Source organism: Nocardia albiluteola (genome assembly GCF_018860155.1).
Lineage (GTDB): Bacteria > Actinomycetota > Actinomycetes > Mycobacteriales > Mycobacteriaceae > Nocardia > Nocardia albiluteola.
In genome coordinates, this window is the sequence record NZ_JAHKNI010000021.1 from 57,672 (window position 1) to 115,342 (window position 57,671).

The window sequence follows — 57,671 nt, forward strand, 5'->3', positions numbered from 1 at the left end:
AGCGTTTTCCATCACCGTGGTGGTGTTCGCCGTCATCGGCGTGCTGGTGCGACTGCTGACCGCCTGGGGGCGTCAGTTCTGGCGCCTGAACCGGGACTACTTCGCCGGACCCGGAGCCTGGCGGTCGCTGGCATACGTCGCGGTGCTGCTGTTCCTCACCATCTGGGGGGTGCGGATGACGGTGCTGTTCACCTATCAATCCAACGACATGTACACCGCGCTGCAGTACGCGGCGGAGGGGCTGAGCTCCGGGAAGTCCGCGGTACTGCGCGGCGCGGAACACATCTTCTGGTATTCGGTCGTCGTCTTCGCGGTCCTGGCCACGATCCACGTCATCCGCACGATGATCGAGTATTACCTGGGCCAGGCATTCGAGATCCAATGGCGAGTGTGGCTGACCCAGCGGGTGACCTCCGACTGGCTCGAGGGCCGATCGCACTACCGCAGCCGGTTCATCGACGACACGATCGACAACCCGGATCAGCGTGTGGAGGAGGACATCACGACCGTCGTCCAGCAGGCCCACTCGCTGATCATCGGCGCGGTCAACGCGGTCGTGTCGGTGGTCGTCTTCACCGGAATCCTGTGGGACCTCTCGGGGCCGATGGCGATCCTGGGCACCAACATTCCGCGCGCGATGGTCTTCATCGTGATCGTCTTCGTGCTGCTGGCCTCGATCGTGTCGTTCCGGATCGGCCGCCCGCTGATCCGCTCCTACTTCCGCTATCAGGCCGCGACGGCGACCTTCCGTTACGCGCTGGTGCGCGTGCGCGACAGCGCCGAGAGCATCGCCTTCTATCGCGGCGAGAACGTCGAACACCGCGGACTGGTGAAGCGCTTCGCCGACGTGATCGCCTCGTTCTGGCCGGTTGTTTACCGGGAGACCGGATTTCAGGGCTGGAACCTGGTGATCTCGCAGATCTCGGTGGTCTTCCCGCTGCTGCTGCAGGCGCCGCGATTCTTCGTCGGCACCATCACCCTCGGCGGAATTCAGCAGTCCGCCGCGGCCTTCGGGAACGTGCACGATTCGCTGTCGTTCTTCCGCAACAACTACGACACGTTCACCCAGTATCGCGCGGCCCTCATCCGTCTGGACGGCATGCAGCAGGCCGACATTCAGTCCCGCGAGCTGCCCAAGGTGCAGGAGGCCGACCTCGAGGGCGCGCTCGAACTGGAGGGGATCGTGGTGCGCCGGCCCGACGGCGAATCGCTGATCGACGGGCTGAACCTGCGCCTGGTTCCCGGTGACGCGCTGGTGGTCAAGGGCGCCTCCGGCAGCGGCAAGACCACGCTGCTGCGCACGCTCGCCGAGATGTGGCCGTACGGTTCCGGGACGATTCGACGCCCGGGCGACAACAAAACCCTGTTCCTGTCGCAGATTCCGTATCTGCCGCTCGGCGACCTGCGAGCGGCGGTCAGCTATCCCGCTGCGCCGGGAGAGATTCCGGACGACACCCTGCGCACCGTGCTGGAGCAGGTCCACCTGGGCCACCTGACCGGTCGCCTGGACGAGGAGGCCGACTGGGCCAAGATCCTGTCCCCGGGCGAGCAGCAGCGGCTGGCGTTCGCGCGCATCCTGCTGGTCCGCCCGGAGCTGGTGTTCCTGGACGAGGCGACCTCGGCGGTGGACGAGGGGCTGGAGCATTCCCTGTACACGCTGATCCGCCGCGAGGTGCCCGAGACCATGCTGGTCAGCGTCGCCCACCGCAGCACGGTCGACCAATTCCACACGCAGCGACTGGAACTCGGCGGCGAGAACGGTGCGTGGAATCTGGAGGCGATGCCCGTGCGGGCGTGAGGGTCCCTCAGAGGGCGACGCGCTGATCCGGTGCCAGGAACAGCTTGTCGCCCTCCTTCACCCCGAATGTCGCGTAGAACTCCGGCAGGTTCCGCACCACCTGATTGCAGCGGAACTCGGCGGGGGAGTGCACATCCGTGGCGATCTGCTGCTCGGTGGCCTGAATGGTCTGCTTCTCGCGCCAGTTGCGGGCCCAGGCCCAGAACATGTCGGTGTACGCGGGAGTGTCGGACTTCTGCTGAATCCGGAAGGCGGACAGGGAGATCATCAGCCCGCGCAGGTCGGCGAGGTTCTCACCGACCGTGAGATCACCGTTGACGTGGTCGGTTGGCGGCAGGCCGGTGGGCACGAGCGCGTTGTACTGCGCGATGAGCTGCTCGGTCTTGGCATCGAAGGCCGCGCGGTCCCGCGGGGTCCACCAGTCGCGGCGATCGCCGTCGCCGTCGTATTTCGACCCCTGATCGTCGAAGCCGTGCCCGATCTCGTGGCCGATGATGGCGCCGATCGCGCCGTAGTTGACCGCGGCCGCGGCGTCCTTGTCGAAGAACGGCGGCTGCAGGATCGCGGCCGGGAAGTTGATCGAGTTGTCGGTCACCTCGTAGTAGGCGTTCACGGTCTGCGGGCTCATGTCCCATTCGGTCTTGTCGACCGGGGTGCCGAGCTTGTTCATCGAGCGCCGGGATTCGAAAGCCGCGATGGCGAGCAAGGATTCGACGAGCTTGCCGCGGGTGATCTTCAGGGTCGAATAATCGATCCACTTGTCCGGGTAGCCGATCTTGACCGTGATCTTGCCCAGCTTGACGATCGCGGCATCCCGCGTGGGCGGCGACATCCAGCTGGAGTTCTGGAAGTTCTGCCTGTAGGCCGCGAGCAGGTTGTCCACCAGCTGCTTCGCCAGGTCCTTGGCCGCGGGCGGAAAGTGCTTGGCCACGTAGAGCTTTCCGAGCTGCATGCCGAGATGGAGGTTGACCACCCCGACCGCGGACTTCCACAGCTCCGGCCGCTGCTGCACGCCGGTGGTCGCCTTCTGATAGTCGAAGTTCGCGTCGGACAGTGCGTCGGTCATGTACTTGGCGTATTCGCGCAGCAGCGCCAGCTTCAAATAGTCACGCCACGTGGCGATGTCGGTGTCCGCCCAGATCTGCCCGGCCGCGGTGAGGTACGACGGCTCGGCGACGACGACGGTGTCGAACAGGCTCCTCGGGCGGTCCGTGTTGCCCGCGAGCCAAGGGTCCCAATCGAATCCGGGTGCCAGCGCCTTCACCTCGTCCCAGGACTTCAGGTTGTAGGTGGCGTCGGAGTCGCGGGTCTTCACGTTGTCCCAGAAGGCCGCGGCGATCCGGGTCTCGAGGGCCAGCACCCGCTGGGCCGAGCCGTTCGGGTCGGGGAATCCGGCGCCGGCGGCCAGCTTCTGCAGCAGCGTGGCGTATGCCGAAAGGTATTGCGCGAACTCGGGTTTGCTGTAGTACTTCTCGTTCATGCCCAGGCCGGACTGGCTGACCGAGGGCAGGTGGGCGTCGGACTTCTCGCGGTCGATCGTGACGCCGAGGCCGATCAGCCCGCGCACCGGCAGCCCGCCCATCACCTTGGCGATATCGGGTTTGGCTGCCGCGCCATCGATCTCGCCGAACAGCCCGGACAGCGGGGTCGTGCCCAGCCTGTTCAGGGTCGCGACATCCATGCGCGCGTCGTACAGATCGCGGATCTGCTGGGCCTCGGTGCCGTCCTGCGGCGCCTTGATTTGGTCGATGGCGTCCTTCAGCTGCCCCTGGATCCGGTCCGACACCTCGGCGAAGGTGCCGTAGCTGTTCTTGTCCGGCGGCAGCTGAAACTCCCGCAGCCATGTCCCGTTGACGTGCCGGAACAGATCGTCCTGCGGCCGGACCCCCGGATCGACCCCGGACAGGTCGGGCCCGGTGGGCGGCGTGGGCTCGCTGCCGTTGCAGGCCGACAGGGTGGCGGCGACCGGCGCGGCGGCCAGGGCGAACAGGAACGAGCGGCGGTCCAGGCGGACCGGACGGATCGAGCGGCGCGGCGAACTCACGAAATTCCTCTCCCCGAATGCAGTGCATGAGTCTGGCGAACATGATCGGCGCTGTGCTCGAATGAACGCTACTGGATTTGGGCCCCGCGAAGCCGCGGCCAAGCTGCGCGCCGGTACCCCGATTTGGGTGCGACCTGGGCCTTGGCTACACTTGACCGGTTGCTTGCGGGACACCTGTGCCCGCACCTCGGCCGCGAACCCACAGTGGTTGATCCTCACCGATCGGCATTTCCGCTGGCAGGCGCGCGTTTGAAGGGCAACTGACCATGCCCGTCGGGTCGGCAATCCGGCGTGCATTTCGTCCAGGTCTAGGAGGAGCTGAAGTGATTCAGCAGGAGTCGCGACTGCGCGTCGCCGACAACACGGGTGCGAAGGAAATCCTTTGCATCCGCGTGCTCGGTGGCTCGTCGCGTCGCTATGCCGGTATCGGCGACATCATCGTCGCCACCGTGAAGGACGCCATCCCCGGCGGCAACGTCAAAAAGGGTGAGGTCGTCAAGGCTGTCATCGTGCGCACCGTCAAGGAGCGCCGTCGTCCGGATGGTTCGTACATCCGCTTCGACGAGAACGCCGCGGTGCTGATCAAGGCGGACAACGATCCGCGTGGCACCCGCATCTTCGGCCCCGTCGGCCGTGAGCTGCGTGAGAAGAAGTTCATGAAGATCGTCTCGCTGGCCCCGGAGGTGCTCTGACATGAAGGTGCACAAGGGCGATACCGTGATCGTCGTCTCGGGTAAGGACAAGGGCGCCAAGGGCAAGGTCATCCAGGCCTACCCGGCGACCGAGAAGGTCCTGGTCGAGGGCGTGAACCGGATCAAGAAGCACGTCGCGAACTCCGCGAACCAGCGTGGCGCCAGCTCCGGCGGCATCGTTACCCAGGAAGCGCCCATCCACGTGTCGAACGTGATGGTTGTCGACTCCGACGGCAAGCCGACCCGCGTGGGCTACCGCACCGACGAGAGCGGCAAGCGGGTGCGCATCTCCCGTCGCAACGGGAAGGACATCTGAGATGACTTCGACCGATAACAAGGTGCAGCCGCGCCTCAAGCAGCGCTACCGCGAGGAAATCAAGCCGGCGCTGAACAACGAGTTCGACTACGCCAACGTGATGCAGATCCCGGGCGTGGTGAAGGTCGTGGTGAACATGGGTGTCGGTGACGCCGCCCGTGATGCCAAGCTGATCAACGGCGCGGTCGCCGACCTGACCCTGATCACCGGCCAGAAGCCGGAGATCCGCAAGGCCACCAAGTCGATCGCGCAGTTCAAGCTGCGTGAGGGCATGCCGATCGGTGCGAAGGTCACCCTGCGTGGCGATCGCATGTGGGAGTTCCTGGACCGGCTGGTGTCCATCGCGTTGCCGCGTATCCGGGACTTCCGGGGTCTGTCGCCCAAGCAGTTCGACGGCCATGGCAACTACACGTTCGGCCTGAGCGAGCAGTCGATGTTCCACGAGATCGATGTGGACAAGATCGACCGCCCGCGCGGTATGGACATCACCGTGGTGACCACCGCGACCAACAACGAAGAGGGTCGCGCACTGCTCAAGCACCTCGGCTTCCCGTTCAAGGAGAACTGAGCATATGGCTAAGAAAGCTCTGAAGATCAAGGCCGCCGCCAAGCCGAAGTTCGCGGTGCGCGGCTACACCCGCTGCCAGCGGTGCGGTCGCCCGCACGCGGTGTACCGCAAGTTCGGCCTGTGCCGCGTGTGCCTGCGTGAGATGGCGCACCGCGGCGAGCTGCCGGGCGTGCACAAGTCCAGCTGGTAAGCAGCATCCGATCGGCGTAGCCCGGCACGGTGAAAAGTACCGTGCCGGGCTTTGCTGTACCCGCAACTGGATTCGCTGTGCCTTCGGCGTGCAAACCTGGCTACAGGTGGCAGGGACATGTAGCGAATTCTGTACGGACGGGCACAGTGACGATCGTGATGGATGCTGCCGCTTCTACGTGGTGCGCGGCGAATACGCGGCGGACGTGACTTATGGACCGAGCAGTGCCGCTGGGACGACCGCTATGCCGTCGGGCCGGCGGTAGGCGTAGCGGCCGGTGGTGACGACGAGGGCATCGGCAAGCAGGTCGCCCACCTTGGACTTCAACCATCGCAGGTGAGTGAGGTCTTGTTCGTCGACAGTGGCGGAGAGCTTCGTCTCGATCGCGATAATTCGACCGCCCGGTCCGCTGATGATGAAGTCGACCTCGTGATCGCCGTTTCGAGTGCGAAGGTGGTGCACTCTGGCCTCGTTGTCCTGCGCGTAGACCTGCAGATCGAGTGCGACCAGGGCCTCGAAGAGCTGTCCGAGCAGGTTTGTGCTGTAGGAGGCGCGAACGCCGGAACCGCTTCCGGACAGCAGTGCATCGGAGGTCAGGTCCAGCAGTCGCGCCGATAGCGCCGGATCGACGAGGTAGTGCTTGGGAACCTGTGCCAATCGGGCGAAGGCGTTGTCCACCGGTAGCCAGCTGGGGATGGGCTCGAGAAGCCATAGCTGCGTGAGGGCATCTCGATATGTGATCGTCGTCGATTTCGCGGGCCTGTCGGACTCCCCCGATGTCGCAGCGTCCAGAATTGCGTTGTAGGACGCTGTGGTCGCGGTCGCCGCCGCATAGGCGGTCAGCCAGGCGCGTAAAGTTGCGGGTCGTCGCACCTGATGGCCCTGTTCGGGAAAATCTCTTTCGACGATGCGGGCGATATAGCCGTCGAGTTGGGCACGACGGGCACGGCCGGTCAATGGGCGAATACCCGGGAATCCCGATCCGACGATCTCTTCGACATACTGCGGAAGGTCGACCGGGGATTCTCCCTCCAAGGGATGCCTGCGACCGGAGAACAGGGTGCGCAGACTGACTGTCGGCTCAGAGATGCCTCGCTCGGCCAGACTCATCGGGCGCATGCGCACCTGCACGATTCGTCCGGCGCCGGAGTGCATCGGGGCCTCAGTGGGAACCGCGCTTCCAGTGAGGAGGAATCGTCCGGCGCGCGGATCGCGGTCCACGCTGCGGCGCACCTCATCCCACACTGCCGGATGTCGTTGCCATTCGTCGATGAGCACTGTGCCGTGCTCGCGATCGAGTCGGCCGGGATCTGCGGCGAGCAGACTGCGCTGCTGCTCGTCGTCGAGAGCGAACACAGCGTGTGCCCGGCGCTGCGCTGTCGCCGTTTTCCCCACACCTTTGGCGCCTTCGATCGCTATCGCGGCAAGGCCGGGAAGCAGCTCGTCGAGCTCGGTGTCGACTATCCGTCTCCGGTAGGCATCCATGCGCATGTACGCTACCATTAGCCGACCTTTTACCAGACTATCAGCAGGCTATCTACGCTACTGTTAGCAGAATCGGGCTTGTTGACACTGCCGTCGTGGTTCCCTGCGTGCCCGCTGGGCAGTGCAGCTGGTCTCACATGGTCACCGACGGCGAAGACATGGAATGCGGCCGGGAGTGGGACAGGGCCCGTCCTCGATGAATGAGACCATTTGATCTGTACCTGGAGTGAGCCGACCTCATGAGAGTTCCTACGCCTTCTGGGTGCTCTAGGCGCGCTCCCAGTGCAATTCGATCCGGCGGTGCCTCTCGCGGTCGGTGGCGAGTGTGAGGTTGTCGCCGTCGAGGCGTGCCCAGCGCACCTGGTCCTCGGTGAAGGGTGGGAGCCCGACGTGGACGATGTGCCGCACCAGGCCGTCCCGGCCGGCGTCGAAATCGCCGATGTACGCCACGGCGGGCGCCTCCGCGTGGCCGGGGATCACCACGGCCATATCGCCTCCGGGTCCGTAGCGCAGCCGCCCGGTAGGCCGCGGCCCGTAAGGTTCGCCCAGCAGGACCCCGTCCGCGTCCAGTTCGCGGACGCTGTGCAGGGACCAAGCCCCGACCAGGCCCGCGGGCCATGCTTCCGGGGATGTCGACGGTTTCTGCTGGGTGGTCATCTCGTTCCTTCGCATCTGAATGCGGACTCGCCTGGTCATCGGCGGCCTGCGCGGATCTCGCTGCGTTAGCAGTATTGCTTCAGGACGTGCAGCAGGCTGAGGGGGCTCTCGAGTTGGTGTCACACTTCCGGTTCGGTGTTCGTCTTAAGGGTGTAGCCGTTGGCATCAAGACGGGAGGAGCCGGACATGTCCGATGCTCAGGAACAGCAGGCACTCAACACGGCGGTATTCGAGCGCCTGCACGACGCGGTCAATTCCGGTGAGCTGGAGTTGATTTCGAAGACGATCGCCGAGATCGTGCGGCCGGACGCGATACTGCACACCTCGCTGCCGCTGGATGTGTCGGGACCGGCGGCATTCCTGCGGGTGTGGGAGATTCTGCTGCGCGCCTATCCGGACATTCACGTGGCACCCGAGGACGTGATCCATGCGGGCGACAAGCTCGTCGCCCGGCAGGTGGTCACCGGGACGAACCTGGGTGAGTACATGGGGCACGCGCCGACCGGCCGCACCGTCACCTACAATGAGATCTTCATCTTCCGCTTCGTCGACGGGCGGATCGCCGAGGTATGGGGCGTTGCGGACGTCTTCGCCCAGGTGCGGCAGCTGGGGCTTGTCACGTTGTAGCCGAGTGTCGGTAACGCCGGTGGCCGGACTCCGAACCCAGCAGCCCTACCGGTCCGGCACCGGCCAGAACGCCACCGCCACCTGGACTCCGACCACCTCCGGCACCCACGATCTCTGGATGCGCGGCACCCAGCCCGGCGGCGGAATCATCATCGGCCCGGTCCCCGTCACGGTCCAGGCCGCCGGCAGCGCCGGATGCACCACCGGCACCGGAAGCGCGGACTCCCTGCCGGTGATCGGCGGCCTCCTGAGCGCCCTGGGCCTGTAGCCACCGGACTCCTCCGGTAGTGCGATGCCTCGATAGGGCTGCGCCTGAGTCGATTACGTGATCCGGAAGCGGTTGCGGTACTCCGCCGGGGTGGTGTCCAGCTGCCGGCGGAAGGCGCGGGTCAGGGTGTCGGTGGTGTTGAAGCCGCAGGCGGTCGCGATGCGCTCCAGGGTGTCGTCGGTGGTCTCCAGGCGGTTCCGGGCCACCTCGACGCGGGCCGATTCAAGATAGGCCGCGGGGGTTGTGCCCAGTTCCTGCTTGAAGATTCGGGTCAGCTGGCGTTCGCTGACGCAGGTGTGTGCGGCCAGGTCGGCGACGGTGAGGGGGCCGGCGAGGTTGCGGGTGACGTGGTGGCGGATCTCCTCGACTCGGCGGGTGTGCGAGACGGTGTCGAGGCGGACGCTGAATTGGCTTTGCCCGCTGGGTCTTTTGAGATACACCACCAGTTGGCGGGCCACGCGCAGGGCGACCGCCTCACCGAGATCGTCCGCGAGCAGGGCCAGGGACAGGTCGATGCACGCGCTCAAACCGGCTCCGGTCCAGACATTTTCGTCGCGGATGAAGATCGGGTCGGCATCCACGGTGACCGCCGGATACTCGGCGGCGAGCTGGCGGGCGGTGGACCAGTGGGTCGTGGCGCGCTTGCCATCCAAAAGTCCTGCGGCGGCGAGAATATGAGCGCCCACGCAGACCGACGTCACTCGCCGGGTGCGCGCTGCCAGAATCCGGACCCATTGCACCACAGCCGGATCCGCGACGGCGCGTACCCCGGCCCGCTCATCCGGTTCGACCGCGCCGGGCACGATGAGGGTGTCTATCCGCCGGGTGGACAGTTCCTCGAAGGTGATATCCGGCAGCACCCGCACGCCCGCGGAGGTGGTCACCGGATCCATGGACTGCGCGGCCAGCACGACCCGATAGCCCGTCGGCCCGTCGGTCTCGCGCCGAGCCAGGGAGAACACCTCCGGTGGGCCGGTCACGTCCAGCAGATCGACGCGATCGAAAAGGACGACGGCGATGAGCCGGTGGATCGGGGCCATGGAACTCCGCTCGGGGGGTGTCTGAATCTGCAGGTTACATGACATTGCCGACATGATTCGGCGCTAATACCGTCGGAATCGGCCACCAAGGGGTGGCGCCGATTCACCGGAAGGCATCTCGATGACAACCACCCTGCGCGAGCTCAACGGCCTCGATCGCACTCCGGCGTCGCTGGCCGAGGCGACGCTGATCCTGATCGACTACCAGAACACCTACACCCGCGGCGTCATGGAACTGACCGGCTGGGAGCCGGCCCTCGAGGCCGCCGCGGACCTGCTGGGCCGGGCGCGCGAGGCGGGCGCCGCGGTCATCCACGTCATGCACGACGGCGGCCCGGGCTCGGCCTACGACATCACCTCCGACATCGGGCAGATCCATCCGAAGGTCGCGCCGATCGAGGGCGAGCCCATCGTCGTCAAGCAGGCCCCCGGCTCGTTCATCGGCACCGATCTCGGCGAAAAGGTAGACGCCGCAGGCAATTCCAACGTCATCCTCGCCGGTTTCATGACGCACATGTGCGTCACCTTCACCGCTGAGGGCGCCTTCCTGCGCGGCAATACTCCCACCGTCGTCGCGGACGCGTGCGCGACCAGGCCGCTGGGCTCGCCGGTCGCGGAGGTCACCGCCGAGCAGCTCCACCATGCGGCCCTCGCGCAGATCGGGGATATCTACGGTGTGGTTGTTCCGTCGGCGGCGGATCTGAAGTGAGCCGTCGGCGCCGAATCGTAGGCCGCGTAGGCGATTTCGGACTGCCCGCGGACTCGGCGGATCGAATTCGGGAGCGCCGGAGTCCGTCGCGGGATCGGGACGATGGGCAAGTAGTGGGCCGAACCCGCTAGGAGAGCGGACGGAGTCGGCCTCTGGTCCGCAGGATGGGCAGGTCGTGTTCCAGTTGCCAACTCTCCATGAGCAGGGTGTAGTGGCAGCCGCGTACTCGAAGATGTGCCTGCAGATCGAGCGGGACGGAGTATGCGACGTCTCCGGTCTCCCACATGCGCCGGAATTCCGGGAATTGCCATAGGCGGCGATGCGCCTGCTGGGCCCACTCCGATCTGCCGTAGCGGCCCATGATTCCGCGATGCCGGGCGACGCCGACCTCGACCTGCTCTTTCCAGTTGATCAAAACCTCGTGTGCGTCGGGGGTAAACGACCATTCGAGCATGTACATGCCTGGCTGGTGGTTCGGATAAGTTTCGTAGTAGGCGCGATTCGCCGCGATCAACCGCCGCTGCGGAGCAAAGAACGACACGAGATCCGTATCGGACTCTTCCATCTCGGTGCGCATCATCGGTGTCAACGCGTTCTGAAAGACCTTGAGGGGCGGAATCCCCTGCGAGAGATCCAAACCGGCCAGTGTGGGGTACGGCGAGGCGTAGCCGCCCAGGTCGCAGACGTAGCACCACTCGGCGTCGCTGGCGTGATATGTGTTCGTCAACAGCCGCAGGATCCCGATATCGACCTGTCCGACCTCGTCCCGCTCGACCTTGGTCAGGTAGCTGGCGGTGATATGGGATTCCCGAGCCGCCCGCTCCCGGCTCAACTTCCTGGACGAGGGAAGAACCCCAGCCCTGTGCCGTTGCTGGCTTTCACGCTCTCGTAGGAAGGTCAGATATTGCCCAAGGGTCGGATTGTCAGGTTCGTCCAGCACAATCATCGACGCTAGTCAATAGGCTGGTTGTACTTCAACATTGCATACATCGGGGCGGATGGCTTCTGCTCAGCAGAACCGGTGGCTACCTTGATAGTTTCTTCAGCATGGTTCGTGAGAATGCCTCGAGGGCAGGTGAATTGGTGGCCGAACCGGTCGACCTGACCGAGGAATTCTTCCGGAATCCACATGCCGTGTACGGCCGACTGCGCGGCCGGGGGGCGGTGCATTTCGTGCGCTTTCCCGACGCCAGTACGGGCTGGTTGATCACTGGCTATGAGGCAGCGAAACAGGTGTTCGCCGATCCGTCGATCAGCAAGGACCTCGGGTCGGCCGGGGCGCGCGAAGCGGTGGCGAACGGTAGTAGCCGATATGTGGACAACAGCGTGTTCGTGGACATGATGGTCTTTCACGACCCGCCCGAGCACACTCGGCTACGGGCGCTGGTCAATCGGGCCTTCGGCAGTCGCGCCGTGCGGGATATGGAGGTGCGGGTTACCGAGGTTGCCGATACCTTATTGGCCAACCTGGCCGGTCGTGCCGGTGAGGTTCAGGATCTGCTGGAGGGCTACGCGTTTCCGCTCGGAATGCTGCTGATCTGTGAGCTGCTCGGCGTGCCGCACGAGGACCGTGACAGATTCTGGGACTGGTCGAGGATCCTCATGTCCGGCAATGAGACCAGGGATACCAGATCGGCCTCCGTGCAGGAGTTCGCCGACTATATCGACAAGTTGGTTCGCACCAAGAGCGCAGCGCCTGGGCAGGACGTGCTGTCCGAACTCATCGCGGCCCGAGAGGGCGGCGATCGGCTCACGCACCAGGAGCTAATCAGCATGGTGTTCGTGCTGCTGGTCGCCGGGTTCGAGACGACGGTCAACCTCATAGGCAATGCGGTGGCAAAGCTGTTGACCGACAAGGATTCTCGTCAGCTGCTGTGCGATGACCCCGACCGGATGGCGGCCTTCGTCGAGGAGGTACTGCGCTACCGGTCGCCGACGCGAGAAACTACCTTCCGCTACACTACGACGCCAGTCACCGTGGCCGGTACGGACATTCCGGCTGGACAGATCATCGTGGTGTCGGTGGCCGCCGCCAACCGGGACCCACACCGATTCACCGATGCCGACCATTTCGACCTCACCCGTCCCGACAACCAGCACATCGCCTTCGGTCACGGCATCCATCACTGCGTCGGTGCCCCCTTGGCTCGCATGGAGGGCGCGGTCGCTTTAGCTCGTCTCCTGGCTGAATATCCCGACCTCGAGCTGGATGAGAGCGTTCGACTCGAATGGCGCAAGAGCCTGGTCATCCGTGGTTTCACGACCGTCCCAGTACGCCTGCGCCCTTGACCGCGAGCTCGCGGGACTGTCGCGGCCGAGTCGTCTGGAGGGGAGGACTCGGCCGCGGTAGTCGAATCCGGGTCACCATAGCCACTCGTCGGATGACCGGCCGCACGCCGATCGCTCGCCCCACGGTATGCCGGTTCAGTCGTCGAGAGGGTCCTCGGCGAGGATTGCGTCGACCCGCTCGGCGAACGCGGGGTCGCCGCTATCGAAACGCCTCAGGTGCAACGGTGCCGACCTGCGTTGTACTCGCATGGCGGCTAAATGTATTGCGTTGCGGATGATTTCGATCTCGCTCACATCGCCGTGTGCCGCAGCATCCTTGATCAAGGCTAGGTCGTCGGCGTCGGCATAGACCGTCGTGCGCTCGAGGGGCATGTGGGTACTGTGGCATATGTGAGGCTCCAGTAGCCGGGTGCAACCTGAGAGTGGCCTGTAGCGGGTCATGATCCGGGGCTGTGGCGGCTATGCTGACCTCGGGCATTCCACACACATGACCGGCCGCAACCCAAGAAGGTGAGGAGGGACTGTGAGCGTCGCGATCGATTTCAGTTCGTCCTTCGGTGCGGGGCCCTATGTGGCACGCGATCTGCACAACAGTCCCGAGGAGGGGAAGGGCTTCGAGCTGTGGAACGGATGGCTGATCGAGAAGATGTCGCCTTCGCTGCGTCATAACCGGATGGGGCGGGGCCTGCGCAGCGTGCTCATCGACGCGGCCCGGCGGGCCGGTGCCGATGTGCTGATCGACGGCGGCGAATACGAGTTCACCTTCCCCAGCGGTGTTCGTAAGCCGGATGTTTTCGTCCTCGACGCCAAGGCCGAGGAGGCCGGTTTCGCCGAGGGGGATACGTACCTCGACCCCGCCGACCTCTTACTTGTCGTCGAGGTCGTCTCGCCGCGCAGCGGAAGCGAGGCCCACGATCGCAGGATCAAGCGCGACGAGTATGCCCGCGCGGGCATACCCCATTACTGGATCGTCGACTTTGCGCCCGTTGCACGCATCGAGGCGCTCGACCTGGACCGGGGCCGGTATGTCCCCAACGCCCTGGTCACCGGAGACGAGGTCCTCGTGGTCGAGCGGCCCTTCGAGATCACCGTGACGCCGAATGCCCTTTACGACCTCGGTCGCCGCGACTTTGCCTGAGCGTCGGTCACCAATCGCCCTTTTCGGACTCCAGTAACTCCTCGATCATTGCAGCGGACCGAAGCTCGTGCTGGGCGATGTCCCGGGTACGCGCTCCACTGGTGGCTATCAGTGGAGCGATGATGTGGGCGGCTGACGTAGCTGGGCGACGAAGCCATCTCGCTGGTCGTGTGGCTGGTCCACGCGGCTCCGGGGTTAAACGGAGATCATCGTCAGCAGGTTCTGGGTGCCTTTGAAGTCGTCCGGGTTTCGGGTGTATAGCGGGAGGTCGTTCACCGATGCGATCGCGGCGATCATCAGATCGGCCTTGCGCGGCTTGGGATTTCGTCCTGCGGCCGCGACTAGTTTCGCCAGGGTGGTGAATCGCCGAGCGGAGGCGGCGCAGAACGGGAGCGGCTCGAAACTGTGCTCCACCTCCAGCATTTGTTCGGTGCGCAGGGCCAGTATCTCCGGGGTTTTTGCGGTGGCGATGCCCATGCCCATCTCGGCTAGGGTGACGGTGCAGATCCGGGACTCGATCGGCAGGTTGACGTCGTCGATGATCGCGAGATCGATCAGGACGCAGGTATCGAGCAGCCCGACCGGAAAACGACCTTTTGATACCGGCTCAGTCATCGAGACGGTCTTCGCCGAACATTTCGTCGATCTCCGCTCGGTGTTGCGCGCCACTGGGTAGACCGGCGAAACGGGCCATCCGGGCTTTGAGTTCGGTCGTCGTGATGCTGCGTCGTGGAGTAATGGGGCGCAGCTCGCCGACTGGTCGGCCGTTGCGGGTGATGATGAAGTCGTCGCCCGCCTCCAGGGCATCCATGATGCCCGCGCTGCCGTTGCGCAACTCGGCTTGGGTGATTGTCTTCGTCACGAGAGTCATGATAGCAACCGATGCTATGTCTTGCTATATCGTTTGACATCGATCGCCGACCGACTCTGCCGGTCGGCGGTGTGACCTGCGATACCCCGATTTTGTGCAGCTGAGGGGCTTGTCTACACTGGACCAGTTGCCGGGGCACCCCTGTGTCCGCTATGCGGGCCGCGCATCCCGGTGATACGCACTCATCCGGGTGGCAGAAAGCCGCTCGGACCAGCCGAATTGCTATAGGCCCACTACTCGCGTGTGCGGGTGCTGTATGGGAACCGTAGCGAGAAAGGTTAGCGGTCAACTTATGACCATGACAGATCCGATCGCAGACTTCCTGACCCGTCTGCGCAACGCCAACTCGGCGTACCACGACCAGGTGAAGGCGCCGCACTCGAAGCTCAAGGCGAACATCGCCGAGATCCTCAAGCGCGAGGGCTACATCGCCGACTACCGGACCGAGGAAGCGCCGGTGGGTCAGACCCTCGTCGTCGACCTCAAGTACGGCCCCAGCCGTGAGCGCAGCCTGCAGGGCGTGCGCCGCGTGTCCAAGCCGGGCCTGCGTGTGTACGCGAAGTCCACCAACCTGCCCAAGGTCCTGGGCGGCCTCGGCGTGGCGATCATCTCCACGTCGACCGGCCTGCTCACCGATCGTCAGGCCAAGCAGCAAGGCGTGGGCGGAGAAGTCCTCGCCTACGTCTGGTAAGGGAGGTCAGGACTAATGTCGCGTATTGGTAAGAAGCCCATCGCCATTCCGTCCGGCGTCGAGGTCACCATCGACGGCCAGGCCGTCGCGGTCAAGGGCCCCAAGGGCACGCTGAGCCACGTCGTCGCGGAGCCGATCACCATCAACAAGGGTGAGACCGGCGAGCTCGAGGTCGTTCGCCCGAACGACGACCGCCAGAATCGCTCGCTGCACGGCCTGACCCGCACCCTGGTCGCCAACATGATCGAGGGCGTCACCAAGGGCTACGAGAAGAAGATGGAAATCTTCGGCGTCGGTTACCGCGTGCAGGCCAAGGGCTCGAACCTGGAGTTCGCCCTGGGCTACAGCCACCCGGTGCCGATCGAGGCGCCCGAGGGCATCACCTTCGCGGTGGAATCGCCCACCAAGTTCTCGGTCTCGGGTATCGACAAGCAGAAGGTCGGCCAGATCGCCGCGGTGATCCACGGCCTGCGCAAGCCCGATCCCTACAAGGGCAAGGGCATCCGCTATGCCGGCGAGGTCGTTCGCCGCAAGGTCGGAAAGACGGGTAAGTAAGCCATGGCCAACACAACACAAACCGAGGCTCAGAAGGCCGTACGTAAGCCGCTGGGCAAGGACGCGTCGACTCGTCGCCGCGCCGCCAAGACCCGTCGGCACTTCCGTCTGCGCAAGAAGGTCGTCGGCACCACCGAGCGTCCGCGCCTGGTCGTGAACCGCTCCTCGCGGCACCTGCACGCCCAGCTGATCGACGATTCGCTCGGCAAGACCATCGCCGCCGCGTCCTCCATCGAGGCCGATGTGCGCGCGGTCGAGGGTGACAAGACCGCCAAGGGCAAGAAGGTCGGCGAGCTGCTCGCCGCCCGCGCCAAGGCCGCCGGCGGGGGGGGCGCCCGGGCGGGGTGCCCGGGGGGCCCCCACACCACGCACCCGAGCTGCGCCCCGCCCGCGCCACGGCCGCGGGCGTGCCCCCGGCGGTGTTCCCCGGGGGGGCCCACGACTACCACGGCCGCATCGCCGCCCTGGCCGATGCCGCTCGCGAAGGTGGGTTGAAGTTCTGATGACGAACCAGACCCAGGACCGAATGACCATGAACGGAAGGAACGTCTGATGCCGGGACGTCAACGGCGTGACGGCGGCAACGGACCCGCCGGACAGAACACCGGCCCCGATGGCGGCCGTCAGGAACGTGGCGGCGGTCGCGACCGCCGCGGCGATCGCGGTGGCCGCGACAATGCCGCCGAGAAGAACCAGCTCGAGCGGGTCGTCGCGATCAACCGCGTCTCCAAGGTCGTGAAGGGTGGTCGTCGCTTCAGCTTCACCGCCCTGGTGATCGTGGGCGACGGCAACGGACTGGTCGGCGTCGGCTACGGCAAGGCCAAGGAAGTTCCCGCGGCCATCCAGAAGGGTGTCGAGGAGGCTCGCAAGAACTTCTTCCGCGTCCCGATGATCGGCTCCACCGTCACCCACCCGGTGCAGGGTGAGGCGGCGGCCGGTGTGGTCATGCTGCGTCCGGCCTCGCCCGGTACCGGTGTGATCGCCGGTGGCGCCTGCCGCGCCGTGCTGGAGTGCGCCGGCATCCATGATGTTCTGGCCAAGTCGCTGGGTAGCGACAACGCCATCAACGTTGTGCACGCCACCGTGGCGGCCCTGAAGATGTTGCAGCGTCCCGAAGAGGTTGCCGCGCGCCGCGGTCTGCCGATCGAGGATGTGGCTCCGGCGGGCATGCTGCGTGCGCGTGCGGGACAGGGAGCCTGACATGGCACAGCTGAAAATTACCCAGATCAAGAGCACAATCGGCGCGAAGGCGAACCAGCGTGATTCGCTGCGCACCCTCGGCCTGCGCAAGATCCGGCAGAGCGTCGTCCGCGAGGACACCGCGCAGAACCGTGGTCTGGTCAACGTCGTGCGCCACCTCGTTACCGTTGAGGAGGTAAACGCATGACCCCGATCAAGCTTCACCACCTGCGCCCCGCCGCGGGTTCGAAGAAGGACAAGATCCGCGTCGGTCGCGGTGAGGGTTCCAAGGGCAAGACCGCGGGCCGCGGTACCAAGGGTACGAAGGCTCGCAAGAATGTCCCCGCCCGCTTCGAGGGTGGCCAGATGCCGCTGCACATGCGGCTGCCGAAGCTCAAGGGCTTCACCAACCCGTTCCGCACCGAGTACCAGGTCGTGAATGTCGGCGATATCGCCCGGCTGTTCCCGCAGGGTGGCGAGATCGGCAAGGCCGAGCTCGTCGCCGCCGGTGCGGTGCGCAAGAACGAGCTGGTGAAGGTGCTCGGCGAGGGCGAGATCGGCGTGGCCGTGCAGGTCAGCGCCGACAAGTTCTCGGGCTCCGCCAAGGAGAAGATCGCCGCTGCCGGTGGCACCGCCACCGAGCTGGGCTGACAGTAACTGTCTATACAGTGATCGCCGGACGGGTCGTTCGCCCGTCCGGCGTCGCTGTTAGAGTTCAAGTGTTGCCTGCCAAGACTTGTCGAAACCCGGGCATGACCCAAACATGTCGTTAGCCAGGAGGATCTGTGCTTTCCGCCTTCGTGTCGGCTTTCCGGACCCCGGACTTACGGCGGAAGATTCTCTTCACGCTGGGCCTGATCGCGCTGTACCGCATCGGCGCGTCCCTGCCGTCGCCGGGTGTCAACTACAAGGTCGTCAAGAAGTGTGTCGACATCGTTTCCGGTGGTGATTCGGCCGGTATCTACCAGCTGATCAACATGTTCTCCGGCGGTGCGCTGCTGCAGCTCTCGGTGTTCGCGATCGGGATCATGCCGTACATCACCGCGAGCATCATCATTCAGCTGCTCACGGTCGTCATTCCGCGCTTCGAGGAACTGCGCAAGGAAGGACAAGCCGGCCAGAACAAGATGACGCAGTACACCCGTTACCTCGCGGTGGCGCTGGCGGTGCTGCAGGCGACGGGCCTGGTGGCCCTGTCCGCGCGCGGGCAGCTGCTGCGCGGGTGCCCCGAGGGCGACCAGATCCTTTCCGACAAGGGCATTTTCGGCATGATCATCATCGTGCTGGTGATGACCGCCGGTGCGGCGTTGGTGATGTGGTTCGGTGAGCAGATCACCGAGCGCGGCGTCGGAAACGGTATGTCGCTGTTGATCTTCGCCGGTATTGCCGCGCGCCTGCCCAGTCAGGGCAAGTCGATTCTCGACAGCCGCGGCGGGCTGATCTTCGGGCTGGTCATCGCCGCGGCGCTGGTCGTGATCGTCGGCGTGATCTTCGTCGAGCAGGGGCAGCGCCGGATTCCGGTGCAATATGCCAAGCGCGTCGTCGGGCGCAAGATGTACGGCGGTTCCTCGACTTATCTGCCGTTGAAGGTGAATCAGGCGGGCGTCATCCCCGTTATCTTCGCCTCCTCGCTGCTGTATCTTCCGAACCTGATCGCCCAGCTGACCCAGAACACCTCGGGCGGCAAGGGCAGCTGGTGGCAGAAGATCATTCAGGAATACCTGGTGAACCCGGGTAATCCGGTGTATGTCGCGATCTACTTCGCGTTGATCGTGTTCTTCACATACTTCTACGTCGCGATCACCTTCAACCCGGAGGAACGCGCGGACGAGATGAAGAAGTTCGGCGGCTTCATTCCCGGTTACCGTCCGGGCAAGCCGACCGCGGACTATCTGAATCGTGTATTGGGCCGAATCACCCTCCCTGGGTCCATCTACCTCGGTGCTGTGGCTGTCTTGCCGAATCTGTTCCTGCATATCGGCGGTAACGGTGGTGCGGCGAGTCAGCTGCCGTTCGGCGGCACTTCGATATTGATCGTCGTGAGTGTCGGCCTCGACACGGTCAAACAGATCGAGAGCCAACTGATGAACAGAAATTACGAAGGGTTCCTCAAGTGAGACTCGTACTGCTCGGTCCGCCCGGTGCCGGTAAGGGCACGCAAGCCGAACTGCTGTCGGACAAGCTGGGTGTACCCCACATCTCCACGGGGAATCTGTTCCGCGCGAACATCTCGCAGCAGACCCCCCTGGGCCGCGAGGCGCAGAAGTATCTCGACGCCGGCAACCTGGTGCCCAGCGACGTAACCAATCGCATGGTGGAGTCGCGCATCGCCGAGCCGGACGCGGTGAACGGTTTCGTGCTGGACGGCTACCCCCGCACGGTCGATCAGGCCGAGGCCCTGGAGCGGATGCTCAAGGAGTCCGATCACGCGCTGGACGCGGTGATCAGCATCGAGGTCGCCGAGGACGTCGTGGTGGAGCGCATGCTCGGCCGCGGCCGTGCCGACGACACCGAGGAAGTCATCCGCAATCGCATGCACGTGTACCAGTCCGAGACCGCGCCGCTGCTCGAGCACTACGACGGCCTGGTCGTCTCGGTCGATGGCGTCGGCACGGTGGACGAGGTCAACGGCCGCATGCTGCAGGCGCTGGGTCGCTGACGCGAATGGTCTTCGGCCGCAAGAACAAGAAGGTGGTGCCCTTCCGGACCTCCGGTGAGCTCGACGCGATGGCGGCGGCCGGGGCGATCGTGGGCCGCGCGCTGGTCGCCGTGCGCGCGGCCGCCAAGCCGGGAGTCTCCACCCTGGAGCTGGACGAGGTCGCCGAGCAGGTGATCCGGGAGGCCGGGGCGGTGCCCTCCTTCAAGGGCTACCACGGTTTCCCGGGCTCGATCTGCTCCTCGGTGAACGACCGTGTGGTGCACGGGATTCCGGCGGCCGACGAGGTTCTTGCCCAGGGCGATCTGGTGTCGATCGACTGCGGCGCCATCCTGGACGGCTGGCACGGCGATTCGGCGTGGACGTTCGGCGTCGGAGAGCTGATCGTGGCCGACCAGCTGCTGAGCGAGGCAACCCGGGTGTCCATGGATGCCGGTATCGAGGCCATGGTGCCCGGTAACCGGCTCACCGACGTCTCGCACGCCATCGAGCTCGGCACCCGCGCGATCGAGCGCGAGCACGGCCGCGCCTACGGCATCGTCGACGGCTACGGCGGGCACGCCATCGGCCGCGAGATGCACATGGATCCGTTCCTGGCCAACGAGGGCGAGCCCGGCCGTGGGCCGAGGCTCGTCGTCGGATCGGTGCTGGCGATCGAGCCGATGCTGACGCTGGGCACCACGCAGACGAAGGTGCTCGGCGACGATTGGACCGTCGTCACGGCGGACGGCAGCCGGGCGGCTCACTGGGAGCACACCGTGGCGGTGACCGAGGACGGTCCGCGGATTCTGACTGTTCGTCCGGAGTAGCGCGCAGTTCTTATACGCACCCGTTCCAGCACGCTGGGGCGGGTGCGTTTGCGTGTGGGGGCATGCGAGCGATCGTGGCGCGTCCCCTCGGGTTGTTGGGCCGCCCGGGTGGAGTTCCGCGGTTGGTTCTGGCGCTGGGGTGGGTGCGTTTTGGGTGTGGTGGGTGCGTGCGAGCGATCGTGGTGCGTCCCGCGGGAGCTTCGCGGTCGTGCTAATGCTGAGGTGGGTTCGGCTGTGTATGGGGTGCATGGATGCTGGGTGGCGTTGTGCAGCGGAGTTGTCCGCGGACGAGGTCGCGTGGGTGGGTGCCCGGTGTGTGGTTTGCGTAAACAGGGGGGTTCGGAGGGGGCGCGGGTGGGCATGATTCGGGTATGAGTTCCGCCGGACAGGACGATCAGGGGGCGCTGGAGGCTGCGGGGGCGGCGGCCGAGCGGGAGGGGTTGGGGCGGTACCGCGGCACCTATCGGGCGGCGGGCGTCGATGCGCGGCGGCCGATTGTTGAGGGTGCGGTTACGGGGGTGGGGGTGGTGGCCGCGGTGCCGGGGTTCGTATTCGGCGCGGCGGAGGTGGGGATCATCGGAACAACGGTGGCCGTCGTGTGCGGGGCGCGCTGCCTGGCGGATCTGGGGTGGCTGGGGTTCGCGGGGGCGCGGAATCGGGGCACCCGGCTCGATCTGTACGAGCGGGGCTGCGTCGCCGGCTACCGGGGGCAGCTCCGGGCGGTGCGGTACGACTCGACCACACTCCGACGCAAGGTCGTGCACGCGGTGAAGAACCCCGCGGCACACCAGATTTCGTATCAATACACGATCTCGGACATCGACGATGTCCCGATTGTGCTGCGACAGGGGATCGAACGTCCGGAGGAATGGACGCTGGCGATCGAGCAGGGCATCCTCGACGCCCAGCTGCCCCGGGCGGAGGCCGCGCTGGCGGCGGGAGAGCGGGTGGAGTTCGACTCGCTCTGGTTGTCCGCCACCGAAATCGGCAGCGGCTCGGAATCGGTGCCGTGGGCCCGGGTGAGTGAGCTGTCGGTGGTCGGCGGGTGGTTGAGCGTGAAGGTGCGGGATTGTTCGCAGCCGCTGGAATCGCTGCCCATCAGCCTCGTGCCGAACTATGTCGTGTTCCGGACGCTCGCCGAACGGCTGCAGGCTACGGCGGCGCGCTGAGCGGGGAGATTGCCTCGGCACATGGTGGCCGTGGGGCGCGGGCCAGAATCCGTCGGTGCAGCGCTTGATCTCGCTCGCAGGCTGCTGCGGCGCGAAAAGTCGCGTCAGCTGGAGTGGCCCGCGCCGCCGCGGGGCCCCTCGCGCCGCATCCGGGCGATGGGCCTGAGCGCGATCGATGCGGCATGCCTGTAGCGGGTTCGGGGTGGGCGTCAGCAAGTCGTCAATGATCCTGGCGCGCTGGCGATCCCGCCCTGTGCCCGGGCGGGCCCCGGACCGGCTCGGATGCACTCGAACAGTGAGATCCGGTGCGGCCCAGTCGATATCAGGGCGGCGTTAATTCGGGGTCGGGGGTCTTCTGCGGGCAGTCCGCGCGTGTGATCGTCGGATGTATTCAGGTGGAAGGGGTGTGCCATGGTCCAGGTCGGTGTGACACCGAATCAGTTGCGTCGGGCGGCGGCCGATATGGGGGATCTGTCGACGCAGGTGAGTGGCATCCTGCGGCGGCTCGAGTCCGGGCTGTCCGGATACGGCGCGGCATGGGGAAATGACAGCTACGGCAACAGCTTCGCCGCCGGAGCGCGGGGGTACAACTCGGCGAATTCGAATCTTCAGGACGGCCTCGGCAAGCTGTCGCAGACACTGGAGTCGTATTCCAGCGGGCAGTACCGGGCCGCCGACGAGTTGCAGCAACAGGACCACTTCTGACGGCCGCGGCGCCGGGGTAGCGGGGCTCGATCGTGTCGCTGGAACTCCCGTCGTATCTGCAGTGGCTCGGGTGGGTTGCCGGCTCGGCCTGGCCCGAGGGCGACGAGGACCGCATGTGGGGAATCGCCGATACCTGGAATGCGGCGGCCAAAGAACTGCGGGACATGCTGCCCGACGTGGCCCATGCCAAGGCCGAGACGATCGCCGCCTATCCGTGGGGCCACGGTTCCGAGGCGATGACGGCCGCGCTGAACAAGCTCGACGACGGTAACGACGAGTCGATTCAACACTTGGCCGATATCTTTGGCGAGGTCGGCGAATCGGCTTTCGATCTGGGCACGGAGATCCAATACACCAAGATCATGATCATCAGCTCCCTAGGGCTGCTTGCGGTCGAGATCGCGGCGGCCTGGGGGTTCCCGCCGACCGCCGCCATCACCGAGGCGATCGAGACGGCCGTCACCAGGACCGCGATCCGGATCCTGGGCAAGGAGGCGGTGGAGCGGATCGGGGAGTTCGTCGAGAAGCGGCTGCTGGGCGCGATGATGAAGTTCCTCGCCGAACACGTGCTTTTCAGCACGGTGATCGGCACCGCGCAGGATTTCGGCGTTCAGTGGGGGCAGGACATCGCCGGGACCCGGCACGGCATCGACTGGAAGCAGGTTGGCGTCACCGCGTTGGAGTCCGCGGTGGCCGGTGCGGTCGGTGGGCCGGCCGGCGAGGTCTTCGACAAGGGCCTGAGCAAGATCGCGCTGCCGGAGGGAGTGATCGCCAATGCCCTCGGGCGAACCGTGAAGGGCGCCGTGGTCGGCACCGGGGCGGGGATCGCCGGCGGGCTCGCCGCCTGGGGGACCGGCGGATTCTTCTACGGATGGCAGTGGGACAACCACTTGCTCACCAGCACAGCGTCATTCGGCACCCTGGTCGGCGGCAGCAAGGGATTTCGCGGGCAGGACGCCGGGACCTCGCCGTTCGGCAAAGCCGAGGTGCCGGATGCCGCGGGCATCGGCGGCGACGGCAGTGTGCCCGGCGCTGTCTTGGAAAATGGTGGACCGCACGGGAATTTACGGTCTCCGGATACCGGCGCGGGGCTGGCGTCCGGTTCGGATCCCAATGGTTCGTCGCACGGGGCGGTATCGGCTGGGCTGAAGACCGAGGCGGCTCCGCAGACCCATCCGGCGGAAGAGGGCGGTCAGGCGCGGTCGTCCGGTGGTGACAGCCAGGGGCATTCGACCGCCGGTGGGGCGCAAGCGCATTCGAGCGCCGGACCGGAACACGGGATGCGGCCGGCGATCGGTCCTTCCGAACCGGTGACGTTGCCGAAAGCTGGGGCGCAGGTCGCGGACCTGGCCCAGCAGCGCGCGGCGCTGACCGAGAAGCTGCCCGAAATGCGTGCCGCGATCAAGGCATCGGCGATTCGCGAGGGTCTGCCCGCGGACGCGGAGCGCCTGACGAATGGGAGTCGTGCGGAGCAGCGGGAGCACATGGACTGGTTGCGCGGCCGGACGATGCAGGTCAATCGGACGCCGGAGGAAATCGAGGCGGGGAGGCCCTCGGAGATGACGCGCAAGCAGGGTGCGATCGACGATCTGGAGAAGGCCGTCGGTGACTACAACGCCCAGCGGGACAGGATCTTCGGCCTCACCGACCGGATCACCCAGGTGTCCGGGGAGGATTATCTCGGCGCTCGTGGTGCGCGGATTGCCGGCGACCGGGTTGGTGTAGTCGACGGCGAGCACCCGACAGTAATCGTGATGGGCCTGCGCGGAGGATCTTCCGGGATGCCCTCGCACGATGAGTTGCTCGCCGGTGCGGCCGCCCACGATCCGGCGCTGGCCGACGCGCTGGGGCAGCCGGGCACCCGCGTCGAGTACACCCGGATCACGACCGACTCCGAGGGCAATACCCATGTGCAGCCGTTGAAGTCGCCGACTCCCGAGCAGATTGCGGCCGCCCGCGCGAGGGCACCGGAACAGGAGGAAGGCGGCGGGCAGCAGCGCGGCGCGGCGTCCGGTGGGAATGGTGTGCCGGTCGGTCCGGACGGACGCGGCGGCGAAACATCGGGCGATCCGGGCAAACCCAGCGGGGCGCTCCGCGAAGAGGAGGTGAGCCACCAACCGAACGACCCGGCCACCGCCGATACCCCCTACACCACAAGGGGTAACTCCGAAACCGTCATCCCGCCATACACTGCCCCCAGCCCACCGCCGAACACCGTGTGGGACAACCCGAACCCGCCACACCCACGCCCACACCCCGAACCCCACCCGAAGCCGGAACCGCGGCCCGAGCCGCCCGAACACCACCCGCAGCCGCGGCCGCATCCAGAACCGGAGCCGCCCGAGCATCACAGGCACCGGCCCGAGCCGCCCGGGCATCAGAAGCATCGGCCTGTGCCGCCGGAGCATCACAAGCACCGACCTGAACCGCCGGAGCGCCATGGGCACAACCCTGAGCACCGCGGGCACCACCACGGCCGAGAGCCCGAGCCGCCGAGACATCATGATCGTGAGCTCGAGCCGCGGAGGCGCGTCGGTGAGCCAGAGCCGCCCGGGCATCGACGCCGTGAGCCTGACTCGTCTGCGCGCCACGCGAGCGGGCCCGAGCCTGGTTGGCATCATGCGAACGAGTCTGAGCCGCGTGGGCATGGCGGGTACGAGCGTGAGCCTCGTACCCGCCATTGGCGTGATCCCGAGCCACCGAGGCATCACGGACGCGGGGCTGAGTTGCGTATGCCTCGTGTGGGTGGGTCTGAGCCGCGTGGGCATCAGGGGCTCGAGTCTCTGGTGCCTGGCCGCCACGGGGATGAGCCCGAGTCATCTGCGCACCATCGGCGGTCGAACCTCAGTGTGGGGCAGGACGGTTCGTTGCCGCTCGGTGCCGAGGATCGGGCGTCACGGACGTGGCGTGGTGAGGATGGACTTTTCGGCCGCTGAGCGCGGGCAGCTCGTTACTCGGGATCGGTGTCGTCGACCGGCAGTTCTCGTGGCGAGCGGATCTATGTGCACCGCCGTACCGACACGAAGATGGTGTTCGCCGGAATGCACGACTGCCGGGCCGGCGGTGTGCTGGATCCCGGAGAGGATCCGGCGGAGGCGGCCGTCCGCGGCGCCGGGGCGGAGGCTGAGGCGGGGCGGTTGATCCCAAAAGCGGTACAGCGGCCACTGGACGGTGTGGCCCGCCCGGGCGCCGGCGGTAACTCATCCCTCGAGCAGCAGCGTCACCGGTCCGTCGTTCACCAGCGCGATATGCATGTGGGCGCCGAAACGGCCCGTCGCCACGGTGGCGCCGAGGTTCCGCAAGGTGGCCGCGAACAGGTCGACCAGTGGTTCGGCGACGGAGCCGGGTGCGGCGGCCGACCAGGAGGGGCGGCGTCCCTTGGCTGTGTCGGCGTAGAGGGTGAACTGGCTGACCACCAGAATCGGGGCCCCGAGGTCGGCGGCCGAGCGCTCGCCGTCCAGGATCCGCAGCCGGAACAGCTTGTCTGCCAGCGCCTTCGCGGTCGCCTCGGTGTCGGAATGGGTGACGCCGACCAGGGCGGCCAGGCCGTGCGGGACGCCCGCCGCGCCGGGGTCGATGCGTCCGACCACTTCGTCGCCGACGGTGACCTGGGCGGAGCTCACTCGTTGCACCAGTACTCGCACGGTGGACCATCCTCGCAGGCAGGAGGTTTCGCGCTGGATGCGGCTGGGCTTTCGCATCCCGGCCACTGATCGTTAACGCGAGCGCTACGGCGGATTTCCTGGGAGCTGTCATGGTCGAAACGCGTCACCATGGCAAGGGTCACCAGAAGGGGCAGCGATGACAACTGTGCAGGTCAGTCCGGAAAAATTGCGTAGCGCGTCGATCAAGACCGCGGACGTGGCAGACCGGCTCAACGAGGTTATCAACACCCTGAGCGCGGCGCTCGACTCTCGTGGCAACTGCTGGGGAAACGATTCGATCGGTAACCAATTCGCCAACGGCAAGAACGGCTACCTCGAGACGAAGAACAACATGATCACCGGCACCGGGCAGTTCAAGGACACCTTCAACAGTTATGCCAGGGGGCAATCGGACAGCGCCAACACCCTCGAGGGCAACGATCACTTCAACGCCGACGTGTACATCGCCTGCACCGGATAGCGCGGGGCACCAATAGCGATGGAGTATGAATTCGACAAGGCTGAATTGGAGGGCATGCTCGCCGATGCCCAGCAGCAGCTGCGCGACATCGCCTCGATTCAGCAGCGGCGCGCCCAATTAGTAGGCACCGCAACGGCTTCCAATCGGCGCGTGACGGTCAGCGTGAACGCCAACGGAGTAGTGATCGAGACCAAATTCGGTCCAGGGATCGAGAATCTCGGCTTCTCCGCGATCGCCAGGGCGGTCACCGAGGCGGCGCAGCGCGCGTCAGAGGATCTGGCCGCGAAGAATCGCGAGCTGGTCGCTCCCCTCGAGGGCCGGCGCGCGCGAATGCCCAGGATCAACGATCTGGTCGCGGGCATGCCCGATCTGCTCGGCCAGATGCCCAAGCCTCCGGAACCCTCACTGGCGCCGCCGAATTCGGATGACCGTGAGCCCACGCCCGGCGAGAACACTCTGCATTTCACCAATGTGGAGTCCTACGACCACGACCGCGGCCCGCAGCGCCGGACCACCGAGGCCGGCTGGTGATCGCGGGGTAGTACCGCATGATTGAATTCCCGTCCTGGCTCGACTGGCTCGGCGCCGCCGTCGGCATGGAGTGGCCCGAGGGCAACGAGGACGAAATGTGGGGGATGGCGGGCGATTGGCGCACCGCCGCCTCGAGTTTGCGCGATATCGTCAGCGATGTCGAGGCCGCCAAGTCGGCCACCGTCGATGCCTACCAGGACGGCAAGGGCAGCGAGTCGATGTCCGACGCCTTCAACGCGATCATCAACAAGAACGCGCAGAAGAATTCGCTGCCCGACCTGGCGGACTTCTTCGACTCGGTGGGCGATTCGGTCGACGGCACCGGAACTCAGATTCAGTACACGAAGCTGATGTTCTACACCACGCTGACGATGACCGCGGCGGAGATCGCGTCGGTGTGGATCTTCCCGCCGACCGCGCCCGCGGAGGAGGCGGGGATCATCGTCCCGACCCGCGTCGGCGTCCGCATGATGATGCGGCGGGTCATGACAGCGATCGAGGAGCGCCTGGCCAAACTCGTCGGCGCGCGCCTGGCGAAATTCCTGCTGCGCCACGTGATTATCGGCGGCCTGATGGGCCTGCTGCCGGACCTCGGGATTCAGGCCTTCCAGAATTTCGAGGGGCATCGCCACGGCATCAACTGGGGCGAGGCCATTGTCGCGGGCGTCGGGGGGATGGTCGGCAGCACGGCGGGCGGTCCCGCGACCGAGGCGCTCGAGAAGCGTCTGGAGGGCGCGTTCGGCGCGAAGGTCGCGAAGGTCCTGGCGGGCATGGGTGGCGGCCTGGTGAACTCGGGGGCGGCATTCGCCGCCTCGGTGCCCACGCAGTTTCTCGTCGACGGGTTCAGCAAGGGCTGGGGCACGGCGGTCACCGATCTCGAGAACACTCAGGTCGACTGGCGCATGTTCACCGCGGGTGCCGCGGGCGGGTTCGTGTCCGGGGTCAATCATTCCTTCGCGGACAGGTACTACAGCGGGCCAAAGTGGGACAGCGGGGCCGCGAAGTTGCAGATCGGCGGGATGCCGACCGAGCCCGTGCGTGACGGTAGTTCGCTTGTGCCGCTACATGATCCGACTACAGCGGGCGACCCGGTACTGTCGGTGAGCAGCACGTCGCCCGAGGGTGAGGGCTCGAACGGGAACTTCGCCGGCGCTGCACCGTCGAACGACCATGCCTTGCTGACTGATTCGCCGGGCGGCAGCGATCAGGTGCAGGCCGGGCCCACCACGACGGCGTCGCCGAGTTCGGATGCCGGGAATGGTGCTCTCGCTCAGGATCATCCGACTTCAGCTGACTCGTCCGGGGTAGGTGGGTCGAACTCCGCGAACGGCGCCGGCTCGGTATCTGCCGGTGGAGGTGAGCATTCCGGGCTTACCGGCGGAGATCACTCGAATACTGTGGACAGCAGCGGTATTCGCTCGAGCGAGGGTGCGGGAACGCAGCCCGCGGGCGCGGGTGGGGACACTGCGGCGCACGGAAGTCGGTCCGAGGTAGGCTCCCAGCCAGGTGGAGAGACGAATTCACCTGCTGCACAGAATGGTTCGCATGGACCGGCGACCGAGCAGGATTCGACGAGTGGCACCGAAACCGTGCAGCCGACGACGAGCGGCTCCGGCAACGGAACGACCTCCGCTGTAACGCCTTCCGCTCGCACCGATGCAACCGCGCCCCCGGAGGGAGCGCAGGCTTCCTCGGCGCCCATCGGGGACGCTCGCACCGGCGGATCTGCTCCGGCGCAATCCTCCCCTGTGGGAGAGGCCAGGTGGGAGGCGGTATCGCCAGCCCGATCCGGATCCTCACCCGAGGGCACCGAATCCCGGACCAGCGCAACGGGAGACCGCAGCGCACCGGGTACTCGATCCTCGAGCAGAACCGACGCTACGGCTGCCCGAACTCAGTCCAGTGCGGCCCCGCGCGCAGGGGCGGATGCGAGCCGCGCGACGCCCGATTCGCAGGTGCGGGGAGCCAAGGCGGCCGAGGCCGCCCCCACGGCCCGGACGGCGGAAGCGCGAGCCGGGCAACCGGTGCGGGCCGCCCAGGCCCGTGACGTCGGCGAGACTCGGGCCGCCGGGACGACTGACGGCACCGAACGGCGCGAGGGTATCGGGGGGCTGGGCGTCGAAGGACGCGACGGGAAAGCCGGTGCGGAGCAGGGGAACCCGGGCGGCGATGATTCGGCCACAGGTCGTGACGGAGCGGCCGAGCGGGACTCGAATCGGACGACAGGTTCCGGTGCTGAGCAGGAGTCCGGGCGGCCGGAAGGGGAACAACGACAGTCCGAGTCGGATGAGGCGGAGGACGGTGGTCGGCGCGCGGACGAGCAGGAATCGCCCGAGGCTCAGCGCAGGCAGCGGGCCGATGGGGAGTCCGATCCCGAGAATCGCTTGGGGGACGAGGCGGATCGGCCCGGGCAGAAGCAGGATCGCCCGGAGCAGGGGCGACGTCGGCCTGAGCTGGATGAGGCCGATCAGGGCGGTCGGCCAGCGGGTGACGAGGAGGCCGCCGACGCGCAGATCCGCCGCCACGCGGATGAGGAGTCCGATCGCGGGAATCGTTCTGGGGATGAAGCGGATCGGCCGGGGCAGGAGCGGGATCGCCCGGAGGCGAAACAGCGGCAGCCCGAGTCGGATGAGACTGATCAGGATGGTCGGCGTACGGGTGAGGAGGAGGCCCCCGATGCGCAGAGTCGGCAGCACGCGGATGGGGAGTCCGATCTCGGGAATCGTTCGGGGGACGAGGGCAGTCGGCCCGAAGGGGAGCAGCGCCGCGAGCCTGTTGGTGAGGGCGAACAGGAGCCCGAGCGTCCGGGGACGCAGGAGGGCGACGGGGCGGGAAGGTCGCCGCAGCAGGAGGATTCGCAGCAGCGGCATTCGGACGACTCGCAACCCGCGCGCGATGGGTCCGATGCGCGCGAGCGATCCGGCGACACGTCCGATCAGCAGGGGGATCGGCCGGGTGCGGGCAAGCGTCGCAGTGAGGCGCCGGGGCCTGAGGGGGACGGTTCGAAGCTGTCGCCGTACGACGCCGGGCGGGAGCCGCCGGTGCGTGAAGCAGGCGAGAGTGATCATGCTGGGGCGCACGATGATTCGACCGATGGAAGGAAGCGCGAGGGCCCCGAGGAAGTCGCGGTCGCGGCGGTCATCGGGGAGGACGGACCCGGATCGCAGACGGAGCGGGAACATTCCGAATCGGTGACACCCGACGCGGAACACGGTGGCGCAGAGCGGAAACCGAACCGTGGGCGCTGCGCGGAACTGGTGCTGAAGCTGGCGCGCAAGCTGACCGGCAATCCGAACATCCTCGATATCGGACGCGAGGTCGGGGTGACCGGCGTGACCGGCGAGGAGGTGCAGCTCGCGACCGGTGGCCGGATGATCAAGTTCAAGAGCCTGGACTCCATCCCGGATCGCCTGCGCAACATGCGCGACGGCGCCAGCGTGCTGGTGGTCTACGAGTTCGGGCACACCGACGAGCACGGCGTCGGTGCGCACGCGGTGCTGTACGTCAAGGAGGGCGACCGGATCGTCATCCACGATCCGAGCGAGAACACGGTCCGCGACTTTCCGCCGGAGCACATCGCGGATCTGAAGGATGTCCACGGAATCGTCCTGGACCACAAGGGCAAACCGGTCCACGATCTCGGGCTCACCGCGGACCAACGCCGCGCGCTGCTGGGCCAGGCCGCGATCAACCACCAGTTCCACCAGACTACCTCGCAGCTCCAGGCGAGGGACGAGAACGAGCACGTCGCGGTGGACCTGCGAAACCCATTGGGCAGGGTGGGCATCGGGCAATCGGGAGAGGAAGGCAACCAGGAGCACCAGCCCGCATGGAGTGCGCGCGGTCCGGCGACGGAGCACACGGTGTCCGATGCCGGACGCGAGGCCATCGAGCCGCATCTCCGGCGGCTCAGGTTGGCGCAGGCCGAGCATGACCGCCTCGATCGTTACTTGCGCTCCACGGCGGAACGGCTGGGACTCGACCCGGGCAATCTCGATACGCACGAGGTGCAGCAGCAGATCGCGCAGGAGCTGGAGACCCGCAGGGAGGCCGCACAGGCGGTGATGACCAAGGAGGGCGTGGGGCAGGGCGAGGCACCGGTCCGGCACATGCTCGAGGAGGTGCCCGCCGCGCAGCACGCCCTCGACGAGGCCAACGCCGAGATCAAGGAGGCGAACCGCGTCGGGGAGGAGCTGAGCAAGCCGGACGGGGTCATCGCTGCGCTCCGGGCAGCCCGCCGGGACGCCGCCGCCGTGGCCGCTCGAGATCTCATCGAATCGCAAGGCGGCCAGATCATCTCGCAGGGCACGTCCGGCGGCGAGGTGACCGGCCGCTTCGTCGACGAGAATCCGGTCCGAGTGATCATCGCGGGCGATCGACCCCAACAGGTCCTGCCGCAGGACCAGCACGAGCAGTTGCGCAACAGCGGCATCGAGATCGAATACAAGATGATCAAGGTCGAGCCCAGCGGCAAGATCCTGATCACCGACCTGGAACGCACCCCGGAACCGGCAGCGGAACAAGAGCCCAAATCCGCAGCCGCACACCAGCAGCCGACCACCGACTCGGCGAAATCTCCCACGGCCCAGACCAAGTCGACTACCGAGCCGCCGAAGCAGACTGCGGAGCCGCCGAAGGGCGAGCCGCTCGAGCAGACTGCCGAGCCGCCCGAGAACGAGCCGCCCAAGAACGAGGCGCCCGCGGAGACGACCGAACCACCGACGAACGAGCCGCCGAAGGTCCCCGATCATCCCGCGGCACGGACCGGTGCGGGCCGGTGGGTCGAGGGACCCAGGCGTGTCTACCGTCCATCCGACGACAGTGTGGCCGGCGAGTTGCGGCGGCTTCGCTGGGAAGTCGGTATGGGTTCGCAGCGGGAGTTCGGCCGGATCGAGCAGGAGATCTTCGGCCTGGCGCGGCAGGTGGAGGTCTCTCCGTGGCTCGGCAAGCTCGAGGACGTGGGGCGCGCGGTGGGTGCGGTAGCGGACCGCCGGATCGCCGAGGCCGGGGCGCAGCTGCGGCGCCCGGATCTTCCCGGGGCGGAAAGGGCGCGCGCGCAGCAGGAGCTCGATGCCGCCAAGGCGGTGAAGCGGCAGGTCACGCAGGCTCTGGACAACCTGAGGGCGACCAAGCAGCTCGGCATCGACTCGCGTACGCAGGCGTACAAATTGGCAATCGAGGACTATCTCGGTTCGCTGGGCGATGACGTTCACATCGAGGCACCCAGCATTGCCCGGGTGGGCGATAAGTACGTCGTCGCCGCGCTGCAGCCCGAGAAGCTGGTCGAGCAGGTGCGGGCGTTGAACGCCGACGGCCTGCCCGTCGAGTATAAAAAGCTCATGCTCGGCCGTCGGGGCGAGGTCTACGTCTCCGATCTGGAACATGGTGCGCCGCACACCGACTCGCCGAAGACGGAATCCGAAGCGCCGAAGAACGAACCTCCGAAGGAGAGCACCGAACCGCCCAAGACCGAGACGCCGAAGAGCGAGCCCCCGAAGGATCCCGGCGGTCCTCCCCAGGAGCCCCCGCAACCTCCCGCGAAATGGACTTCCTCGCAGGGCGATCCGCCGCCGAGGCCCGCGGATCCGTGGACGAAGAATTCCGGAGACACCGTCCACGAGCCCACCTCACGCGGACTGAAAAAGGCACTGCGCCAGCTGGCTCGGGCAGTGGCCAGACGCACGGAGACGCGGATCGCCGCGACCGACGCCGCGCGCGGCCTGGGTATCGATCCCGAGCAGATCCGCGTGGATGCCCTGCGCACCCGGGTCGCCGAGGCATCGGGCGACGCCGCTCAGCAGGCGGAGCAGAACCACGAGAACCTGCGCCGGCTGGCGAGCGGGCAGTGGCGCCTGTCCGAGGACACGCTGCGCGAGCGTGCCGGTCGGCTCGGTATCGACCACGTGGGACTCACGGATGGCGAACTGCGCCAGCACATCCGGCAGCTGACCGTCGAGGGAGGCCGCACCGCGGCGGATGCCCGGGCTCGGCACGACGCGGTCGACTCGCTCGGGCCGGACGAATTGCATAGCAGCGCGGAACAACTCGGCGTCCAGGAGCCGTCGCACCATACGGTCGACGAGGTGATCCGGGACCGCGCCGAGGCGAACATCCGCGACGCGTACGCGAACTACCGCAAGCTGGAGAACGAACTCGACTCCGGCACCACGGATCCAGCCCGGCTGCTCGAACTGGCCGAACAGAACTCCGTCCCGGTGCACCCGGAGGACACCCCCGGCAGCCTGCTGGCCAGGATGAAGGAAGCGGGGCTGGCCCAGCGGGACAAAACCATCGAGGCCAACCGCGCCCTGCTGAAGCAGCTCGGCGACGCCGCGGTCGCGCACGCGAACGCCTCGCTCCGCCACAGCGAGGCCCAGGCCCTGGCCGAACGAGAGGTGATGGGCGCGAAGGCTGGTCCGCCACCCAAGGGCCCGCGGATCTACATGGACGGCTACCTGGTCAAGCACCGCCTGGACCTCGGCCAGCCCGCGGTGCGCGAGACGGAGGACGGCAAGTCTCTGGTCGGTGTGGGCGAGGGCGACGACCCGGCCCTGCGGATCGACCCGGCGCGCCGGAAGGCCCTGGCCGAGGAGGGCATCGACGCCAAGTACTTCCGGGTCGCCGTGAGCGACGACGGAAAGGTGCACGTCGAGGAGTGGACCCCGGACGACGTGCCCCCCGAGCGTCCGCAGACGGAACAGGCTCGCCGCCCGGGCGATTGGACGCCAGGCGCCGAGCATCAGCACGAGACCCAACGGTGGATGGACCGGAAGTTCAACCGGAAGATCCGCGGCATGGCCCGCAAGGTGGCCGATTTCAACAAGGAGCTGGGCAAGAACTACACCAAGACCCTGGATGCGGTGAAGTGGATGGGCATCGATCCCACCGGCATGACCCGCCAGCAGGTCGCGCAGTCGGTACGGGAGCTGATCCAGGAGTACCACGCGCAGGCCGAGGAGTTCTTCGACCGCACCGAGATTCCGCCGGACCAGATGGCGGACTTCTTCAACCAGCGCCGCGAGATCGAGGCCCGCGCCTCGATGATGGAGTCCCAGGGCAACAAGATCCTCAAGCGCCTGGGAGTTCACGAACTGGCCGTCACCATGCGCGATCATCTGGAGGCGCAGCTTGCGGCGGCAGCGGCCCGGCGGGTGCTGAACGATCTGGGCGGCACGCTGATCGGGCGCGACGGGGAGACGGTCGAGAACCCCGACGATGCGGTTGCCCACCTGATTCCCGGCGTCGACGGCGCGCCCGCGCGGCTGGAAATCATCTCGCCCACAGCGAATCCGGATCACATTCTGTCCCCCGAGGCGCGCGAGCAGGTGCTCGGCACGGACGGTCAACTGCGTGTGCGGCAGGTGCGGGTCGACGGGAGCGGCAAGATCCACCTCTCGGATCTGAGCAAGCCGGCCGAGGGCGAGCACACCGCACCCGAGACCGAGAAGGCCGGCCGCGGACTGTACGACCCGGTCTCCGGGCCGAAGGAGCCGGATCCGGAAGAGGTCAAGGGCCCGCAGGCCGAGCTCGATGCGCTGCTGCGCCGTCGGGCGGGCGCCGTTGCGGCACAGGAATTCTGGCGAAACACGCTGGAGCACAGCCTCGGTCGAGTCGGCGGCTCCCGCGCGGAGATGACGCGCGACGGGATGGCCGCTCTCATTCAGCGGCTGACCCAGGGCCGGGTCGGATACACCGAGACGACCAGCGGTCTGGACGACCCGTCGACCTCGACGCGCGAAGATCTCAGCGAGAACGAGCTTTCCAGCCGCCAGGAGCCGATCGACAAGCTGGCCGAGGCCGCCGAACGCTTCTTCGCCTATCAGGACCGCCTCGGGGAGATCGATCAGCGCGTCCACGAGCTCGAGCAGCTCGGCGCGAAACACGATGCCTCCGAGACCGACGACCAGCAGGGCAAGTTCGGGAAGCTGGCCAAGGATCTGAAGGCGGCGATCAACCGCGCCAAGCCGCTGCGACACGCGCTTGATCTGTTGGAGGCGCACCGGGAGAACCAGCACGGCCCGCTCACGGGGGCCGATCAGAGGGCGTTGGATTCGGCCCGCGCGGCGGTTGCCAAGGCGGACAACGAGATCGACCGGCTCAACGACGAACGCCTCGGCACCGCGGGCGCCTGGCGCAAGGCCGCGGAGACGATCGCCGACCCGGCGCGCCTGCGCCAGATCACCGACAATGTCTTCGTCGAGGATGGCGTGGACGGGGCCGACCCCCGGATCATCGTGGTTGCCGGACGACCGAAACTTGTTTCGGCCCCGGACGGTACGGCGCCGACCGAGCAGACCGTACTCGAGGAGCCCGGCACCGAACAGGACCGCGCCTTCGCCGAGGCGCTGGCCTATCACCACGGCCTGGTCGGGCTGCTGGAGCGGCCGAATACGACGGTGCACTACCTGGAGGTCGCGGGCAAGGAGGGGCGCGAGGCCGGCGTCGATCCCACCGACCCCGCCGAACACGCCGCGGCCGAGGGCACCGCCGGCTTCGACGTGAAACCCCTCGGGTCGCCACGGATCCTGCGCGACGAGCACAAGCTCGGCCTGGACGAGAACGACCCGAACCGCACCAAGCCGTTCCAACGGCGGGGCGGGCGTCCGAAGACGCTCGCCGGTCCGGTTCGCTGGAAGGAAATGCTGTCCGAGGCAACCGGAATCAAGATCGGCGCCAAGGAGATTCGTGTGCCGGACCACGAATCGCCCGGGGGCGAGCCGCGCAAGGTCAAGGTCGTCAACGACACTCGGCGTGCCCTGCCCGCCGAGGATCCCCGCGCCGCCGAGGTGGACCTGCTGTATCGCGGCCCGCTCGCCGGATTCAGCATCGTGCGCTGGGAGGGCGTGGACGGCGCCTGGCACAACGTGCGCGAGAACGAGGCGTACGGCTATGAGGCGCGGCAGCCCCAACTGCCGATGGTTGTCAAGCGTCCCAAGTTCTGGCAGCCGGAGATCGACGGATACCGGCTGCCGCCCAAGGGCTTGGCGCCCTATGGTGGCGATGACAACTCGTCGCGCCCCGCCCGCTCGTACGACGAGAAGATGCCCGACGGATTCAGCGGCAAGATGGCGGCCGAGCCATACCAGAACATGGTGGAGCCGGGGCTGCTGCGGCTCATCAACGGCCATTGGCCGGAGATGAGTTATGAAGAGATACAGAGTCTTTCGCCGGACGGGAGGGCTGAGCAATGGGGTGAGCAAGGACTGGTCACCCACGATCCCCCCGGGTGGGACGAGGACGAACATCACAAGTTGCCCTACGACGACGCCTTGTACACCGTAGGTAAGCGCTGGGTTCAGATCTACAACGAGGTGCGCAAACACCCTTGGTTGCTGGACCGCTTCTACAATCACCCGGCGGTCGGCCGCTGGGTGCTGGACCACACGCGGTGGCTGCCGAAGGGACCGTTCGACGAGAGTCATCCCGTGGGACGCTGGATACCGATCTGGCGAAGCATCCGGACCTTCAAGGGATTCCATCAGCCGATCGATCTCGAGGTGCAGCCACCGCATCCGGGATGGAACCACGCGGACCATTCGGCGCCGTGGGAACGGGAAAATATCGACCCGCCGGGCTGGGCGCGCAAGGTCTTGCGCTGGTCCAAGGTGCAGGACTGGGCCGACAAGGTCATCGGCGGATATGCCGACGAGAGGCACAACAACGCGACCGGAACCACCGACAAGGATGTCGAGCAGATCGTCGATCAGCTGCGGCGCAAGGGAAATCCGCTGCTGCGGCCGGAGGCCGGCGGGATCTCCCTGGCCGACGGGCTGCGCCTGACGCACGATGCGGACGGCAGTCCGCTGTCGGAACAGGAACTGACCGACCGCATTTCGCGCATCAAGGACCATGTGATGCGGGGCCTGATGCCGGTCATCGACCCCACCAGCCCCGAGGGGCGGATGTATTCCGAGGGCGACACGCCGGGCCGCAAGATGGATGCGGTGGCGCATATCGCCGATGCCTGGAACCGGTTGACCGGACGCGGCGACGGCCACGGTAAGACGCTGCCCACTCGCGCGGATCTGGTGATGCTGGAGCACTTCTGGGCCGCGGCGCATTATCTCGACACCCACGAGGGGGCCACCTGGCACGAGGCCGAGGCGTATGCCAACCGGCGGGCTAACTGGGATGAGGGCGGGCGCACGCCGCTGAGTGAGCATTTCGTGGTGCGCGGCGGGGAGCTGATCCACCCGAGCGAGCTGCCGGACGATGCGCCGGAGCGGACCGGTATCAAGATCCCCGGTGGGAAGGGGGTGCCGTTCGTCGATACGCATCTGCCGGTGATCGCGAAGGACAAGGTGCTGCCATTCGAGCGGATCCCCTATGCGGTGGACAACGCGCCCGTCGACACCGGCTGGATGCCGCCGTGGGAGCGCCGGGCGGCCGATCTCGTCGGCATTACCGACCTGCGCGACCAGTACCCCGGCCTGCCCAAGGATCCGGTAGGCGCGCTGCGGGAGTTCGCGCGCCGCGAGTGGGCGTTGCTGACCCAGGATGCGGTGGGTCCCGGCACCGAGGGGTCGGATGCACTGCGGGCGGCCATGATTCGTGCCGGAACGGTCGAGCTGCTGGCCGGCGCCGAGACGGATACCGAACGGCTGCTGTGGGCCCGCCGGCTCGGCGAGACCTCGGACGTCACCGATCCAGCGACCCTGCGCCGCGCGGTGACCCGCCTGCGCTCCGACGCGTACAACACCGCGGAAGGCGTTGCGGTGATGCAGGGTTCGCACGGGAACGACGGTGACGAACTACTGCCGCCGGACGCCGCCACACCCCGCCCGGAGCCCGAGCCCTGGCCGTACTACGGTCCACTCACCCCCCACCTGCCGCACGAATTCTTCCTACAGTGGCAGCAATTCCCCAGCGCCGCACAGCTTCCCCCGTTCGCCCTGAAGCCCGTACCTCACGCCCCGCCGACCCCGACCCCACCACCCCATCCCCACCCGAACCCCCCTCCGGCGCCGAAGCCCACCCCGGGCCCCAAGCCAACCCCGGGCCCCAAGCCAACCCCCGGTCCCGGACCAAAGCCCCACCCGGAACCCAAACCTCACCCCGAGCCGCACCCGCCGAAGCATCACAAGCCCAAGCACCCCAAGCACAAGCATGAGCCTGGGCATCACAAGCATGAGCACGAGCCTGGGCAGCATGAGCCCGGCCACCATGGGCACGGCCATGAGCCCGGTGATCACGGGCGTCAGCACGAGCCCGGGCGCCACGAGCTCAGGCCCAGACATCAGACGCACGAGCATGCGCCGGGCCACCACGAGCAGAATCCGGGGCACGATAGGCGTGCGCCCGAGCCGCCGACCCATCATCGGTATGTCCCGGAACCTCCTGGGGCTCGCGGGCATCGACCAGTGCCCCCTGGTGATCACGAGCACGAGCCGGTACCTCCGGGCGACCATTCGCATCAACCGGTTCCGTCCGGCGATCACGGTCATCGGCCGGTTCCGCCTGGTGGCAACGGGCATCGGCTGGTTCCCCCCGGCGACAACGGGCAACAGCCCGCGCCGATTGGAAGTCCCCGGCGCGCGCCCGAGCCACCGACCCATCATCGGCATGCCCCGGAACCCCCTGGGGCTCACGGGCATCGACCAGCGCCCCCGGGCGATCACGAGCCGCAGCTAGTACCCCCGGGCGATCACGGTCATCGGCCGGTGCCGCCTGGTGACAACGGGCATCAGCCGGTGCCGCCCGGTGACAACGGGCAACCGCCCGCCCCGATCGGAAATCCCCGGCGCGCGCCCGAGCCTGCAACCCATCACGAGCACGAGCCGACCCCTCCTCGCGATCGCGGCCACGAGCCCGGGCAGCACGACCACGACCCGGGTCGTCCGGGCGACGGTCAGGATGCCCCGCATCCGCGCGCAGGTCGCCCTTCGATCCCGGAACCGCCTGCACCGCAGCCTGTTACGGGAGCCAATACACCGGTCTCTCCGAGCTCCGCCTCGGGCCACCACCCGCCCCTGCCTCCGAAACCGCTCACCGGATCGCTGCCGCAGGGCACGAGTCCGTCGACGCCTGCCCCGACATCACAGCAGGACACCCAGGCGCCATCCGGATTGCCGAATATTTCCGGCATCCCGTCGATTCCGAACATGCCGCAGCTACCGGGCTTCGGATCGAACGGTACGCCGCAACGTTCGCCCCATGGAACCACTGGCCACGGTTACCGATCCCCGGACGCCCCGGGACTCGGTGATCACGGTGCCTACGGCGCCCCCTGGAACCCCGCCCCCTACCCGAGCCCGAACGGTCCCGACGCCCCGGCCCCGCCGAACCCGTACGCGGCCCCCGGCGGCTGGAGCGGCTCGAATTACCCCTCCGCACAGGGTGATCCGACGACCACCCAGCCCATGATGCCGGGCGCGGCAATGCCGAGTATGCCCGCCCCGTCCAACGCCGGCGGCGCACGTCGCAAGAGCTACATTCCTCGGGTCGGCGCCGGAAACAACGGCAGCACAGAGATTTACGTCCAGCCTCACGTCGGCTGGGGTGAGACCGCCGTCTTCGACCCGCAGACCGGCACCCTGCGCCCGGCAACCCTGGCGATGGGCGGAGTCGGCGGCCTCTACGGCGATCTCGGCGGCGCCCAGGTGGTGTTCTACCGCAACGGATCCGGCCTGGCCCTCCGTGTCGGCCCCCGGGAGGTGGACCTGAGCAACCCCGACGTCAACGCCTACTGGCAACGTGTAGACAGCCGAGTAGCCCGCTTCGCCGTAGCCCTCGGCCGCACCGTGATCGTGGACCTCACCTACCCCACCACCTCCGACGACACCGACCTGGGCCTGTTCATTCGCGACGTCCTGTCCAACCCTGTCCGCCGCGCCGAAATCTTCGCCCGCTGAACCTCTTTCGCCGTGCTAGGGGACTCGATCGGGTGTCGCGGGCGGTGATGGTGTGAAGTCTTCATCGGGGACCGCGAACAGCCGGATGGCCATCGGGCGGGCGTCGGGGGGCGCCTCGGCGCGCATGAGATGGCCGTGCTTTCGCAGCAGTTCCATGTAGTCGTCCATGAAAGCCTGCAGTTCGTCGTGGGTCATGAACGTCGCGTGCCGCTGCACCTGCGCCCACCCGTCGGGTCCGGTCCATTCCTTGTTGGCTCGCACATACCGGTCGATGTCCGCGCTGATCTTCAGTTTCGCGAGTTGTTCGGCGGCGGCCTGCTCCTGTGGCTCCATGGTGGCCGGATCCGGCATGGTGTGGCTGAAGGGTAATGTCCGCCACCATCTTTCGCGCCCCCGCGACTTCTCCGGAATCTCCTCGATGAGCTTCGATTCCGCAAGTTTGCGCAGGTGATAGCTGGTCGTGCCGGTGCTCTCGCCGAGCACCCCGGCCAGCGTCGTCGAGTTGGCCTCGGTGTGGGCGCTCAAATATTGCAGGATCTGTCCGCGCAGCGGATGCGCCAGCGTCCGGTAGAGCGTCGTGCGTTCGGCGCTGGTCTGGGGTTCCACGGTGCGCTTCCGCATCCACACAAGGTAGCAGAGACGACTCTGCAAAGAAATATTTGCAGAAATTTCTTTGCAATCGTACGGTTTGTGTCATGCGTACGAAATGGACGGTCACCCAGTGGTTTTCGGGGGCCCTCGGCGCGGTAGCGGTCGGGCTCATCCCGTGGACTGTGCTGCTCAGCCGGACCCTGCCCGACGAGACCAGGGTGCGGAACTGGGCGACGGCCTGGATCGGACTGGACATCCTGCTGACCGCCGGCTGCACCGTCACCGCGGTGCTGGCTCGCCGCCGTGCCGAGCGCGTGCGGGTGGCCGCGGCGGCGACCGGCTCGGTTGCGCTGCTCGACGGCTGGTTCGACGTGACCACCGCGGCCACCGGCCCGGAATTCCTCGCGGCCGCCTGCTGCGGTGCCGGGGAACTGCTACTTGCCGCCGTCTGCGGCTTTCTGGCACTGCGGCACAACGATTGATCGAAGGAGCATCGATATGCGAACGAAGACAACCCTGTTGGCCCTCGCCGGCACCGGCGCGGTGGCCGGGGCGGCGTACCTGTGGTTCGGCGACCGCGCGCCCTACCCGTATTCGCAGCGCTGGATGCTGGATCTGCCGCTCCCGGGCCTGACCACCGCGCGGCTGGCGCGGGTCCTGGATCCACGCCCGGGCGAGCGGATGCTCGAGATCGGTCCCGGGACCGGCTTGCATACGATGGCGATGGCCGACCGGCTGGGGCCCGCGGGCCGCTTGGACGTGCTGGACATCCAGCAGGAGATGCTCGACCATGTGGACCGTCGCGCCCGGCATCTGGGCACCATCGTCCCGAATCTGGGGGATGCCCGCGAACTACCCTTCGATTCGGGCACTTTCGACGCGATCTACATGGTGACCGTGCTGGGCGAGATCGGTAATACCACCACGGTGCTGCGCGAGGCGGCGCGAGCGCTCAAACCCGGGGGACGACTGGTGATCGGCGAATTCTTCGATCCGCACTGGATTCCCCTCGGCCGTCTCCGCGACCACGCCGCGGCCGCCCATCTGCACATCGACGACCGGATCGGCCCGACCACGGCCTATTTGGCCAGGTTGCGACCGTGCTCACACGGAACGTGCGCCACCGAGTCCTACCACCACGACCGCGGCCGCAGGTGATTCGCCAGATCCACCAGCGCATACCGCTGCAACCGCCGAGGCGCGTTGCGCGCGATGTGCCGCAGCACGATCTCGATCCCCGCGCGCAACTCCTGGTCCGTGTAGTGCATCCCCAGGATCGTCGCGTCCGGAGTCCGCGGCCGCTCCCCACTCCGTAGCCACGACAGCGCCGCGCCCAGCACCAGCGCCTGCATCTGGAGCAGACGGGGCTCGTCGGGGAGTTCGCGGAGGTGGTGGGCGGCCTCCTCGAGGTCCTCCTGGGTGAGTGCTGCCGACGGGCGGGAGACCAGCAGGAGGCTGGCGGTCATGCGGGCGACGTCGTGGTGGCGGGAGGTCTCGGGGACCTGCTGGAGCGTTTCGACGGCGGCGGCGTTGTCGCCGGCGGCGGCCAGTAGTCGGGCCAGGCCGAAGGCCGCGCTGGCGGTGCCGCGGTTGGTGCGCCAGACGGTGCGGTAGAAGCCGGTGGCCGCGCGCGCCCAGCCGTCCGGGCGGTCGGGGCTGGCCTCGAACAGCAGTTCCGCGGTGGCGGCCAGGGCCAGCACGGGTGCGAGCTCGCCGGGGACCATCGAGGCGACGAGGTCGAAGTGCTCGTAGGCCTGGTCGTAGTCGCCGGTGGCGAGCTCGGCGATGCCGGCGTACCACTCGATGCGCCAGTCGGTGCGATAGCCCGCGCGCAGCCCCTCGAGCTTGATCAGGGCGTAGTCCACCTCGCCCAGGTCGAGGTAGGCGCGGATCTCGGTCAGCGTGCCTTCCAGCTCGAAGGTGTCGGGGGTGGGGATCTTCGCGTTGCGCATGTTCTCGCGGGTCTGCCGCAGCGCGTCCAGTGCGCGGTGTGGATCGCCGTGCAGCAGCGGGGACAGCAGCTCCGCGGAGGGATCCTCGCTGTCGATCAAGGGCACCGGCAGTGCGGACACCACCGAGGCGGGATCCAGGGTCGCAGTGCGGCGCGCGCCGTCGACGAGGCCGTCGGTCTGCCGGATCAGGGTGTCGATGCCGAACGCCCCGCGTGCGGCCCCGAACACGGCCGACACCTGTGGATACTCCAGCCCGGTGTCCTCGGCCAGCACCGCGCGCAGCACGCCGTGCAGCTGCCGGTACATTGCATAGGACGACGGAAACCGTTGTGCCGGATCGGGATCGGTGGCCCGCCGCAGCAGCCGCGAGAACGCCGGATAGCGGCGCAGCAGCGGTTCCTCGCCGGGGGAGGGGATGCCGGGCAGCTTGTGGCCGTGCTCGTCGGTGGGCATCCGCATGGTCAGCGCGGCCAGGGTGCGCCCGACGGTGTAGATGTCCGACGCGACGGTCGGCCCGGTCCGGGTGAATTCGGGCGCCTGATAGCCGGGCGTGCCGTAGAGACTGCCGCCGGACTGCCGCGCGGCCACCGCGCCCAGGTCGATCAGCTTGACCTCGTCCTCGCTGACCATGATGTTGTCGGGCTTGAGGTCGTTGTACGCCAGCCCGAAGGAATGCAGATAGTCAAGTGCCGGAAGGATTTCCAGCATGTAGGCGATGGCCTCGGCGACGGGCAGGCAATCGGGGGAGCGCTCGTCGAGCTCGGTCTTGAGCGAGCGGCCGCCGACATATTCCATGACGATGTACCCGCACGGAATGCCGTCCGCGGCACGATGTTTGACGAAGTTGTAGATCTTCACGATCGCCGGGTGCGCCATCTCCGACAGGAACTGGCGCTCGGCCAGGGCCACGACGTGTGCCTCGATGTCGAGCGGATTCTGCAGGCCCTTCAGCACCACCCAGCGCCCGCTGACGTTGCGGTCGCGGGCCAGGAAGATCCAGCCCATCCCGCCGTAGGCCAGGCATCCGCGCACCTCGTACTGGTCCGCGACGAGGTCCCCGGGCTCGAGCATCGGCCGGAAGTTGAAGGGTGAACCGCAGTGCGCGCAGGACCCTGCGATGTGCCCGGCGCCGTCTCGCTCGGTCCGCCCGACGGCATGCTGGCATTTCCAGCAGAATCGCTTGTCCTCGGGCACCTCGGGGTTTCGCAGCACCGCGGCGGTCGGATCGACCGGATTCACCCGTGGCAGCGTGACCAGCCCGGCGCCCAGGCGCCGCACGCTGGGGCGGGAGCGCGCCTCCGGCTCGGGCGTGGCCAGGCCTTTCCCTTCGACCAGGGTGGGCTGGGTGGCGACGGCTCGGCGCGTGGCCCACCGATAGGGCGCGTCGCCGCCATCGCGTAGTTGTCGCGTCGCCCAGGGCGGCGGACCCACGTGGCCGGACGGGGTGGAATTCTCGGCCATTCGCCTTCTTCGAACCTCGAACATCGCACTGACCCGGAAACCCGACCGCTCCGCAGCCGGACCGAGGTCCGGACTGCGGAGCGGCGATTGGCCGGTCCCGGCGGGTGTCACGGTTGGTTACCGGGACCGACGGGCATTAATGCGATTGTGCCTCATCGTGCGGATTCGCGCCGGAACTCTCCCGATGCTCGAGCGGACGCTCGGCCAGGACCGGGTATGCCCCGGTGTAGCCGATGCGGGCCTCAGCCAGCTCCATGACCCGGCGACGGGTCAGGAACCAGCCGCCGACCATGAGCGGAAGCACGATCACGCACATCGCCAGGACCGCACCCCACTGGGTGACGTCGCGGCTGAAGACCATGATCAGCACGATCCCGGCGAGGAACACCAGCGTCGCGATGCTCGTGTACGGAGCACCGATCAGCCGGAACGATGGACGCGCCGCCTTGCCCTGCTTCGACCACCGCCACAGCTGCAGCTGGCACAGGAGGATCGCGGTCCATGCGAACATGGTGCCCAGCGCCGAGACGTTCATCACGATGGTGAACGCCTTGTCCGGCACGACGGCGTTGAGCCCGACACCGATCAGCGCGATGCAGCCGGTGGCCAGGATGCCCACGTAGGGCACGCCGCGGGAGGACATCAGCGAACCGATCTTCGGTGCGCTGCCATTCATGGACATCGACCGGATGATGCGTCCGGTCGAGTACAGGCCGGCGTTCAGGCTCGAGAACGCGGCGGTGAGCACCACCAGGTTCATGATCGTGCCGGCGCCGTGGATACCGAGCTTGGAGAAGAACGTCACGAACGGGCTGGTGCCGGACTTGAACGCCGTGTACGGCAGCAGCAGGGACAGCAGGACCAGCGAGCCGACGTAGAACAGCGCGATGCGGGCGATGACCGAGTTGATCGCGCGGGGCATGATCTTCTCGGGGTTCTCCGCCTCACCGGCCGCCGTGCCGACCAATTCGACTGCGGCGTAGGAGAATACGACGCCCGTGACCGACAGTGCCAGTGGCCATGTGCCCTTCGGGAACAGGCCGCCGTGCTGGCTGACAACGGACCAGCCGGTGGTCGCACCGTCCAGCTTGAACCGCCCGACCAGGAAGATCGTGCCCAGGATCAGGAATCCGACGAGCGCGACGACCTTGATGATCGCGGCCCAGAACTCCATTTCGCCGAACCACTTCACCGAGATCATGTTGATCGTCAGCACGATGGCCAGCGCGATCAGCGCGATCAGCCACTGCGGGATGACCTTGGTGGCTCCCCAGAAGTGGACATAGGTCGCGATCGCCGTAATGTCGGCGATTCCGGTCATACACCAGTGGAAGAAGTACATCCAGCCCACGCCGAAGGCCAGCTTCTCGCCGTAGAACTCGCGGGCGTACGAGACGAACGAGCCGGAGGACGGCCGGTGCAGGACCAGCTCGCCGAGGGCGCGAAGTATGAAGAAGACGAAGATGCCGCAGACGGCATACGCGATGAACAGGCCAGCGCCCGCCGAGTGCAGGCGGGCGCCCGCTCCCAGGAACAGTCCCGTACCGATGGCGCCGCCGATCGCGATCATCTGCAGCTGGCGCGGCTTGAGCGCCTTGTGGTAACCCTCGTCCTCGGAATGCAGCGAGTGCGCCTGCGTTTCCGGAGGAGGTTGAACGGTGGTCATTGTGCGGGGACCTTTCGTGTGATGCCGATCATACCGCTGTGTGGTGTAACATACCGTCGAAAGATGGCACATGCAAGAGGCGGGCTGACTTGTAACGCCACGGAAACCCAAGGCCCTCATCAAGACCCGGGGTCGGGGGGCCTGTGGCCACGGGTTTCGATGTGGTTTCCTGGAGGTATGGCAGTGGATTCGGAGTTCACGATCGATGAGCTGGCGCGTGAGTCCGGGATGACGGTACGCACGCTGCGTGTGTACAACGAGCGCGGGCTGCTCCCGCCGCCGCAACTCAAGGGCCGCACCGGCTTCTACAGCGAGGAGCACCTGAACCGGGTGCGCATCATCAGTCGGCTGCTCGATCGCGGCATCAAACTCAACGGCGTGCGCGATCTGCTCGAGGCCTGGGATCGCGGCGACGATCTGGCCGCCGTGCTCGGGGTCAGCGCCTCCGCGTCGGCCTCGGTCGCGCCCGCACCGTCCAGGCCCGCCGCCGCGGCGGTCGAAACCACTATTGCCGCAACCGAACTCGCCGAGCGTTTCGCCGAGATCCCGAACGGCCTGGCCCGCGTGGTGTCGGCCGGGCTGTACGAGCCGGTGGACGCCACGACCTACCGGGTGAAGGATCCGCAACTGGTCGCCATCGCCGCGCAGCTACAGGACGCGGGCGTGCCGCAGACCCGGGTGCTGGACGAGCTGGAGCGGTTGCGCGACGATTGCGACCACATCGCCCGCCAGTTCGTGGACATGTTCGAGCGCACCGCGGTACGGGACTTCCGCCGCTCGGAGCGGGGCTCGCAGGACGTGGCGGATCTGGTCGCGCACCTGTCGATGACGAGGTCGATGCCCGGCCGGGTGGCTGCGGATCTCATCGGGCAGTACGTCGCCCGCTATCTGGAGCACGTCACCCGCGAGCTGGGTGACGCGCTGCCCGGCAACGTCTGAGCCGGTTCAGTCCTCGTCCTCGGTGAGGGAGCGGCGCCGCTGCCCGGGCTCGGCCTGCTCGCGCGCCGCCGGGGGATCGAACGAGGCTCGTTGCGGCTCCGGCACTTTCGCGCGCAGCTCGGGCAGTCCCTCGACCATGGCCGACAGGCTCGGCAGGCGCGAGCGGGTCTTCTGGATGGGCGCGATCAGCTCCTGCGCCTGGCGCGCCACGTCCGCCGCGGCCGCCTGCGCGGCCTCGGTCACCGCCGCGGCGATGTCGTCGTAGTCCAGCTCGTCGATATCCTCGGAGAATTCCGTGTCGATGGGCACGCCGTCGGCATTGCAGGTGACCGTGACTCGCCCGTCACGGACACTGGCCGTGGCCATGAGCTCGACGCGCTTGCGCTGTGCGTCGGCGATGGCGCGGATCTGGCCGTTGACGGTGTCCATCAGATCGGCGAAATCGGCTGCCATCCTTTCGTTTTCCATGGCCTCGGAACCTCCTGATCAGGTGATGTTGAATTCGTAGGTGGCGTAGCGGTGCTTGTCGGTGCCCGCCTCTTCCCAGTAGTAGCTGTGCCGGCCGATGTGGCCCAGGCGTATCCGGGTATCGGCCATGACCTTGAAACCGCTACGACGGGCGCGCTCGCAGAACGAATATTCGGCATTCATGTACCAGTGGTCGTCCGGGCCGTCGGGCTGCAGCAGCGGCAGGAAATACGGCACCGTAATGCGATCGAATTGCTTATTGCAGATCGGTAGCTGCTCGTGGACGATCATCGTGTCGTACACCTTGCGCTGGGTATAGCAGAAACCCATTGCCGCATAACGGATCTCCATCAATCCGCCACCCTCGCCGAATATCACCTTCGGGGTGCCGGGCAGCAGATTGCAGGCCAGCTCGCGCCTGCCCTTGCGCGGATAGATTCCGCAGACCACCGGCTCGTCGTGTTCGCGCAGCATATCCACCGCATCCGCGTCGAAGCCGACATCGGAATCGATCCACATCAGCGCGTCGTAGCCGTCCAGCAGCGCGTCCGTCGCCATCTGGCTGCGCCCCTGATCGATCGCCGCGTAGCGGGGCACCGCGCGCACGTGGTAGCCCCGGGCCTCGAGTTGTCCCAGGCCGCGGGCGCATTCGGGCTCGAGGTATCCGCCGATCGGAACGAGAACGATGCAACGGGACGGATCCATCGTGTGTACTCCCCAAAGCTCCGGTGATCAGAAATTGAATGTGAAGGAGGCGTATCGCTCCCGGGAACTGCCCGCGTCCTCCCACTGGTACGTCTGGCGGCCGATATGCCCCAACCGTATACGAGTGTCGGCCATGACCTTGTAACCACAGCGAATCGCGCGCTCGCAGAATGCGAAGTCCTCGCCCAAATACCAGAAGTCGTCGCCCGCCGGCACCGCCATCGGCAGAAAGTACGGGACCACCGGACGGCCGAAGTGCTTGTTGCAGGTCGGCAGCCCCTCGTGTTCCTGGATCCGGTCGTAGATATAGCGCCGGGTGTGCAGGAATCCGGTGGCGCCGTATTTGATCTCGGCCAGGCCGCCGCCCTCGCCGAAGGTGAGCTTCTGGGTGCCCGGCTTCAGGTGCACCACCAGCTCGCGCTCGCCCTTCTTGGTGTAGATGCCGCAGGAGATGGGCAGATCCAGGGTCCGCAGCTGCAGCACCGCCTCCACCGGGAAGGACATGTCGGCATCGATCCACATCAGCTCGTCGAACCCGGCGGCCAGTGCGTCGGTGGCCATCTGGCTGCGCACCTGATCGATGCCCGACGCGCCGTAGACGCGCCAGACCGGATAGCCCTGGTTCTCCAGCTCGAAAAGCGCACGCGCGCAATCGGGTTCGATGCTGTCTGCGACCGGGACCAGAATGACACAGCGGGCCGGGTCGAGCCTGCGCCTGGTATCAGGCGCCACCCAGTAGGTTTCCAGGCTCGACGGGCGGGCCGGCGATTCCGATCCGGCCGCAACCGCGCGGATTACGCGGGGTGACACCGGCTCGAGCTTCCGCTGCGCGAGGAAGGCCCTCAGCTCGGTGACCCGATAATCCTCACCGTCGTCGGAATCCCATGCGGGATCGCGGGTGTCGGTCGCGTTCAGAGCCGGGAGCCGCCGGACGTTGCGTACCGTGACGGCATCGATGACGGCGATCGCCTCGGACGCGGAATCCGGGTCGAGCATGCTGGACCACAGCGAGTCCAGGCCCAGGCCGGTCGTCGTCACGCCGAGATCGGATGCGCAGCGGCGCAGGAACTCCCGGCTGAAGCAGGGCGCCATCGGCTCGACATAGTTGGTGTAGCGCAGAACATTTCCGGGAACGACCCGGGTGATCTCGGCGTTGACGAAGCTGTCGTCGGTCAGCGCGGGCTGGGCCAGCACGAGCCCGTATTCGGCGCAGAGGTCGAACAGCGCGTTGATCGAGGCGGTATCGGTCATGAGCTCGCAGTCCGGGCACCAGACGTAGTCGTACTGCTCGACGGTCTCGGCCCTGGACTGGATCAGCTGCCGCAGCGCGGGCCATTTCGGTCCGCTCACATCGACGCGCTCGACCTGCGGGCTGCGGAAGCGTTCGGGATCCTGGCCGGCGTAGCCGACGATGAGATCCCAATTTCTTTCGCCCGGACCGGACATCCACGCCTCGTGCTGGGAGATGTCGTCGGCCCAGATGATCACAAGATTGCGTCGCACGCGGTCAGTATTGCTCATGACTCGGCCTCGGCGGGCTCGCTCTCCTGCGCCGCGGGCTCCGGATCGTCCGTCTTGGCGCTGTGCAGGTGATAGGTATATGTCTGGTACCGCTGCACGTCCGATCCGGCCTCCTCCCAGCTGTACGCCTCGCGCCCGATGTGCCCCAGCCGGATCCGGGTGTCGGCGATGATCGGGAATCCGCTGCGGCGGCAGCGCTCGGAGAAGGCGAAGTCCTCGCCCAGATACCAGTGATTCTCGCCGTCCTCGACGATCATCGGCAGGAAGTAGGGCACGGTCGGATTGCCGAACTGGCGGTTGCAGACGGGCAGCTGCTCCTGCGCCTGGATCTTCTCGTAGACGCTGCGCTTGGTCAGCAGGAATCCGGTTGCGGCGTATTTGATTTCGAGCAGTCCGCCGTCCTTACCGAAGACCAGCTGCTCGGTGCCGGGCTCGAAGTGCACCACCAGCTCGCGGCGGCCCTTCTTGGCGTAGACCCCGCACACCACGGGAAGATCAAGGGCGCGCAGCCGATTCACCGCATCGAAGGGGAAGTCGATATCGGCGTCGATCCACATCAGCTCCTCGAAACCGGCATTGAGCGCGTCGCTGGCCATCTGGCTGCGCGCCTGATCGATCGCCGAGGCGCCGTACAGCCGCCACACCGCGTAGCCCTGCCGCTCGAGCTCGAACAGCCCACGGGCACACGCGGGTTCGATCTTGTCCGCCACCGGGACCAGCACGACGCATTTGGCCGGATCCAGCACGCTGCGGGCGGGGGCCTGCCAGGCCAGGCGCCGCCGCACCAGGCTCGCCGGTTCGGGGAATCCGGCGGGCAGGCCGCGGTGCACGAGGTAGGGCTGGCGCGTGACGCCCTTGCGCTCCATGTAGGCCTGGTATTCCGCCTCCGGATCGTCCACCCCCGCCTCGCGGACCGCGTGGTAGAGATCGCCGCCGCCCTGCGGGCGGGAGTGCCGCACCGGGACCGCGTCGAGAATGGCGGTCTGGCCGGGCTGCAGCATGCTGGTCCACACGTAGTCCATGCCCCAGCCGGTCTGGGTCTCGGAGAAGTCCGGCAGCGCGCGACGCAGGAAGGCTCGGCTCAGGACCGGGGCCATGACCTCGACGAAGTTGGTGTAGCGCAGTGTCCATCGGGCATCGATGCGAGTGATCGGATGCACGACATGGCTGTCCGCGCTCAGCGCCGGCTGGGCCAGCGAGAGCTGGTACTCGGCGCAGTAGTCGAACATGAGATTGACCGTCGCGGTGTTTGCATCGATGTCGTCGTCCGGCAGCCAGATGTAGTCGTAATGGTCGAGCTCGTCGCCGAGCTCGTTGATGACCTGCTGCAGGGGCGGCCATTTCGGCCCCTTGAGATCGATCCGCCGCACATCGGGGGCACGGAAGCGGTCGGGATCGTCACCGTAGTAGCTGACGATCAGATCCCAGTTCCGGTCCACGGGACCGGCCAACCAGTTCTCGTGCAGCGACGTGTCGCCGGCTCGGACAATGACTAGATTGCGTCGCACGTTGGCCAGTATTGCATCGTCCGGCATGCCGGAGCATGTGGAGGCGCAGGCCCGGCAACCGCTCCGGCGCCGCGCGTCGCGCCGGTGAATGGGCCGGAAACGTTACGATTGCGCACCGCTATGCGATTAAATGGATGCAGGCTACCCGCGCCGCACGCGTTGCCGGGCGTGCGCCAGAACATCTTTGGCGCCCTGCGGTCCGGTCGGTTCGGGTTTAGCATTGGGTGTGGAGGTTGCCGATGAGCAATGAGCGTTTGATGGCCGATGCCGCGATGATGATGGAGGCATTAACTAAGCAAATGTCTGGCATCGCCGCGGTGCAGCGCGACCGTGCTCTGCTGACCGCGACGGTCACCGCGTGCGACAAGCGCATCTCCGTCACCGTGAATGCTGATGGCATCCTGATAGCAACCAAATTTGCCGAGGACATCGGCGACCTGTCCTACGAGGAAATCGCCGCGGCGATGACCGAGGCCGTGCAGGCCGCCGCGCGGAAGGCGCAGAAGCAGACCCAGGAGCTCATGGAGCCGCTGCGCCAGGAAAAGGCGCGGCTGCCCAAGCTGTCCGAATTGCTGGAAGGTGCACCGGATCTCGGCGAGATGATGCCCACCGCGCCCCCCGCCTCGCTCGCCCCGCCGGCCTCGCCCGAGCGGCAGCGCGAGGAGGCTCCGGACATGGTCTACGGCGACGTGGAGGACATCCGGCAGCGCTCCTTCATCAATGATCCCGACCGGTAGGTGCGGGTTGTACCGATATGGGCCTCTATCTACCACCTGAGCTTCGCTGGCTGGGCTATGTCGCGGGAGGCGAGTGGCCCGACGGCGACGAGGACGCGATCTGGGATGTCTCGGGCTACTGGAAGGACGCCGCGAAGGCGCTGCGCGAGATAGATTCCGACATCCAGACGGCCAAGAGCCAGGCCGTGTCCGCCTATCCCGAGGGCAGCGGCTCGGACGGCGTGTCGAAGATGTTCGACCAGTTGCTGTCCGGGGATCAGTCGCTCGATCAGCTTGCCGACTATATGGATTCGCTCGGCGACGCGGCCTTCAACATGGGTACGCAGGTGCAGGCCGCGAAGCTCATGGTCATCATCTCGCTGATCGCCCTGGCCATCGAGATCGCCTGGGCGTGGCTGTTCCCGCCGACCGCGCCCGCGCAGGAGGCCGCCTCGATCGGCATCACGCAGGTGGTCGTGCGGTTCCTGGCCAGAATGATCGGCGAGCGCATCCTGTCGCAGGTCGCGAAGTTCCTCGGCGAGAAGTTCATTAGCCTGGCCAGCAAGTTCGTCCTCGAGATCCTGAAGTCGGCCCTGATCTCCGGTGGCGTCGACGCTGCGGTGCAGCTGGGCCAGATGGCGGACGGCAAGCGAAAGAACTTCGACGTCAAGGAGTTCGGCACCGCGCTGGCCGGCGGCGCGCTCGGCGGCGCCGGCGGCAAGATGTTCGGCGACTGGTTCGGCAAGCAGGCCGGCAAGATCTTCCAGGACATGTCCAACCCGTGGATCCGCACCGGCAAGGGCATTCTGGTCGGCGCGGCCGGTGGCGAATTCGGCAACGTTGCGACGAATGTCGCGGGCGGTCTGATCACCGGCGACTGGAGTGGCTTCAGCAACGGGGCGGGCTGGGCCGGTGGCGCCATCCACGGCGGTCTCGGCGGCGGCGTCCGGTCCTACAAGGACGGGCCCCAGTTCGGCGGGGTCAAGAACTTCGAAGTGCCGAACTTCACCCCGGAGGGCGGGTCCTGGGGTTCGAACAAGCCCTACGGGCTCGGCGAGGACATTCCCAACACCACTCCGGCCGGATATCACGGCGGCAGTGAGGAATTCGGCAACAACTCACCGGGCGCCTTCAAGACACCCCCCGTCTCGAACGAACAGCACACGCCCAATCAGGAGCCGGTTACGGTTCCGGGCGACAACAACGGCGCGCCGAAGTCTACGAATAATCCTGGTGAACAGGGGAATTCGAATAGCAAGAGCACTACTCCGGCCGGCGGAGAGTCACCCCCCGCGCCGAAGACCACCTCGACGCCGACCCCCACCGGCAACAGCGACAAGTCCACGCCCATAGGCACTTCCGAGGACGGCAACAACTCGCAGAAGGCCCCGGAGAATTCCGGGGTGAACAACGAGAAGTCCACGCCCACAGGCAATTCCGGTGGCAACGAGCAAAATTACTCGTCCTACGACAATTCCGGCGGCTCGAAGGGCGGACTGTCGGACGGCTCGGGCAACCAGCACGCGGGCCTGAACTCGGATGGCAACAACCAGCACGCGGCCGCGAGCTCGGACGGCAACAACCAGCCCACGACCGGAATCACCTCGGGCAGTGGCCGTTCGAGCTCGGACTCCGGCTTCTCCGCGAGCGGCAACGGCGACGGCACCGTCCAGCGCCCGCAGCTGAGCATCAACACCGACGTCCCCCCGGTGCGCGACGAGCCGGTGAGCCCACTGGGCCCCGGCGAGGACGGCCCGCTCACCGGCAACGAATCCCCGGTCAGCCCGATCGACCAGGCCAACCCGTGGAACAAGCAGAGCAGCCCCCTGCCGGGCGGGTCGCCGGACTCCTCGCCGCTTTCGGATCCCTCGACGAACCGGCCGGTGACGCCGTCGTCGTCGAGCCCGCTCGAATCGAATTCGTCCACACCGGTCGGGAATTCGCCCACCCGGGCCTCGGCCTCCTCGACGGGTGCGGGCGGCAACAACGAGCAGAGCAGCCCGATGTCGGCCTCCTCCAAGGGCACTCCGAGTACCCCGAGCGGTCCGGCCGCGGGCTCGAGCAGCTCCGTGCGCTCCGTGCCCTCGGGCCCGCCCCCCAGCAACCGCGCCCCGGTCAGCGGCCTGGGCGACGGGTCCTCGACCCCGTCCAGCAGCAGGCCGGGCGCCCTGGGCGACGGGTCCTCGACCCCGTCCAGCAGCAGGCCGGGCGCGCTGGACAACAACCAGGGCGGCACGGTCAAGCCGTCGGCCACCCCCGGCGATGGCTCCGGCACACCTCAGAGCACCCCGCAGACCACGGGCGGCGGCCGGTCCGGATCGGGCGCCTCGAACGATAACCCGTTGCCCCCCTACGGTTCCCGACCGCATGACGACGCGACCCCCCATGCGGGCCTGGACACCGGCGGCCTCGGCGGGCACCATGACGGCCCGGGCGGCATCTCCCACGACGGCACGCCCGGCGAGCCGTCCTGGGAGCGAAACCCGGACGGCAGCATCACCGTTCACCTGCCCGACGGCACCGAGGTGCACGTCCAGGACGGTTTCGTCTTCGTCGGCTCGCACGCGGGGGTCGACGGCGGCGGCCCCGCCGCGCCGCACAGCTACGGCCGCGACGGGTCGGTGAAATTCCCGCGGCCGGACGGGAGCATCACCGTCAAACCGGACGGCGAGACCGTCGTCTCGAAGTCCGGCGCCCCGACGACGAAGTACCTGCCCGACGGCACCAAGGTCGAATTCGCGCCCGGCGCACCGACGAAGGTCACCACGCCGGACGGCACGGAACACACGGTGCCCACGGACCAGCAGGGCTGGCAGAAGCACGACGAGTTCGGCTTCACGGTCACCTCGCACGACGGCACCGAGCACACCGTCGATTCCGAGGGCAACATCGTGATCCACCGCCCCGGCGACGACCACGCGATCAAGGTGTCCCCCGACGGCTCGGTGAAATTCACCGATCCCCACGGCGACGAGCTCGGCACTCCGGCGGGCAAGGCCGGCAAGGGCGCGGGCCAGTTCGGCCAGCAGACCTTCGGCCGCCCGCACCGCGTCACGCACACGGTGCTGCCCGACGGCGGCGGCGTGCGCACCACCGGCCCGGACGGCTCGACGACCACCGTGAAGCCCGACGGCTCAACGGAATTCAAGTCCCCGTCCGGCCACACCACCACGCACGACCCGGAGGGCGGGAAGGTCGATTTCGGGCCGGGCGAGCCCACGAAGGTGACCCATCCGGACGGCTCGAGCCACGAGGTGCCCTCCGACAAGGGTTCGTGGGACAAGGATTCCGGCGGCGACATCCGTACCAGCTCGCCCGACGGCACGACGCACCTGATCAAGTCCGACGGCGGCCCGATCGCGGTGGGCCGCAGCGGCGACGACCCGCACCGGTTCATCGTGCACCGGCCGAGCGAGTCCGAGGGGTCCGGGCATTCGCCCGGGACGATCGGATCGATCAAGGGCAAGTTCTCGGACACGTTCGGCTCCGGCAACTTCAGCGAGCACGCCGTCGAGTTCTTCGGCCCCGACGGCAAATCCGTCAAGGTGCAGGTGAGCTCCAACGGGTCGGTCAAGGCCACCGGTTCGGACGGCTCCACCATCACGGTGAAGAAGAACGGCTCCGCGGAGTTCGTCTCCGGCGACGGCGAGAAGACCGGATTCGGCTCGGGCGGAAAGGAATCCGGCTCCAAGGAGAACTGGGTCGGCAACGACGCCACGTGGAGCAAGCAGGGCGACGGCGTGCACATGACCGCGCCCGACGGCACCAAGATCACCGTCGACGGCGAGGGCGACATCCACCTCTCGCATCCCGGCGACGCGGACCACATGGTCACGGTCACCAAGGATCACGAGATCACGTTCGGCAGGCCGGACGGCACCGGCCACACCGTGCACCCCGACGGTTCCGTGCGCACCAAGAGCCCCGACGGCACCGAAACCACCGTCAAGCACGACGGCACAACGACATTCGAGGAAAACAACGGCAACACCACGCTGGCGAAGCCGAACGGCACCGTCGTGCAGCACAGCCCCGACGGCCCGACGGTGGTGTCCGGCCACGACGGCACCGAGCAGACCATGGAGCCGCACGGCGCGGTGACCGTGAAGGAGCCCGACGGCACCGTCCACACCATCAACGATGCGGCAAATCCACTGGGCGGGCGCACGACCAAGTACCCGGACGGCTCCACCACGACGGTGGAGAAGGGCCCGGAGACCCCGGGCCTGAAGGACCAGCTCTTCGGCGACCACAAGCCTCCCTCCGTCGGCCTGAACCGCCCCGACGGCACCGAGCTCTCGGTGAACGACAAGGGCACGGTCAAGGTCACCGACCCGAACGGCACCACCTATGAGAAGGATTCGAAGGGCAACGTCACCGTCACCCGGCCCGGCGAGGAGGGCGGCACGGGTGGCGAGGACAAGCTGCCGATCGAAACCAAGGGCGGCACGGTCAAACTCTCCAACGGCTCGACGCTGGAGAACACCTCCGACGGTTTCAAGGTCTTCCACGACGACTCGGTCTCCGAGGTCGGCAAGGGCGGGGTGAAATTCACCGACCAGGAAGGCAATACGCGCACCACCCGCCCGGACGGCATGATCAGCTCCACGAAACCCGATGGCAGCAGCCGGGATACGCGCTCGGATGGCGCGGTCCGCGACACCCATCCGGACGGCACCGAGGAGGGCAGCCGCCCCGACGGCACCACCTGGACGGTCGACGAGAACGGCAAGGTGCACGTCAACGAGCCCGACGGCACCCAGCGCCCACCCGTCGACCGCCTCAGCGAACACCTCACCGGCGGCCAGATCGTCCCGGTCAAGTCCAACTGGTCGCGCTACGAGGCGCCCGCGCAGACGCCCGATCCCTTCGAATACCAGGCGCCCGAGGCGCCGATCGCCGAGGAGTGGCTCGCGCAGGACCCGCAGTTCCAGAACGGCCCGCCGAACATCAACATGCCGCCCCCGCCGAATTGGCCCGGCGGCAACTGGCCGGGTGGTAACTGGCCGGGCGGCAACTGGCCCCCGCCCTGGTCCCACAACTGGGATCACTTCCCCGGGGTACACACGGCCGGGGGCGGCGGCTCGCACCACATGCCCGACCTGTCGGCGCTGCACAACATGGCCAACCAGGCGGCCGCGGGCCTGCACGGCGGCCCGCCGGGCATGTCGATGCCGAACCTGTCGCCCGCACAGCTGTCCGGTCTGTCGAACATGGCGAATATGCCGGGCCTGTCGAACCTTCGTGGACTGAACGGGCTTTCACCCCAGGCGCTCTCGGGTCTGTCGAATGTGCCCGGGCTGTCGGGCCTGTCGCCGTCGCAGCTGGGCGGGCTCTCGCAGTTCTCGCCGCAGCAGCTCTCGGCGCTCTCGCCCGCGCAGCAGCAGACGCTGGCGGGCCTGTCGCCCGGCCGGCAGCAGGCGCTGGCGGGGCTGTCCCCGCAGCAGCTCGCCGGTATGTCGCCGGCGCAGCTGGCGGGCCTGACCGGCCTGACTCCGGCGCAGCAGTCGGCGCTGTCGCCGTCGCAACTCGGTGCGCTCTCGGGACTTTCGCCGCAGCAGCAGTCGGCGTTGTCGGGCATGCCCGCCTCGGAGCTGGCGGGGTTGTCGCCCTCGCAGCTGTCCGAACTGCGGAACATGACCCCGCAGCAGTTGGCGCAGCTCTCGCATCTGTCCCCGCAACAATTGGCGAACGCGCTGAATGCCGCTCAGGCGCAACAGGGTCCGCCCGGACTCGGCAACCTGGCGGGCCTGCAGCAGGGCCTCAACGGACTGACCGGGACGAACGGCCTGTCGGGCCTGAACGACCTGTCCAGCCTGGCGAATTCGGCCAACCCGGCGCTGACCAACGCACTCTCGGGACAGAATTCGATGCCCTCGCTCGGCGCGCAGGACCTGGTGAATTCCCTGGGGCACGACGGATCCGGGACGGCCGGCGGCCACGGTGGCGGCGGATCCGCCGATTCGGCCGGCGGACAACAGGACCCGGCCGCGGAGTACGGCCCCGACGCGGCCAAGGGCATGGCCGCGGTCACGAGGGGCGGCGGTGGCACGTCCGCCGCGGGCGGCCCCGGGGCCGGACATGCCTCCCCGGATGCGTTGCAGCACAACCCGGCAGCCCAGGACCAGACCCCGGCCGCACCGTCCCAGGGCGGTGGCGGATCACCGGGATCCGCGGGCGG

At 67.2% G+C, this 57,671-nt stretch carries 45 protein-coding genes and 3 pseudogenes (1 of these 48 only partly in view); 31 read left to right on the forward strand and 17 right to left on the reverse strand.

All coding sequences use genetic code 11. The features are described from left to right. Positions 1-19: 19 nt before the first annotated feature. The gene (locus KO481_RS38445) at positions 20-1,798 is read left to right on the forward strand and encodes an ABC transporter ATP-binding protein/permease (RefSeq protein ID WP_308166942.1); all 1,779 of its coding nucleotides are present in this window, start codon (positions 20-22) and stop codon (positions 1,796-1,798) included. A gap of 7 nt (positions 1,799-1,805) precedes the next feature. Here KO481_RS38445 and KO481_RS38450 read toward each other — a convergent pair whose 3' ends face one another. Then, positions 1,806-3,842 carry a M13 family metallopeptidase gene (locus KO481_RS38450; RefSeq protein ID WP_308166943.1) on the reverse strand — a complete coding sequence of 679 codons (2,037 nt, stop codon included), beginning with the start codon at positions 3,840-3,842 and terminating at the stop codon, positions 1,806-1,808. 323 nt (positions 3,843-4,165) lie between these two features. Here KO481_RS38450 and rplN point away from each other — a divergent pair, with 323 nt between their 5' ends. From rplN to KO481_RS38470, 4 genes are read left to right on the forward strand one after another with little or no spacing between them, the layout of a single operon-like run. Further along, positions 4,166-4,534, forward strand: coding sequence for a 50S ribosomal protein L14 (rplN, locus tag KO481_RS38455; protein ID WP_040818501.1), 369 nt, complete (start codon positions 4,166-4,168; stop codon positions 4,532-4,534). Position 4,535: 1 nt separating this feature from the next. Beyond that, positions 4,536-4,850, forward strand: coding sequence for a 50S ribosomal protein L24 (gene rplX, locus KO481_RS38460; protein WP_215923477.1), 315 nt, complete (start codon positions 4,536-4,538; stop codon positions 4,848-4,850). Position 4,851: 1 nt separating this feature from the next. Then, complete coding sequence (gene rplE / locus KO481_RS38465) at positions 4,852-5,418, forward strand: 50S ribosomal protein L5 (protein WP_215923478.1); 567 nt, start codon at positions 4,852-4,854, stop codon at positions 5,416-5,418. 4 nt (positions 5,419-5,422) lie between these two features. After that, complete coding sequence (locus tag KO481_RS38470) at positions 5,423-5,608, forward strand: type Z 30S ribosomal protein S14 (protein WP_215923479.1); 186 nt, start codon at positions 5,423-5,425, stop codon at positions 5,606-5,608. A gap of 210 nt (positions 5,609-5,818) precedes the next feature. Here KO481_RS38470 and KO481_RS38475 read toward each other — a convergent pair whose 3' ends face one another. From KO481_RS38475 to KO481_RS38480, 3 genes and pseudogenes are all read right to left on the reverse strand, one after another. Further along, the gene (locus KO481_RS38475; RefSeq protein ID WP_245402144.1) at positions 5,819-6,763 is read right to left on the reverse strand and encodes an ATP-binding protein; all 945 of its coding nucleotides are present in this window, start codon (positions 6,761-6,763) and stop codon (positions 5,819-5,821) included. Further along, positions 6,764-7,111, reverse strand: a pseudogene (locus KO481_RS43705) (AAA family ATPase); the annotation flags it as partial. It abuts the gene before it with no gap. Between the two features lie 249 nt (positions 7,112-7,360). After that, a complete protein-coding gene (locus tag KO481_RS38480) occupies positions 7,361-7,750 on the reverse strand; it encodes a lipocalin-like domain-containing protein (RefSeq protein WP_215923480.1) in 390 nt (129 codons plus the stop codon). Positions 7,751-7,936: 186 nt separating this feature from the next. On the opposite strand from KO481_RS38480, the gene KO481_RS38485 reads away from it, so the two are divergent. Both KO481_RS38485 and KO481_RS38490 read left to right on the forward strand, forming a co-directional pair. Then, positions 7,937-8,377, forward strand: coding sequence for an ester cyclase (locus KO481_RS38485; RefSeq protein ID WP_215923481.1), 441 nt, complete (start codon positions 7,937-7,939; stop codon positions 8,375-8,377). 19 nt (positions 8,378-8,396) lie between these two features. Further along, positions 8,397-8,645 carry a hypothetical protein gene (locus tag KO481_RS38490; RefSeq protein ID WP_215923482.1) on the forward strand — a complete coding sequence of 83 codons (249 nt, stop codon included), beginning with the start codon at positions 8,397-8,399 and terminating at the stop codon, positions 8,643-8,645. A gap of 53 nt (positions 8,646-8,698) precedes the next feature. On the opposite strand, the gene KO481_RS38495 is transcribed toward KO481_RS38490, so the two are convergent. Beyond that, the gene (locus KO481_RS38495; RefSeq protein WP_215923483.1) at positions 8,699-9,685 is read right to left on the reverse strand and encodes a GlxA family transcriptional regulator; all 987 of its coding nucleotides are present in this window, start codon (positions 9,683-9,685) and stop codon (positions 8,699-8,701) included. 121 nt (positions 9,686-9,806) lie between these two features. On the opposite strand from KO481_RS38495, the gene KO481_RS38500 reads away from it, so the two are divergent. Beyond that, positions 9,807-10,394: a cysteine hydrolase family protein gene (locus KO481_RS38500; protein ID WP_215923484.1), complete on the forward strand. Its 588-nt coding sequence runs from the start codon at positions 9,807-9,809 to the stop codon at positions 10,392-10,394. Positions 10,395-10,521: 127 nt separating this feature from the next. On the opposite strand, the gene KO481_RS38505 is transcribed toward KO481_RS38500, so the two are convergent. Further along, positions 10,522-11,340: an MmyB family transcriptional regulator gene (locus tag KO481_RS38505; RefSeq protein WP_215923485.1), complete on the reverse strand. Its 819-nt coding sequence runs from the start codon at positions 11,338-11,340 to the stop codon at positions 10,522-10,524. A 101-nt stretch (positions 11,341-11,441) separates the two neighbouring features. On the opposite strand from KO481_RS38505, the gene KO481_RS38510 reads away from it, so the two are divergent. Continuing rightward, positions 11,442-12,683: a cytochrome P450 family protein gene (locus KO481_RS38510; protein ID WP_215923486.1), complete on the forward strand. Its 1,242-nt coding sequence runs from the start codon at positions 11,442-11,444 to the stop codon at positions 12,681-12,683. 135 nt (positions 12,684-12,818) lie between these two features. Here the strand turns inward: KO481_RS38510 and KO481_RS38515 are convergent, their stop codons facing one another. Beyond that, positions 12,819-13,055: a CopG family transcriptional regulator gene (locus tag KO481_RS38515; protein WP_215923487.1), complete on the reverse strand. Its 237-nt coding sequence runs from the start codon at positions 13,053-13,055 to the stop codon at positions 12,819-12,821. A 151-nt stretch (positions 13,056-13,206) separates the two neighbouring features. On the opposite strand from KO481_RS38515, the gene KO481_RS38520 reads away from it, so the two are divergent. Next, a complete protein-coding gene (locus KO481_RS38520) occupies positions 13,207-13,821 on the forward strand; it encodes a Uma2 family endonuclease (RefSeq protein WP_215923488.1) in 615 nt (204 codons plus the stop codon). Positions 13,822-14,016: 195 nt separating this feature from the next. Here the strand turns inward: KO481_RS38520 and KO481_RS38525 are convergent, their stop codons facing one another. Together KO481_RS38525 and KO481_RS38530 are read right to left on the reverse strand one after the other, a co-directional pair. After that, complete coding sequence (locus KO481_RS38525; protein ID WP_308166944.1) at positions 14,017-14,490, reverse strand: type II toxin-antitoxin system VapC family toxin; 474 nt, start codon at positions 14,488-14,490, stop codon at positions 14,017-14,019. Next, the gene (locus KO481_RS38530; protein WP_215923489.1) at positions 14,429-14,683 is read right to left on the reverse strand and encodes a type II toxin-antitoxin system Phd/YefM family antitoxin; all 255 of its coding nucleotides are present in this window, start codon (positions 14,681-14,683) and stop codon (positions 14,429-14,431) included. Before KO481_RS38530 ends, KO481_RS38525 begins: the two co-directional genes overlap by 62 nt. A 301-nt stretch (positions 14,684-14,984) precedes the next feature. Here KO481_RS38530 and rpsH point away from each other — a divergent pair, with 301 nt between their 5' ends. The 13 genes and pseudogenes from rpsH to KO481_RS43710 all read left to right on the forward strand — a co-directional run. Continuing rightward, complete coding sequence (rpsH, locus tag KO481_RS38535) at positions 14,985-15,383, forward strand: 30S ribosomal protein S8 (protein ID WP_215923490.1); 399 nt, start codon at positions 14,985-14,987, stop codon at positions 15,381-15,383. A gap of 15 nt (positions 15,384-15,398) precedes the next feature. Further along, positions 15,399-15,938, forward strand: a complete 540-nt coding sequence (gene rplF / locus KO481_RS38540) for a 50S ribosomal protein L6 (RefSeq protein ID WP_215923491.1) — start codon at positions 15,399-15,401, stop codon at positions 15,936-15,938. A 3-nt stretch (positions 15,939-15,941) separates the two neighbouring features. Continuing rightward, positions 15,942-16,441: pseudogene (locus tag KO481_RS38545) on the forward strand (50S ribosomal protein L18). A 49-nt stretch (positions 16,442-16,490) separates the two neighbouring features. Further along, the gene (gene rpsE / locus KO481_RS38550) at positions 16,491-17,138 is read left to right on the forward strand and encodes a 30S ribosomal protein S5 (protein ID WP_215923493.1); all 648 of its coding nucleotides are present in this window, start codon (positions 16,491-16,493) and stop codon (positions 17,136-17,138) included. A gap of 1 nt (position 17,139) precedes the next feature. Further along, positions 17,140-17,325: a 50S ribosomal protein L30 gene (gene rpmD / locus KO481_RS38555; protein ID WP_215923494.1), complete on the forward strand. Its 186-nt coding sequence runs from the start codon at positions 17,140-17,142 to the stop codon at positions 17,323-17,325. After that, positions 17,322-17,768 carry a 50S ribosomal protein L15 gene (rplO, locus tag KO481_RS38560; protein WP_215923495.1) on the forward strand — a complete coding sequence of 149 codons (447 nt, stop codon included), beginning with the start codon at positions 17,322-17,324 and terminating at the stop codon, positions 17,766-17,768. Before rpmD ends, rplO begins: the two co-directional genes overlap by 4 nt. Before the next feature lie 134 nt (positions 17,769-17,902). Then, positions 17,903-19,234, forward strand: a complete 1,332-nt coding sequence (secY, locus tag KO481_RS38565) for a preprotein translocase subunit SecY (protein WP_215923496.1) — start codon at positions 17,903-17,905, stop codon at positions 19,232-19,234. Continuing rightward, a complete protein-coding gene (locus KO481_RS38570) occupies positions 19,231-19,776 on the forward strand; it encodes an adenylate kinase (protein ID WP_215923497.1) in 546 nt (181 codons plus the stop codon). Before secY ends, KO481_RS38570 begins: the two co-directional genes overlap by 4 nt. A gap of 5 nt (positions 19,777-19,781) precedes the next feature. Then, positions 19,782-20,582 (forward strand): type I methionyl aminopeptidase, encoded by an 801-nt coding sequence (map, locus tag KO481_RS38575; protein WP_215923498.1) that lies wholly within the window; start codon positions 19,782-19,784, stop codon positions 20,580-20,582. A 371-nt stretch (positions 20,583-20,953) separates the two neighbouring features. Further along, positions 20,954-21,751 carry a DUF6585 family protein gene (locus tag KO481_RS38580; protein WP_215923499.1) on the forward strand — a complete coding sequence of 266 codons (798 nt, stop codon included), beginning with the start codon at positions 20,954-20,956 and terminating at the stop codon, positions 21,749-21,751. Between the two features lie 411 nt (positions 21,752-22,162). Then, positions 22,163-22,456 (forward strand): WXG100 family type VII secretion target, encoded by a 294-nt coding sequence (locus KO481_RS38585; protein ID WP_215923500.1) that lies wholly within the window; start codon positions 22,163-22,165, stop codon positions 22,454-22,456. 32 nt (positions 22,457-22,488) lie between these two features. Next, positions 22,489-25,392: a WXG100-like domain-containing protein gene (locus KO481_RS38590; RefSeq protein ID WP_215923501.1), complete on the forward strand. Its 2,904-nt coding sequence runs from the start codon at positions 22,489-22,491 to the stop codon at positions 25,390-25,392. A 42-nt stretch (positions 25,393-25,434) separates the two neighbouring features. Then, a pseudogene (locus tag KO481_RS43710) lies at positions 25,435-25,578 on the forward strand (NUDIX hydrolase); the annotation flags it as partial. Between the two features lie 78 nt (positions 25,579-25,656). Here KO481_RS43710 and dtd read toward each other — a convergent pair. Next, complete coding sequence (gene dtd / locus KO481_RS38595; protein ID WP_215923502.1) at positions 25,657-26,100, reverse strand: D-aminoacyl-tRNA deacylase; 444 nt, start codon at positions 26,098-26,100, stop codon at positions 25,657-25,659. 157 nt (positions 26,101-26,257) lie between these two features. On the opposite strand from dtd, the gene KO481_RS38600 reads away from it, so the two are divergent. The 3 genes from KO481_RS38600 to KO481_RS38610 are packed head-to-tail and all read left to right on the forward strand — an operon-like array spanning position 26,258 to position 39,963. Continuing rightward, complete coding sequence (locus tag KO481_RS38600) at positions 26,258-26,581, forward strand: hypothetical protein (RefSeq protein ID WP_215923503.1); 324 nt, start codon at positions 26,258-26,260, stop codon at positions 26,579-26,581. 18 nt (positions 26,582-26,599) lie between these two features. After that, on the forward strand, positions 26,600-27,112 hold the full coding sequence (locus KO481_RS38605) for a YbaB/EbfC family nucleoid-associated protein (RefSeq protein WP_245402135.1): 513 nt from the start codon (positions 26,600-26,602) through the stop codon (positions 27,110-27,112). A gap of 17 nt (positions 27,113-27,129) precedes the next feature. Further along, positions 27,130-39,963 carry a WXG100-like domain-containing protein gene (locus tag KO481_RS38610; RefSeq protein ID WP_215923504.1) on the forward strand — a complete coding sequence of 4,278 codons (12,834 nt, stop codon included), beginning with the start codon at positions 27,130-27,132 and terminating at the stop codon, positions 39,961-39,963. Between the two features lie 15 nt (positions 39,964-39,978). On the opposite strand, the gene KO481_RS38615 is transcribed toward KO481_RS38610, so the two are convergent. Further along, on the reverse strand, positions 39,979-40,584 hold the full coding sequence (locus KO481_RS38615) for an ArsR/SmtB family transcription factor (RefSeq protein WP_215923505.1): 606 nt from the start codon (positions 40,582-40,584) through the stop codon (positions 39,979-39,981). Positions 40,585-40,658: 74 nt separating this feature from the next. Here KO481_RS38615 and KO481_RS38620 point away from each other — a divergent pair, with 74 nt between their 5' ends. Both KO481_RS38620 and KO481_RS38625 read left to right on the forward strand, forming a co-directional pair. Further along, a complete protein-coding gene (locus tag KO481_RS38620; protein ID WP_215923506.1) occupies positions 40,659-41,036 on the forward strand; it encodes a hypothetical protein in 378 nt (125 codons plus the stop codon). 16 nt (positions 41,037-41,052) lie between these two features. Then, entirely contained in the window at positions 41,053-41,712 is a 660-nt protein-coding gene (locus tag KO481_RS38625) for a class I SAM-dependent methyltransferase (RefSeq protein ID WP_215923507.1), read from the forward strand. Here KO481_RS38625 and KO481_RS38630 read toward each other — a convergent pair. Both KO481_RS38630 and KO481_RS38635 read right to left on the reverse strand, forming a co-directional pair. Then, the gene (locus KO481_RS38630; protein WP_215923508.1) at positions 41,685-43,967 is read right to left on the reverse strand and encodes a serine/threonine-protein kinase; all 2,283 of its coding nucleotides are present in this window, start codon (positions 43,965-43,967) and stop codon (positions 41,685-41,687) included. The two genes, KO481_RS38625 and KO481_RS38630, sit on opposite strands and share 28 nt — an antisense overlap. A gap of 136 nt (positions 43,968-44,103) precedes the next feature. Next, positions 44,104-45,633: an amino acid permease gene (locus KO481_RS38635; RefSeq protein ID WP_215923509.1), complete on the reverse strand. Its 1,530-nt coding sequence runs from the start codon at positions 45,631-45,633 to the stop codon at positions 44,104-44,106. 177 nt (positions 45,634-45,810) lie between these two features. Between KO481_RS38635 and KO481_RS38640 the strand changes: the two genes are divergently transcribed. After that, positions 45,811-46,572 (forward strand): MerR family transcriptional regulator, encoded by a 762-nt coding sequence (locus tag KO481_RS38640; protein ID WP_215923510.1) that lies wholly within the window; start codon positions 45,811-45,813, stop codon positions 46,570-46,572. Positions 46,573-46,578: 6 nt separating this feature from the next. Here KO481_RS38640 and KO481_RS38645 read toward each other — a convergent pair whose 3' ends face one another. Genes KO481_RS38645 through KO481_RS38660 form a run of 4 tightly spaced genes read right to left on the reverse strand, consistent with a single transcriptional unit; the run spans position 46,579 to position 50,774 of the window. Next, positions 46,579-47,025, reverse strand: a complete 447-nt coding sequence (locus KO481_RS38645; protein ID WP_245402136.1) for a YbaB/EbfC family nucleoid-associated protein — start codon at positions 47,023-47,025, stop codon at positions 46,579-46,581. A gap of 33 nt (positions 47,026-47,058) precedes the next feature. Beyond that, on the reverse strand, positions 47,059-47,745 hold the full coding sequence (locus KO481_RS38650) for a hypothetical protein (RefSeq protein WP_215923512.1): 687 nt from the start codon (positions 47,743-47,745) through the stop codon (positions 47,059-47,061). A gap of 27 nt (positions 47,746-47,772) precedes the next feature. Then, complete coding sequence (locus KO481_RS43715) at positions 47,773-49,248, reverse strand: hypothetical protein (protein WP_245402137.1); 1,476 nt, start codon at positions 49,246-49,248, stop codon at positions 47,773-47,775. 14 nt (positions 49,249-49,262) lie between these two features. Further along, positions 49,263-50,774, reverse strand: coding sequence for a DUF707 domain-containing protein (locus tag KO481_RS38660; RefSeq protein ID WP_215923513.1), 1,512 nt, complete (start codon positions 50,772-50,774; stop codon positions 49,263-49,265). A 239-nt stretch (positions 50,775-51,013) separates the two neighbouring features. Here KO481_RS38660 and KO481_RS38665 point away from each other — a divergent pair, with 239 nt between their 5' ends. Continuing rightward, positions 51,014-51,511, forward strand: a complete 498-nt coding sequence (locus tag KO481_RS38665) for a YbaB/EbfC family nucleoid-associated protein (RefSeq protein WP_215923514.1) — start codon at positions 51,014-51,016, stop codon at positions 51,509-51,511. A gap of 17 nt (positions 51,512-51,528) precedes the next feature. Next, a protein-coding gene (locus KO481_RS38670) for a WXG100-like domain-containing protein (RefSeq protein WP_215923515.1) crosses the window boundary here: on the forward strand, positions 51,529-57,671 show its 5' portion. The gene runs 271 nt beyond the window's last position; only the first 6,143 of its 6,414 coding nucleotides appear in the window; its start codon is at positions 51,529-51,531; its stop codon lies off the right edge, out of view.

Bases quoted from the DNA above. Each gene is read 5' to 3' on its own strand.
- rplX (WP_215923477.1), top strand. From the start codon at position 4,536: ATGAAGGTGCACAAGGGCGATACCGTGATCGTCGTCTCGGGTAAGGAC.
- rplE (WP_215923478.1), top strand. From the start codon at position 4,852: ATGACTTCGACCGATAACAAGGTGCAGCCGCGCCTCAAGCAGCGCTAC.
- KO481_RS38470 (WP_215923479.1), top strand. From the start codon at position 5,423: ATGGCTAAGAAAGCTCTGAAGATCAAGGCCGCCGCCAAGCCGAAGTTC.
- KO481_RS38475 (WP_245402144.1), bottom strand. From the start codon at position 6,763: ATGCACTCCGGCGCCGGACGAATCGTGCAGGTGCGCATGCGCCCGATG.
- KO481_RS38480 (WP_215923480.1), bottom strand. From the start codon at position 7,750: ATGACCACCCAGCAGAAACCGTCGACATCCCCGGAAGCATGGCCCGCG.
- KO481_RS38485 (WP_215923481.1), top strand. From the start codon at position 7,937: ATGTCCGATGCTCAGGAACAGCAGGCACTCAACACGGCGGTATTCGAG.
- KO481_RS38495 (WP_215923483.1), bottom strand. From the start codon at position 9,685: ATGGCCCCGATCCACCGGCTCATCGCCGTCGTCCTTTTCGATCGCGTC.
- KO481_RS38500 (WP_215923484.1), top strand. From the start codon at position 9,807: ATGACAACCACCCTGCGCGAGCTCAACGGCCTCGATCGCACTCCGGCG.
- KO481_RS38505 (WP_215923485.1), bottom strand. From the start codon at position 11,340: ATGATTGTGCTGGACGAACCTGACAATCCGACCCTTGGGCAATATCTG.
- KO481_RS38510 (WP_215923486.1), top strand. From the start codon at position 11,442: ATGGTTCGTGAGAATGCCTCGAGGGCAGGTGAATTGGTGGCCGAACCG.
- KO481_RS38515 (WP_215923487.1), bottom strand. From the start codon at position 13,055: ATGCCCCTCGAGCGCACGACGGTCTATGCCGACGCCGACGACCTAGCC.
- rpsH (WP_215923490.1), top strand. From the start codon at position 14,985: ATGACCATGACAGATCCGATCGCAGACTTCCTGACCCGTCTGCGCAAC.
- rplF (WP_215923491.1), top strand. From the start codon at position 15,399: ATGTCGCGTATTGGTAAGAAGCCCATCGCCATTCCGTCCGGCGTCGAG.
- rpsE (WP_215923493.1), top strand. From the start codon at position 16,491: ATGCCGGGACGTCAACGGCGTGACGGCGGCAACGGACCCGCCGGACAG.
- rpmD (WP_215923494.1), top strand. From the start codon at position 17,140: ATGGCACAGCTGAAAATTACCCAGATCAAGAGCACAATCGGCGCGAAG.
- rplO (WP_215923495.1), top strand. From the start codon at position 17,322: ATGACCCCGATCAAGCTTCACCACCTGCGCCCCGCCGCGGGTTCGAAG.
- map (WP_215923498.1), top strand. From the start codon at position 19,782: ATGGTCTTCGGCCGCAAGAACAAGAAGGTGGTGCCCTTCCGGACCTCC.
- KO481_RS38580 (WP_215923499.1), top strand. From the start codon at position 20,954: ATGAGTTCCGCCGGACAGGACGATCAGGGGGCGCTGGAGGCTGCGGGG.
- KO481_RS38585 (WP_215923500.1), top strand. From the start codon at position 22,163: ATGGTCCAGGTCGGTGTGACACCGAATCAGTTGCGTCGGGCGGCGGCC.
- KO481_RS38600 (WP_215923503.1), top strand. From the start codon at position 26,258: ATGACAACTGTGCAGGTCAGTCCGGAAAAATTGCGTAGCGCGTCGATC.
- KO481_RS38605 (WP_245402135.1), top strand. From the start codon at position 26,600: ATGGAGTATGAATTCGACAAGGCTGAATTGGAGGGCATGCTCGCCGAT.
- KO481_RS38610 (WP_215923504.1), top strand. From the start codon at position 27,130: ATGATTGAATTCCCGTCCTGGCTCGACTGGCTCGGCGCCGCCGTCGGC.
- KO481_RS38615 (WP_215923505.1), bottom strand. From the start codon at position 40,584: ATGCGGAAGCGCACCGTGGAACCCCAGACCAGCGCCGAACGCACGACG.
- KO481_RS38620 (WP_215923506.1), top strand. From the start codon at position 40,659: ATGCGTACGAAATGGACGGTCACCCAGTGGTTTTCGGGGGCCCTCGGC.
- KO481_RS38625 (WP_215923507.1), top strand. From the start codon at position 41,053: ATGCGAACGAAGACAACCCTGTTGGCCCTCGCCGGCACCGGCGCGGTG.
- KO481_RS38630 (WP_215923508.1), bottom strand. From the start codon at position 43,967: ATGGCCGAGAATTCCACCCCGTCCGGCCACGTGGGTCCGCCGCCCTGG.
- KO481_RS38635 (WP_215923509.1), bottom strand. From the start codon at position 45,633: ATGACCACCGTTCAACCTCCTCCGGAAACGCAGGCGCACTCGCTGCAT.
- KO481_RS38640 (WP_215923510.1), top strand. From the start codon at position 45,811: ATGGCAGTGGATTCGGAGTTCACGATCGATGAGCTGGCGCGTGAGTCC.
- KO481_RS38645 (WP_245402136.1), bottom strand. From the start codon at position 47,025: ATGGCAGCCGATTTCGCCGATCTGATGGACACCGTCAACGGCCAGATC.
- KO481_RS38650 (WP_215923512.1), bottom strand. From the start codon at position 47,745: ATGGATCCGTCCCGTTGCATCGTTCTCGTTCCGATCGGCGGATACCTC.
- KO481_RS38665 (WP_215923514.1), top strand. From the start codon at position 51,014: ATGAGCAATGAGCGTTTGATGGCCGATGCCGCGATGATGATGGAGGCA.